The organism is Neobacillus niacini (assembly GCF_000759675.1).
Classification (GTDB): Bacteria; Bacillota; Bacilli; order Bacillales; family Cytobacillaceae; genus Neobacillus; species Neobacillus niacini_A.
Map to the genome: position 1 here is coordinate 1 of NZ_BAWM01000114.1, position 57671 is coordinate 57671.

Here is a 57671-nt window from a genome sequence, read left to right on the forward strand (position 1 = left end):
GCACGCCGCCAGCGTTCGTCCTGAGCCAGGATCAAACTCTCCAAGAAAGTTGATTAGCTCATTTTGTTACGTTGGCTAGTTTCTTCTATAGAAACTAATATTTTTGTTGACGTTCTTGTTTGTTTAGTTTTCAAAGAACAAGGCTTCGACGTTGAAAAACATCTTGATAGACTACAATGAATTGCTTCTTGCTACCAGCTGAAGATTAACTTCTTCGAGGCGCTATGGCACAGAAGCAATTTCGTCACTTGTTTTAGCGACAAAAAATATCTTACCATATCCTCTTCGCTTGAGTCAACACTTAATTTTTAATTCATCATGTTGTTGACCACTCCGCGAAGGAACTTTCTTATACTTACATCCTGTAGGTCACACTTCAATGTGAAAAATCTTCCAATTTCTTTTTAACTCACGCTTTTATAAATATCATATAGAACAATCTTGCCTTTATGTATAACTATTGTGTATGGAATTGGAGTTATCCTTATTCATAATGAACTAAAACCTGCTTAATTGGTGGATTAAGCAGGTTTCTTCTATTATTCATTATTATCCTTGATAATTGTCCTTTTTTAATGGAAGGATGTAGGATTCACCTTTTTCATAAATCCCCAATAATTTTTGAATCATACTTAATTTAGGAACTACACGAAACACCACAAACGCCGAAACAATACTAATCATTGCCCCAACCAGGATATCTGCTGGATAGTGAACCCCTACCCAAATGCGTGATATACCAACTAGAAATGCAAGCAGTACCCAGGTAAATCCTCTACCGCCTCTAAATAACCAGAATGTCACACAAAACGAAAAAAACAAAATCGTATGGTCACTTGGAAATGAATTATCTATTGCTTTTTCAATTAATTTATTTACATTAGACAGTTCGGCAAATGGCTGGTGATTCGAATGAATTTTTCCAGCTACTTTTCCGATGATTTCAGCCACAGCAAAGGTAATTAATCCACAAATCACCATTATTCTATTTTTGTGTTTGCGTGTAAACCAGAATGTAAGAACCGCTAGCGCTAAGAAAATAACCATATATTCTGCAATAACTACAACAACAAGATTAAAACTTGTATATTCTTTACCTAAATCATTAATAAATCTAAATAAATTCTCATTCATGACCTAACTCCCCCTCAATACTTCTATAAGAGGAGTATATGGGAAATACAGTAATCCCCAAATTTCTTTTCCTTACAATAACCTTACACTTTTGTAAGAGTTTTATTTTATTAACCAAAGAATCTTATTCTTTTTATAAATTTTGTACATAGACTAATATGTTGCTTTTGTAGTTAAGCATATTTCCCCTGACACCAGCATACTGTTTGAAAGAATGGAAAGGAGAATCACACCTATGGCTAACGAGGAAGCTATAAAAAAGGTTGAAAGCATTACTAATCCAAAGGTACGTAATATTGTAAGAATTTGTGTGGAACAAGGCTGTCGTTTCAAGCCACATCCAAGCAATCCAAACTTAGTGAATTTGTTTGATCCTGCCAGAAGGAAAAATATTATCGGCGATATTAACCTATCCAGTTCTAGAGGATATTTCACACTTGAGGTGGAAAATGGACGTTTTAAGTCCTTTCGAAATGAAGTGATTGGATTAGATATAGATCAGGCAGAATTTGAGGAAAGAGTGTTAAAGCGATTAAAGCGTTAATTCCTTCGATCATTAGTGAAAGATTAAAAAACGCTTGGAGCTATTTTTCCAAGCGTTTTTGCATATAATTCGTTTCAAATTCTGATACAGGATCATGATAAGCCATGTGCTTAATCATTTTTTCTGTATATAACCACTAATTCTATTCACAAAAAAGGGAAATTTACTTTTTAAGTAAATTTCCCTTTTAAAAGTATTATCAGAATGTTCTAGGTTACAAAATAGGAGAAAGTAGTCTAGAAATAGATTCTTTAAGACGAACTTCTAAAGAACGTTTTTGGTAACCTTCAAACGTCAGTAACATCGATACCTTTATATCCTCTTTAAAAGTTTCCGTTAGTTTTCTAGATACCCCTTCATCATATAAAAAGGCATTTACTTCAAAATTGAGTTTAAAGCTTCGATAGTCAATGTTCGCAGTACCAACGGAAGAGATTTCTTCGTCGACAACCAGTGTTTTAGCATGAATAAAACCATTTTTGTAGATGTAGACCTTTGCGCCAACTTTTAATAATTCACTAACATGTGAGAGAGTTGCCCAATAAACAAATAAGTGATCTGGTTTATCTGGGATCATAATATTGACCTCCACTCCAGATGAGCAGGCGATTCTTAGTGCATCTAACAAACTTGTATCTGGGATAAAGTAAGGTGTTTGGATATAAATAGATTTTTTTGCGGACAAAATCATCTTTATATAGCCATTCTTAATTTGTTGAAATTCAGAATCAGGACCACTTGTCACGATTTGAATTCCGATTTTCCCATGAGAAATATCCTCCGGATAAAGATTAGGAACATAGTCAACATCTTGGTCATCTGAGGCTTGATTCCAATCCAGGATGAAACGGGTCTGGAGAGCATAAACAGCAGTCCCTTGAATCCGTAAATGGGTATCCCGCCAATAGCCAAATTTCTTATTAAGTCCTAAATATTCATCACCAACATTGAAACCGCCCACATAGCCAATTTTCCCATCAATAATAACTAGTTTTCGGTGGTTCCGATAATTCATCCTAAGATTTATAAACCGAAATTTAGATGGGAAAAAGACCTCCACTTGTCCTCCAGCTTTCCGAAATTCTCTAAATGATCTTTTCGGCAAGCTACGCGATCCTAATTCGTCATAAAGAATTCGAACCTTTACTCCTTGCTTCGCTTTTACTGTCAAAGCCTCTATAAGTTTTTTGCCCAGGTTATCATTTTTAATGATGTAATATTGAATATGAATATAATTCCTGGCTGCTTTTATATCTTTAAATAACTGGTCAAATTTTTCTTTACCGTCTGTAAAGATCTCAACAGAATTATCCTCTGTTAGGATGGCTTGATTGTTAATCATATGCATGTATATCAAATCATGGTTATCCTGTGTTACATCATTGCGATAATAGAATTGATTCAAACGAATTTTGGTCAATTGCGTTTCTAATGCTTTTTCAAAACCAGTCTTTTTAAGATCATCCCATTGGAAAAGCCGTTTTCGACTTAAATTTTGTCCCAATAATAAATACATCACAAATCCCAAGATTGGAATAAAAAATAGAACTAATAGCCAGGCCCACGTAGAACCAACGTCCCTTCTTTCTTGAAAAATGACAATGAGGGCCAAAATGATATTTAAAACAAGTAAAAAGCCTAATAATAAAGACGTAATATTCATGGCAAAAACCCTCTCAATCGACATAAAAATACTTTAGCAGATTTCTTTCATATTTACTTGTAGTTTATCCTAGTATCTTCTTCTTTTTCTCTGCCATCCGATGAAGACGATAAGGAGAATGACTAAAATTAGGTATATATAATTAGAATATTGGTCCATTCTATCCACAACGACTTCCCAATTTTCACCTACACTTGCCCCCAGATTGATCAACAGTGTATTCCAAATGATGGTGCCTAAGGTTGTGAAGCTGACGAACAGCCAGAAATTCATTTTCGCCATTCCTGCAGGGATTGAAATTAGGCTGCGGATAAGAGGAATGAAGCGACAGAAAAAAACCGTCCAAATACCATATTTGCCAAACCATGCATCAGCGCGGTAGAGGTCCTCTTTTTTTAAACGTAGGAATCGCCCATATCGTTCAATTACTATCTCCAATTTGTTTACATTTAGTATGGCGCCGAGTTGGTAAAGGATGACAGCACCAAACACTGAACCTAACGTGGACGCAGCAATAACTCCAAGAACATTCAGATTGGTTTGAGCCGTCATATATCCTCCAAAAGTTAGAATTACTTCTGATGGGATAGGAGGGAATATATTTTCAAGTGCAATGAGGAGAAATACTCCCCAGTACCCAAACTGTTCTATAAATTCTTTGATCCATAATTCCATAATAGCCTCCATTGATTGAAAAATAACGTTTATAGTCTTACGTTTAGCTATCGGAAAAGTTTCAAAATGGGTCGTCTTCTTCTAATTACTATATTTTTTGCAGGTAAAATTAAAACCAATTTTCAATGAAAAAAGCATTTGAGAGTTCAAATGCTTTTCAGAGTTTCGCTAATTTAGTTGGCTAACGCTGATATAATTCGTTTATCGCTGATATATTTTTTTATCGCTGATAAAATTCATTTATCGCAGAATTCTTATTCAACTGGCTTTGTTAAAGCAGTTTTAGTGCTTCGCTAATGGGTACTATACCAGAAACGAGGTCGAATGACTTGTAGTATGTATTTTCTTCTGTTAAGGAATGGATAATGGTTTTTGCCACGTCTTCACGTGGTATCTTCCCGCTTCTTATATCTTCTGATGCTGTGATTTTTCCTGTCCCCGGCTCATTCAATAGCCCACCTGGACGGATTATTGTGTAGGTTAGTTCGCTTTGTTCAAGCATTTTATCTGCATAGTATTTTGCAGCATAATATGGAAGCATTTTCTCATGCCAGTTTTCTCTTCTGTGTGCCTGAATTGCGCTAACCATAATGAAGCGTTTAATTCCTACTATCTCTGCCGCTTCGATTGTTTTGACAGCACCATCAAGATCAATTAGCAGTGTTTTATCATATCCAGTATTCCGACCAGATCCGGCGGTGAATATGATGGCATTACAGCCTCTTGCAGCCTGAGCAATATCTTCGACACTTTGTTCTAAGCAGGCAACTGCTACTTCTATATCAAGTTTTTTAAAAGCCTCTGCTTGTTCTTCCTTCCTAACCATCGCTTTGACAGTATGTTCATGACTGTCCCTGAGCTGATTAACAAGAAGTTTTCCAACCTGCCCATTAGCTCCAACCACTAATACGTTCATCGTTGTTAGCTCCTTACCTTGTTTACGCCTATTATTTCATTGTGAGAACAACTTATTCAAATAATGGAAGGGTAAGCTGCCAGGACACACCAAATTTATCCACAATCCAGCCAAACTTTTTACTAAATCCATAATTATCTAGCGGCATTAGAGGACCACCGCCATCCACTAATTTCTCATAAAGTCTGTCAATTTCCTCTTCAGTATCACATGTAATAAAAATAGAAAACGATGGTGTAAAAGTAAATGCATGTTTTACATTACTATCAATACACATAAATTCCTGCCCTTTTAATGAAAACGTCGCATGCATGACGCTTCCTTCATCACCTGGTTGATTGGGACCATACCGTGTAATGCTGGTGATTTCTGAATTCTCTAGCAATGTAATGTAATAATTCATTGCTTCTTCCGCATTTCCTTCAAACATTAAAAAAGGTGTAACCTTCGTCATTTACAATCTCTCCTTTACTCAACCATATTAGTATTTACATACACAATTAGAATAACATATCCAACCAAGATAATTGGGGCGATCACATCGATATTCTGGTAATAATGAAGGATCTCCCATCATCACCTACATCTGACCTAGCAAAAAACTGCACCTAATAGATGCAGTTATCGTAGAGCTATTCTTTTTTCTCAGGAATAATACAGTTGCCATCCACACAGCTTGCGTCTTCTGCACTAACTGTTGAAAGGTCCTGCAGTACAGGAGCTGGATTTTCTTCTTCCCATACTTTTTGAAGTGCTTCTGCAAAAGTAGATGTTGGCTGTGCACCAGAGATGGCATATTTTTGATTGACAATAAAAAATGGTACACCGGTAATCTGATATTGCTGTGCAATCGATTGATCGATACGGACATCATTTGCATACGCTTTTTCATCTTGTAGAACCTTTAATGACTCTTCGCGATCAAGCCCTGACGCCACGGCAATATCAGCTAAAGTTTCTAGGTCACCTACATTTTTGGAATCCGTAAAATAAGCATAAAGAAGTTTTTCTGTAATAGCAGCTTCTTTCCATTGTGTTTTCGCAAATTTCGCCAATCGGTGAGCGTTAAAGGTATTGGTTGGCTTCATGTTATCAAAATTAAACGTCAGACCAACAGTAGCCGCTTGCTCACCCACATTTTGATTCATTTGCTTTACTTGTTCAATACTCATCCCGTATTTTGAAGCTAATGATTCATGGATACTTTTCTCACTATTTGATGGTGAGTTAGGATCCAGCTCAAAGCTTTTAAATTCTACTTCAACACTGTCCCTATGTGGAAATTGAGACAATGCCTCCTCTAAACGAGCCTTTCCTATATAACAAAATGGACAGACAAAATCAGACCATACTTCTATTTTCATGGTTACACCTCTTTCTACGATTCATTCTTATAGTATCACAGCCTTATAAAAAACTTAAAAATCATGCTCACTCACAAATTGGTTAAAACTACACATATTTAAAGGATATCTACACAAATTCATCCTATATCTACACATTTTTTGAATATATCTACACACTTTTTGAATATATCAACACATTAATCATGGATATCTACAAATCAACTTAAAAACCAAAACGCACCCTAATCCCGGAGGCGTTTCCCTTCATTTATTACTTAAATTCAGGTTCCTTACCACTTAACCATGCCTCAAAGTAATCCTTTGCTGTAGGTCCCAGTTCTTCCGAAAAAACTGAGATGAAGTCATTTCCTGATGCGATTTCATATTGATATTCTATAAAATAAGTCTGAAGCAATTGATCCATTTTCTCTTTCCCAATTTCTTTTTCAAGGTTATCCAGCATTAAGGCACCTTTTTGATAGACAAGCTGTGAATAGGATCCAATGTTTTTAAATTTATCAACAGGACTACCTATAAATATGCCTCCTCTTTCATGGACTTCCGTTCCTTGTGTCATATTCTTTCTCATCTCTAAATCTCCAGCACCATGCTCCGGAAATTCTTCTAACATCAATCTCGTGGACGCATAGGTCGCCAACGCCTCATCCAACCAAGGTTCTTTTACTTCGTCATTGCCCACCATTCCATACCACCATTGATGTGCAGTTTCATGGACAACTGAGCCAATCTCCGTTTCATTACTTTCAAGTATGTTTTTGGGGAGGTAAATCAAACCTGGAAATTCCATTGCTGTAAACATACCAGTCCGAACGATATCATATTCCGGATACGGATATGGTCCATAAACCTCACTAAAATAGGATAATGCTTTTATCCCTGCTTCATGGTTCTGCTTTGCCGCCTCCTGGCTGTCACTAGCCAGGTACCATGTATTCACGGTGGTTTCCCCTACTTGATCTGATAACTTTTGGTAGTTTTCATCCATAATTACCATGGCAAAGTCCCGTACATTTTCAATTGAAGTTGTGAAGGTCAAAGTTCCATCCTGTTCCTTTACAGCTTCTTTTTCCTTACCGGTGCTCGCAATTTTATAATTGTTCGGTACAGTTACTATGACAGTATACTTCCCAACCTGACTATAAAAAGGATCTCCTACCGAATGATACGGATCTGTAACCCAGCCTCTCTTATCATATACAGCCTGAATGGGTATCCAATTTCCAAGCCAAATCCCATTCTCATCATAGGCGAACCGACCATTATTCTTCGGAACTTTCATTGTAAATTTCAATTCAAGGTCAATCGCTTCACCCTTTTTCCATTTGTCCAATGGTATTTCAAGGACCGTGTCTTTTATTTCAAAACTTCCTCCCTTTCCATTTACCTGAACTTCCGTAACCTCCATCGAACCGGGTTCAGAATTCTCATCAATGATTTGACACCAAAATCCACCTAGTAGATCAACAGCTTCACGGAACTGATTAGGGTATATGTGAAAGTAAATTTTGTCCTGATTTTTCCCGGTATTGTTTGTAGCCTTCACTTTAAGTGCGCCCGTTAACTTTTTCTCCTCTACATTAACTTTCACGCTAGAATCGTATTCTGTCGGAATGAATTTCTCAGCCTCTGAAGTTGGAGCCTTATTATCACCTTTATTGGTTCCAGTAGTTTCCTTGGAGTTTTTTTCTTTACACCCTGCGCAAAATACCGCAAGTGCTATCAAAACAGCAGCTAGCCAATAACCTCTCCCCTTTTTTGTTTTGTGGTACTTTTTCAGTGGCCTCTGGCACTGGCAGGAGATTATTTTATTATGCATCTTTTTGTCTTGTTTTTCTAAGTACCAGAAAAACATAAGAAATGACTGCTCCGCTTGAGGCGAATACGATGACGAGCCCCATAGGGATTGCGGATTCTCCCCCCCCTATTCCAACTAAAGGGGAAGTTAACCCGCCAAATACTAGTGATAATACACCTAACAGTGCGGAGGCACTGCCTGCATTTTTACCTTGCTTTTGCATGGCGAGCGAGAATCCTGCAGTATTAACGATACCGACACTTGATACAACAAAAAATAATGGGACTAAAATCATCCATAACTCTACCTGAAGCAGCAGAAGAATAAGCAAGACAATACCACCAGAAAAGGACATACATAATCCGAAGACTAATAGCTTTGACTCCTGAATCCTTCCTGCTAGTCTACCAGTTATTTGGCTTGCAATCATAATTCCAATCCCATTGATTGCAAAAATAAGACTAAACATTTGTGGCGAAGCACCATATAGGATTTGCACCACAAAGGGAGAACCAGATATGTAAGCAAACATTGCGGCGAAAACAAGTCCCTGCGAAAATGCATACCCAATAAAACTCCGGTCAAAGATAAGATTTCGAAATGTCAAAAGGGTATTTTTGATTCCACCTTGTAACCGACTATCATCAGGAAGTGTTTCCGATAATCCGAAAAGGACGACAATAAACATAACAATTGCGATTAAACCTAGGACAATAAAGATCCCTTGCCATGGGACAAATCTAAGGATCTGAGCACCCGCAACTGGAGCTAAAATCGGTGCAGCCCCGTTTACTAGAGAAAGGAGGGCAAAGAATTTGGTTAATTCAGTTCCAGTATATAAGTCTCGTACAATCGCCCTTGAGATAACCATCCCTACAGATCCAGCCAGCCCTTGAATGAAACGCAACAGAATGAATGTCCAAATGGAAGGACTAAATACACACAATATTGAAACGACAAAATAAATCATTAAACCAATTAAAAGTGGTTTACGCCTCCCGCGAATATCACTAATTGGCCCCGCAAAGAGCTGTCCCAAAGATAATCCTACCAAGAAAAAGGTTAGACTTAGCTGAATAAAAGACGGGCTGATATGAAAGTAATCAGCTATTATGGGTAGTGCGGGCAAATACATATCAATGGATAAGGGGGCAAAGGCTGCTAATGACCCTAACACCATAGCCATCCATAAGCGTTTGGAGCGAGAAATAGTCCTTGGATTATCTATTGAACTATTTAAAGAAGAACCCAAATTTAATTCATTCCCTTCATACATTCGTTTTTTAAAATTCCAATTATGGTTACTATAAATCAAATTATCAAACTTAGAAACAAAGTTTTTCTCCTTCGTACCTCATTAGTAAGCTTTGGTACAATAGAGAGGATTATTAATGTAAAAATAGAATATTGTATTACTTGTTATTTTTTTGGGAAAATTACAATAATTATATAATATGAGGTGTTTCAGGATGAAGGAATGGACAAAAGAAATTGAAATTAACGCTCCTATTGCGAAGATATGGGAGTTATTTGATGGTTCTTTAGAAAAAATGCAAAAGATTATGCCTCAAGTCGTTGGGAATACACCCGTGAAGGTGACGGAAGAAGGCGTTGGGACGATCTATCGCCAGCAGTATAAAGAAGGTAAACGGATTGAAGAGTATGATGTTGAAACATTAGAATATTTGAATACTCCCGATCATAAAAAAATGAAGGTTGGATTTACCTTGGCAAACATTTTTGAAATTACTGCTGCGTATGAATTAAAGAAAATAAATGAACATAAAACACGTTTCAAATACACAGCTACGAATAAACCGTTAAAAGCGATATTTAAATTATTCTTATGGTTTGCAAGTGATAAGACAGTCGTTAAATTTGTAGACAGGGTTAAGGAATTGGCCGAAGAAGAATATGTTTTGGTTAAATAATGAAAGGAGCCTAAGATGGTAGATTATCGTTTCTCACATCGATTAAAGGTGCGTTATTCGGAAGTTGATGGGCAAAAGATTGTTTTTTATTCACATTACTTAACGTATATTGATGTAGCCGTCACAGAATATTTCCAGCAGCTTCTTCACCACGATGAAAAGTTTGATTTTGTTCTAGCAAAATCGACAATCGAGTATAAACGATCAGCATTCTTTAATGACTGGCTCACCATTTGGTGCAGGATGGAAAGAGTTGGCAACAAAAGCATGACGATGAATTTTATGATGACGAGAGAAGATGAAATAGAGCCTGTTCTCCTGGCTGAAATTATTTACGTGAGCGTTGACCACGAAACAAAAAAGCCCTGCCCCGTTCCTGATTTTGTAAGAGAACGAATCGAACTATTCGAGCTAGAATATCAAAAAAATTCCCCATTTTAAAAATGAGGAATTTTTTTATTAATAATTTACCAACATATTTGGTTCAAGGAAGTAAAGACTTTCTCTTTTCACTTTTTCCTTCGTTATTTCTTCCCATGCCTGCTTATAGAAGGACAGCTGAGCACTATAAAAAGCTTGCAGCTTTTCATAATCTTCTTTCCTTTTTGCCCGGTCTGTCTTGTAATCGACAATCATCCATTCACCAATCTTTTTGTAGATGAGATCGATAATCCCTTTTACAAAGAAAGGATGATGATCCTCTGGATTCTTTGTTATTAGTGCATAAAGGGAATCCTGCTTGTCTACTTTTAACGTGAAAGAAACTTCCGTTAAGACTTCATCGGCTGTTTGTATTTCATCCCATAGTTGAGAATTTCGTAAGTTGGTAAGATAATTGATAACCTCATCATCTCGTGAAGCTGGAATATCATTGCTGTTTAATGCCACTTTGATGTACTTAGTCACATCGTGACCTTGAACGACCTTTTCAAAAACATCATGAATAAGTGTTCCCCATTCTTTTCCGCCGCCAGCTTCCCGTTCAATCTCGATTACATCTAAAAAATCCTTATCCTTCGTTGGCGTCCAGTGTTCAAAGGATTTAACTTTGCTTTGCTCCAGCCACGAAAGTTTACTAACTGTTTTTGCTTGGTACTCCGCAAATGTGATTTCATTAGCGGCAGCCTTTTCGACCTTCTCTACTTCCGGAATTTCCACTTCCTCGATGTTTTCCATCTCAAATAGGAGGTTCCAAGGATTTTTCTTATTGCTTCCGTTCGAACTAATCACAAGGGCTTTTTCTGCGCGGGTAGCGGCAACATAAATAATCCGCAGTTCTTCTTCTGTTAGGTAGATGAGTTCCTCCGCATTATACGTCTCCCAGTTAAGGGGAACAGCGATTTCCTTATCTTGAAACCCATTCTTTATTGTAAAGGTAAAGTAGCCTTTTGAAGAATAGTCTTCTCGTTTAATATGCTGTGATAAAAAGGAAACTGGATTCACCTGTTTGGCAGGATGCGCCAAGAAAACAATCGGCGCCTCGAGCCCCTTTGCTTTGTGAACATTCATTACCCGAACCGCATCAGCCCCTTCCTCCATATTCGCGACAGCGGTTTTTTCAAAAAGCAATTTTGTAAGAGAATCAATTATTTGCTTATAGTTGGTATTCCCCGCAGCCTCCTGTTTACGTAGAGCCTCCATCATTTGCAGCATACTTTTATATGAGCGTTTGTTACGACCATTTTTTAAAAGCAATGGATAAAATCCTACTACCTCCATAATACTTTCAATGGCAGCAGTTGGAGATAACTGACGGATTCTCTGTTGACATAACTTTAATATCGTTAATGAGTTATTAAATTTTTCCTTAATTGCAGGAGACATATCCCCCGGAATATCGCTATAGATAGAAAATCTACCCTTTGTTTGCTTCCATTCATACAGTTCTTGATCACTGATTCCGAAGAAAATCCCGCGAAGAACGGCAACAAAACTCACTTCATCCGTAGGATCGATAAAGGATTTCAATAAAATCCATAAATCTTGAAACTCTCTTGTTTCACCTAGGACTACCTCACCCGAGATACTAATCGGAATATCCAACGACTCGATCATTTTGGCATAGAGGGAAACGCCATCATTGTACCTTGTCAGTACCATAAAGTCCTTTGCTCTATATCCTTGTTTTAGCAGAGATTGAATCGTGAGTGAAATGTTTTCTGCATCCTTCAGGATTACATCATCTTTCTTACTGAAATCTGCTGGAACTGATAAACGTTTGATTCCCGTGAATGCTGTCCCATCATCAACCTGGTGTGCAATCAATGGACGATAGGCTGCTTGATGCAGGGTTTCGACGGCAGGTAAATGTTTTTCAAAAACAGGATTTAACTCCTCCGTTACACTATTTACGGATCTGAAATTTGTGATCAACTGTAGAACTTCACCGTCATGTTCTTCCATTAACTGTTTCACACGGTTGTATGTATCAATATCAGCTCGACGGAATCGATAAATCGCTTGTTTGGGGTCACCCACCACGAATAGCGAGCCTGGCCTGGATCTACACTTCGTCCATATTTGTTCTCTTGGATTCTCACTCGTTAAATAAAACATAATTTCAGCTTGTAGCGGGTCCGTGTCTTGAAATTCATCTACTAGCAAGAAGCGATATTTTTCTTGAAAATAGCTTCTTACTTCAGGGTTCTTTTTTAACAACTGGGAGGAATGCATCATTAAATCCTGAAAATTTAATAATGAGCGCTCCATTTTTAAAGCTTCATAGGCTGATAACGCTTCTTGAATGATAGCTACGATAAACGGATGGCAATATTCCTTCCAGGCTTGGAGTAATGGCTTTATTGACACGTTAAAAAATGATGTAATTTTTTCTTCGTAAAACTTTGCGTCCTCTTTAGAATGCCAGCGGTTTAATGTCGGCTTTAAGCTTTTATTAAACAATTCCATTATACTAATGATGTTCTTCTCTTTGGTTACATCCATCAATCTTTCTTTTTGTATCGCCGTCATGATCGCTTTTTGTAAGGAATCATATCCTTTTGCGGGTTCTTGATCCGGTATGGATTTTTTTGCTTCTTTTACCAGCTTCATGAACAATTGAAAATCTGTTGTGAAAGTAGGTTTAGTAACACTCTCTGTTATCCATTCGACATCGGAATATTCCTTAAGATGTTCTACCCATGGGAAGATTTGATCCACACTAATGCCTAATTCATTGATCTGGTCAATTAGATAGGGTTTATCATCCATTACATCTTTTAAATACCTTTGCCACGCTTCCTCCAAAAGCTCCAAATCATCGGACTCTTCTAGTTCCTTAAAGGTTAAATCCAAATTGGCTTCAATCGGCCGTTCACGAAGCAGCTTGGCACAAAAGGAATGAACCGTCCCTAAAAAGCAGCATTCAATATTTTGAAGAGCCTCTGCTAACCGAAATTTGATATCAAGGTTATTTTCATTTTTCCATGCTTCTTCTAATTTCGATTGAAATCGCACCTTTAGCTCATCTGCCGCTTTTCTAGTAAAGGTAATCGCAACAATTTCTTGGATTTCTGCTGTTCCGGTGATAATGAGGTTCACCATTCGTTCTACTAAGCTGGTCGTTTTACCAGAGCCTGCGCCGGCTTCGACTAAGAAATTCGTTTGCAGCTCGTATTTGATTTTATCCCTAGCAGCTTGATCAATAATTTTTTTAGTCATATGCGCGAACCCCCTTTAGCTTCTGATTGGACTGCTTCTTCTCAAGGGCGTCTTTATCATAGAAGTGGCGGCGGCAAACCAACTTGTATTCGCAAAATTTACAATCATTTTCGTCCTCAGTCATTTCAAAATGGCCATGTTTAATCACGTCAATGAGCTTTTGCAATATATCTAACCCATTCGTCCTTAATGCAGCGTCCTGCTTCCTGGTAAATCGCTGTGCCAGTCCCTTCATGGTCGGAAAGTAATAAGAACTTTCCTCCACAGATCCCTCACCTTGATTTAAGTGCTGTTCAATTGCTAATGCATAAATCATATGCTGAAGCTGACGCCCGCCTTTAAAGGCTTTATTTTTCTCATAACCATAGGTACTTCCAGTTTTATAATCGATAATATGGTACCTGCCATCAAGAGATTGATCGACACGGTCAATGATTCCAGAAATCTTTACTTCTCCTGATGGTAGTGTAATAATCGCCGGTTCTTGGTCCCCAATGCCAAATGAATATTCAAATTGGAGCGGATTGTATTGCTCGCCATGAACCTCTTCTTCTTTTAGGAAGATATCGCAGCATGCCAATATCTCATTCATTTCCCGTTGATATACTCTGTCATTAGGCGGCGGCAGGATTTCTCTTTCTTTTTCAATGAGATTTACAGCGATTGCCATGATTTTTTCATAATGGAGGGCATAGGCTGGTTTAACATTTTGTTGTGTCATTTCCTTATAAAAAGTTTCAAAAATACAATGAAGCAGACTGCCCCGAGTTGCCGGGTCCAGCCATTTATTCGCATCATATGAAACTTCTTCGATTTGCCTAACCCTTAATACCTCCTTGAGGAAGTAAGAATAAGGACATCTTGCAAGTGTCTCCAGTTTCCCTGCACTCATTGTTTTTTCCTGATTAATTCGTGGGTCATATTGTTCTACATCCATTTGAATCAATCCATCGTATTCGGAATAGCTTTCTGATAAACGAGCGCTTTCCGCCGAAAGACCCTCTTTGACATTCTGAAAATGATTAAGTATCCCTTCGTTTATTTTTGAAGGTGTATCTTGAATTAATTTTTCATTCCAATAGTCTTTATCCTCAAATATCTCATTAGCAACAAGCTTGGAAACCTGTAACTTTAAGTCTTTGAATTCAGCATTTTGATTGCCCGTAATCATTCGATAGCATTGTAGAATAACATGTGCAGGGTTTACAACGCGATTTTCATTGATGGAAAAATCGCAATAGCTGACTGTTACCTTACCTGTTGAATGGGCTAAAACTTGCAGGAGCGTATACAGGTTTTCCTGACCTCTCTCACGAAGTAATGGCAGCTTGTTAGCTAGAGCGATTCGCTCTGTATCTAACAGCATTGGATCTTCTCCTGAATTACCTGGAAACTTACGATTATCGAGCCCCAAGAAAAATACATTTGGTATGCTATTATATACACCTTTTTTATAAGAAGTAATATGTAAATGTCCTGGCTTTGGACGCGCTTGATTTACCATTAATGAAAGTAGCAGGTCATTCATTTTTTCAAAAACATCGTGCCTTGAGAGTTCCTCATCACCATATGGAACGATTTTATCAATTTCATCCAAAAGTGTTGTTTTTGAAATTTCATCGAGTGCAGAGCTGCTTTTACTATGATTTTTTACAAAATAGGCAATTCCGGTTAAGCATTTCTTATAATTAATAAATTGATCAAAGTTTGGCAGCTTTTTAAAAATCTGTGTAAACCATTGATTTAACCATGTCAATTCGTGTAATCTATTTTCAACTTCTACCTCTTTTTCAGATAATCGTTTCCATTCATTTTCAAGCAGTGTTAGGTACCGTTCCTTCGACCAACCGATTTGTAAATCCCGGAGCACTCTAACGATTTTGGATTTAGATGGTGAATCGTCACCAAGGGTGATTAAGCCTTCATTCAGCAAATCGATAAAGGTTTGCACACTATAATTGGATTGGATCCAAGTAATTAATCCAGAAACTAACCGTCCAGGACGACTAAATGAAATTGGTAACCCTTCACCAAAGGTTATTGGAATATCAAACTTTTGTGCTAGGTGGAAAAACGGTGTTATGTAGGCATCAGCATTTGTATAAAAAACTACACTCTCATCAAGCGGTGCTTTCAATGATTTTATCTTTTCTAATACATGTTTCACTTCCATTTCCTCCGTTTTTGAAGTGAAAACATTTATAGGTCCTTTCCCTGCTTCATCAAGCTGATATAAGTAGCTTAACGGCGTTGGCTCTCCCCAGGATATCGATGATAAGCTTGACCTTTCTGGGATGTTTATCCCTAAGACAGGTGCAAGCGGTAGTTTGAATGACCCTTCAGGCAGGATTTTACTAAGAAGCTGCTCCTCAAGATGTGTTAGGTGCAAATTCGATTGTAAAGCGAAAACCGCATTTTCATCCTTTTTGACAAATTGTATAGCTTTTATTAGGATTGAAGCGTTATCAGTAAATTGGTTGTTAATAAGCATTTTTTCATATTCAGATAATATATTGACTAGATCCTCTGCTTTTTCAGGGGCAAGGAAAGCATCCTTCTTAAGTGTTCTCGCCTCGTAACCTGCAAGTCGGAGAATTTGAAAAGTAGAATAGATGGCATGACTAAAAGAAGGAGTAATCTCCATTCCTGAAAAATAAAGGAGTTTTCCCTGATCTTTTAGTTCCTTCAGTATCGTATAGGTAAAATGAACGCCAACTGTCCCATCTAAAACTTTAATGGGATGATCTGAATTTAATTCCACTAGATCCATGGCAAGATTATGTACAGTCTTAAACTTAAGATTGATACCCCGATGACCCTCTTTAATGAAAGCTTCATTGATTTGTTCTCCAATTGCGAAAGAATCAACAATAACGATTTTTTCCTTAAAGAGAAATTGAGTACAGATTTGGTTAAGGTCATTGACTAACGAATGCATGGTACCCCTCCATTGTAGACTCACATTGTTGGTCACATTATATCATTTTTCGATTTAAGGATGACAGGGAAATCCATGTTTTTACAAAAATGAATGGATTAAACATATCTTGTTGGAGATAATAACCTCGATTACCTTGAAAGGATGGGATGTTAATGTCGTTAGAATGGTTTGACAGAGTTTGTGGCGAGCTTCAGGATCACCTGGAATCTATTTGTGAAGAGTATGATCAGGTTGGTCAAATGTCAATTGAGAGAGCTGCCAAACACCCGAGGATCGAATTTTTTGTAGAAACAGAAGATGTTAATACAGAAGAAATCGATAGAGACTATTTTTGCACATTATTCTTTGATCCGGGGAACGAAGAATTTTACATCGATACCTTTGATGTTGACAGTGGGCATACTGCTAAAGTCATCCTTTCGGACATAGAAGATATAATCGATGAGGTACACGCAAGCCTACATGATTATATGAACGATGATGATCATTACACCGATGATGGTGTCTATCTTACTTCAGACGAAGTGTATGAGGACGTTGAAGACTGTTATGAAATGGTCGATGATGGAGTAGAGTATTACGAGGCTGAGCAAGTAAATAGTGATGATATTTTTGAAGAAATCGATGTTGAATGGAACACTCCAGAGGTCACTGCCTTCAAGCACGAGGATGAAGTCGAAGTGACTTATCAATTTGGTGTAGTCCCGGAAACTGGTGACGGTGTGCTGAAACGAATTAATCGTATTTGGACCACCGAGGATGAATTAATCAAAGACGAATCACATTTCATTTTTAGCAAAGAAGAGGCTAGTACGATTATCGCCATGATTGCTAGTCATATGGATCAATTAAGTGAGTTTGACTTTGATGACATGCAATAAATTTTAGCGCCCAACTAATCGTGTGGAAGAATTTGGCTCTGATTGAGTTTATGTGACCAAATTAGGTTGTGATTATTGTAAAAATGGTCACAGGACGAGTTCTTGTGACCAAAACTGATGAAGAATACCGCAAAAATGGTCACAAGACGGGGTCTTGTGACCAAAACTGATGTAGAATCCCCCTAAGTGTTCACAAGACCGGTTCTTGTGAACAAAAATGATGAAAAATACCTCAAAAGTGGTTACATACCTCATTTATGATGATCCTATTAAACCGGCCATTACCTTTTCTGTGTTCCTTGCTGATTCACTTTAATTTAATCAATCGTATAATCAATTTCAATCAAATCCCACGGCGTGATGATTCCGAGTGGAGCTTCGTCTTTTTTACCATTTTCGGTTATGATAACTGCTTCTAATTTCTTTTTTACCTTATGAGATTTTTCAAAAATCGTTTCAACATCGAAGATATTTGTGCTTTTCGCGACAAAGTCAATCGGATGGTCTTTTTCGTATTTCATAATATCAAAAATATGTGTATCATCTAAATTTACAGAAGTGCTCACCATGTTTTGTGCCATCCATTTTACGATCGATCCTGCCGTCAAAAGACCCACAAACTCTTTATTCTTATATATCGGAAATTTCGAATAATTAAATTGTCGAATTGCCTCCGTCACTTTTAGAATACTGTCGTTATAATCAAAGTAAAGTACATTTTTCGTTGCAATCGACATAGCGTAATTAGGACGGTTAAAAACATGGGCGATTTTCTCAATATGCTCTACCACTTTTGCATTCGGTTCGGCAATATAATAGCCGACCTGCATTTTTTCATGGACAATGGCATTTCGCAGCTTCGCATATTGCTCGAGATCCTTTTTAAATGTTTCAATGATTTGATATTTTTTAGCGCCTACCTTTACTAAGACTACAAATCTATCATCATTAATTTTTACAATATCCTTCATCGCATCATGCACTTGATTAAAGGCTACCTCAAAACGTTCTGATAGAATTTGTCCATTTTTCATTTGTTTCATTTTCTACCCCTGCCAATATGTTTACTTATTTATCTTTAATTATATATTTAATATGACAATTTAACTATCCCCATTTTTGATAGAGCTGTTTAATTTCTTAGGATGTTGTATGATAATTCAGGATACTTTTTGGAGGGGATTTAGATGAGAACGATTACATTATCAAATGGGAAAACAGTGGAAGTGGAATGTTTAAGCTGTGCCTTAACGAGTGGATTGATTGAGCCTGATGGGGGAGTTATCATTGAAACAGAGCATTTCCATGCCCACCAGGATGTTGCCTATCCAATTAAAGGGTTAGTCATCCTCGCTTCCAAAAGACATATTAAATGCTTAGATGAACTTACCGAGGAAGAAAAATTAGATTACATAAATATTATGACGAATATCAGAAAAGCTCAGCGCGAAGTGTTAGGAATTGACTATGTGTATTACTTTTATAATGAAGATACTACTCATCATTTCCATACATGGTTAGTTCCTCGATATGATTGGATGAATGAATTTGGTCGGTCCGTTGAATCTGTTCGACCTGTCCTGCTTCATGCGAGAAATAATAAGAACACGGAAGAGAATCAGCAAAAGGTTATGAACGCTATCGAAGCCTTAAGAAACGCATTAAATTAATACAGACTTTCTAAGCAAAGACAGCCAGTAAGGTAAACTGGCTGTTTTTGAGGATGAAAATCTACAAGTATGATCACAGAAACAAAGCAAAAAGTAAGAGAGCATTAAATATCAAGTTTACGGGTACCGATCCATTTCACCATTTCAGGGTCTTGATGTGAAAAGAACAAGCTTTGTTTTGTATCTAAGGTAGCGATTCTTTCCATATCCTCTTGACTTAATTCAAAGTCAAAGATATTGAAGTTTTCGATGATTCTTTCCTTACGAACCGATTTTGGAATAGCCACAACTCCTCTTTGTGTCAACCAACTTAAAATCACTTGGGCAACGGATTTATTATGCATTTCGGCTATTGATACTAAAATTTTGTACCTTTTCCAATAATTTATTTGATATTCCTCTCTTTTGAACTTGTTTCAGATTCATTTTAACTACTCTTTACAAGTTCACTGTCTTATTGGATTCCACTAGTAGTTAATAAATTATTTATGTTACCATAACTTATAGCTAGTTTGATTTCTTTATCTTTTTAGAATTTTCCCATTTCGGTTGAAAGATACCTTGATCCATTTGTTTTAAACTATTTGATAGTTTTGGTTGGAATCCCATTAATGAGAAGATATCTCGTTCAAGATCAATTCCTGGTGCAATCTCAATTAATGTAAGTTCTCCTCCATCAAGCTCAAAAACAGCCCTCTCCGTAACGTATAGTACCTTTTGATTTAGTTTTTGTGCATTCTTCCCACTAAATGTGATTTGGTCAACATGGTTACAAAACTTTACATCTCTCCCCTCTTTCAAAATAACTAATTTATCATCTTCAATTCTAATATCTGCTCCATTCGTAAATGTGCCGCAAAAAATGACTTTTTTTGTATTTTGTGAGATATTAATTAATCCCCCCGGACCCGCAACTTTTGAACCAAACTTACTAACATTAACATTTCCGTTCCGATCCACTTGAGCTAAACCGAGAAAGGCAATATCTAGGCCCCCGCCATCATAGAAATCAAACATATCGGCCATTTCAATTGTAGCCTCAGCATTAAAAGAAGTACCAAAATAAAAACCTGAGCCAAGAACTCCGCCAAACGATCCTATTTCAGTCGTAAAAATAACATCATTAATTACTCCTTCTTCTGCAGCTACATTTGCAATTCCTTCTGGCATTCCAATTCCTAGATTCACAATTTTATTATTTGCAAGCTCCATTGAACATCTGCGGGCTATTATCTTTCGAATTGTCAGTTCCATTGGTTTTATTTGGTCAAGTGGCATACGAATATCACCTGATAAAGCTGGATTAAATGCTTCAGGTATAGTTTGTAAATGATTTTCAGGTTTAGCAATTACAATATAATCAACCAGACAGCCAGGTACTTTTACATGCTTTGGATGCAAAGTATCGGCTTTCACAATATTTTCAACCTGTGCGATTACTTTTCCGCCACTATTTTTTGCCGCCATTGCTAAAGCCCGCTGCTCAAGTAATATAGCCTCCTTGTCCATGCATATGTTACCCTTTTCATCGGCATAGGTGCCTCTTATAATAGCTACATCTATCGGAAATCTATTATAATGCAGCCACTCTTCTCCCTTAATCTCCACTAATTCTACTATTTCCTCATTTGTTTTTAATGTTATTTTCCCTCCCTCAATGCGTGGGTCGATAAAGGTCTCTAAACCAACTTTGGAGTATACCCCTGGTTTATTAGCCGCTATGGCTTTCCACATTTGGCAAATTACCCCTTGAGGTAAAAAATAACATTCAATTTTATTTTGTTCTATTAGAGAAGCTAAACTAGGGGCAGCACTTGTATGACTGCAAATTAATCTTTTAATTAATCCTTCATGCCCAAAATGATTTGTTCCTCTCTCTTTAAAATCACCAATACCTGTTGCATGTACTAAAGTAATATTTTGAGGATGATCCGTTTTTAAGTACCTATTTTCAACTGCAATTGCTATTTCCTCAGCAAATCCCCCTACCCAATGACCAGTTATACCAACTGTTGCATCGTCCGGGATTAATAATGCCGCTTCCTCAGCAGAAATAAACTTTCCCATCTTTCCCCCTCCAATCGTCCCATACAATTTCCAGGAAGAAACTTAAAAAAAAGAGATATTCTAGTAATTAAAGAACAATACTAAAATATCTCTATCTTAAAGCCTCTAATTTTTTATTTTCGTTTCAATTATTGCTTATTTACAAATCTATTTGAGTATTTCTTTTGCCATTACAACTCGCTGAATTTGGTTAGTTCCCTCATAAATTTGTGTAATCTTTGCATCACGCATATATTTTTCTACAGGGTAATCACGGATATACCCATTGCCACCAAATATTTGCACTGCATCCGTGGTAACTTTCATAGCTGTATCGGATGCGAAACACTTAGCGAATGCTCCAATGGTAGGTGATGGAGTCCCCTGTTGTAATAGATAGGCAGATTTATATACCAACAACCTTGCAGCTTCAATATTCATCGCCATATCCGCAATCATAAATTGGATTGATTGAAACTGTGAAATAGGCATGCCAAACTGTTTTCTTTCTTTGGAATAATTCAGTGCAGCCTCATATGCACCTTGGGCAATGCCAACTGATAATGCTCCTACCATTGGTCTCCCATAGGCAAGTGCTTGCATAAAAATCTTAAAGCCTTCACCTTCGTTGCCGATACGATTCTTTATAGGAACTCGGACATCTTCGAATCTTAACGACCCTGTAGCAGAAGCACGCAATCCCATTTTCTTTTCTTTCTCTCCTACCGAGACACCCGGTAAATCCCGGTCCACAATTAGTGCTGTAAAACGTTTTTCTATTGAATCCTTGTGCTTAGCCAGCACAACATAGAAATTGGAATAATTCGCATTTGTAATAAACATTTTTTCTCCATTTAAGATATATTCATCCCCTTTAATTTCAATATTGGTTGATAGAGATGATACATCACTTCCAGCTTCTGGCTCTGTTAGGGAAAACGAACCAAATTGACCTCCATATGTTAAACGGCCTAGGTATTCCTTCTTTTGTTCCTCGGTTCCTCCTATAATAATAGGATAGGAAACTAGCGAGTTCCCTTCACAAGAAGTAGCAATGCCTGCACAGCCTCTAGAAATTTCCTCAACAATTAATGCTTGGGAAATTTTATCAACTCCCGGTCCTCCATATTCTTCTGGTACCGCTAAATTAAAAAGACCAATTTCCCGTAATTTTTGGAAAACTTCTTCTGGAAACGCTTCCTCTTCATCGTATTTTTTTGCAACGGGTAAAATCTCTTTATTTGTAAATTCTTTTGCTAATGCTCTAATAGCTACCTGCTCATCGGATAATTGAAAATCCATTTATACTCCCTCCTCATTTTCATAATATTCCGAAAAATATTCCATAAAAGAGATCCTTAACTATTTTTCTTTAAATCATCATTTTTTAAAATAAATTGGGCCAATTCTTCTATTTGCTCTGATATGTCTCTATCACTTTCTAAAGGCTGGCAAATTTGACGGACCTTTTCTAAGTAATTTCTTGTCGCCGAAGCCAGCTGGTTCTCGGCCTTTTCTAAATAGATTGCTTGTGATGAGCAAATCAATTCAATAGCAATTACTCTAGCGGTGTTATGGATGATTTCTCTTACCTGGCGTGAAGCTGTCGTTCCCATGCTTACGTGATCTTCCTGATTAGCTGACGTTGGGATTGAGTCAACACTAGCAGGATGGGCAAGCACTTTATTTTCCGAAACGAGTGATGCCGCTGTATATTGTGCAACCATTAATCCGCATTCTAATCCAGGATTAGTCGCTAAAAAAGGTGATAAACCGCTTAATTGCGGATTAACTAGCCTTTCGATTCTTCGCTCAGAAATATTAGCCCACTCCGCAGCTGCAACCTTCAAAAAGTCCATTGAAAGGGCGATTGGTTGACCATGAAAATGTCCGCCTGATACAATCTCCCCGTTTTCTAAAACGATAGGGTTATCAGTGGCAGAATTCATTTCTATACGTAATCGGTCTTCTACGTAATTGAATGTTTGCCATGAAGCTCCATGAACTTGTGGAATACAACGAATGGAATAAGCATCTTGGATACGAAGTTCTCCTTGATGTGTTACTCGGCGGCTTCCTTTTAGCCACCCTCTTATACGTGACGCAACAAATTCAAATTCAGGATGGGGACGAACTGCTAATAAATCGCTCTCAAAGGCAGTAATTACTCCCTGTAGCGCTTCCATCGTAAGGCTAGCAGCCATATCTGCTGCTAATCCAACACGTTCTGCTTCGTTAAGTGCAACAGTACCGATACCTGACATAGCTTGAGTACCGTTAATCAGTGCGAGGCCTTCCTTTGCTTCTAATGATACGGCTTCTAAACCTGCCCTTTTTAATGCTTCTTTGCCGGTGAGAATATCCCCTTTATATTCAGCTTTTCCTTCACCCACGAGGACAAGAGCAATATGTGCAAGTGGGGCTAAATCGCCACTTGCTCCAACGGATCCTTTACAAGGTACAACCGGATGCACCTTTTTATTAATCATTTCGAAAAGCAGTTGCAGGGTTTCTTCTTTAATTCCTGAAAACCCCTTTGCAAGAGCATTGGCGCGTAATACCATCATTGCCCTTACAATAGAAGTAGGAAGTGGCTCGCCAACTCCAACTGCATCTGCTCGTAATAAATTTAACTGTAATTGGGCAATTTCATTCTTTTCAATCTCAATATCACTAAGTTTACCAAAACCTGTATTTACACCATATACAATTTTTCCAGCATTTATTTGTTTTTCTATCCGATTTCTACTCAGACGGACTCGTAAAAGATTTTCTTCTGGCAAGTAAACCTCCGCTTTCCCATCAACAACCTTTTGTATCTTTTGGCGGTCTAATGTAAAACCATCTAATTCTACAAATTCTAATTCGACTACTTTGCTATCATGCATATTCCTGTCCAACCCCTTTTTTCACATGGTAGTAAATTTCAATTTTTATATATAGATTTCTAGCGAACCTTTCTTTGTTAAAGGCTCTGTTAAACAGAGTCCTGTTAAACTATTTATTTTTTATGGTTGATATACCATTGTTCAATAAGTGAAGCAGTTAACCTGCAGGTGTTAACTAAATTTTCAATGCTGATGCATTCCCTGAAAGAATGAATATTTTGAAATCCCAACCCAAGTGTTGGGCATCGTAGACCGTTTTCATTTAAAACATTCGTATCTGCGCCACCTAAAGTTTCAGTAAAATACGAGGTGACTTTTATATTCTTAGCAGCTATTTCTGCTGTTTTAACTAAAATATCTTCTTCTGAAATTTCGAAACCGGAATATTTCTTCTCAATTCTAACCTGTACTTTTCCTCCATTTTCCGCTGCTGCTGCCTCCATCGCAGCTGCCATATGGCTTAACTGCTGTTCTAACTTTTCTTTTGAAAAGCTTCGAACTTCGCCGGCTACTGTTACGCTGCCGGGAATGATTGAAGTTAATTCCCCACCCTTAATGATACCAATATTGGCAACTGTTTCTTCATTGATAGTTCCTAATTTCATTTTGGTTAATCCTTCTGCTGCAATTAAAAAGGCACTATTGCCTTCCTCAGCATTTAAAGCTATATGGGCTGCATTACCTTCTACTTCCATCCAGATTCTGGAACTAAAAGGCCCCTTTAGAATGATTTGACCTACGTCGCCGCTGCTGTCAAAAATATATCCTGCCTTACTTTTTATTCTCGAATAGTCCATATACCTTGCGCCTACTAGTCCTGGCTGTTCATTCACGGTCAGGATCAATTCGATTGGACCATGGGGAGTACCACTTTCTTGAATAGCTCGTATAGCTTCTAAATAAGCGGCCAATGCCGCTCTATCATCTGCACCTAAAATGGTGGTTCCATCAGAATAAATTACCCCATCTTTTATTACAGGTTTTAACCCTTCTGTGGGAAGTACCGTATCCATGTGTGTGGAGAAGAATAATGGAGGGATAGATGCATCTGTTCCATTTTTCCAAGCAATTAAGTTCCCTATCTCTCCATTGAAATGATCATGTGCCTCATCAAACTCAATTTTAAAACCAAGTTCCGGTAAAACTTTAATTAAGTAGTCTGCTACAGGCTTCTCTTTTGTACTTGGAGCATTGAGCTTTGCCAGTTCGAAAAATAAAGTTTGCAATCGATCTCCATTTACAAAATCTGCTGCATTTGATACACGTTTTGTTGACATAACAACTCCTCCTTTTTTAATGGACCGGCCATCGGCTATATACGACTCTACCATTTTTAATGACTGTATCAACAATATTTGTACCTAAATAGTATGCTATGTGTTTATAAGTAGGAACATCCCAAAATTGCAGGTCTGCTTTTTTTCCTTCTTGTATTACGCCGCGATCGTCTAAACCTAGTGCTTTGGCACCTCCGTAAGTAGCGGCTTTAATTGCTTCTTCAACAGAGAATTTATATAAACGGCAAGCCAGAATAATAACAAACTGCATTGATTCTGTGTAACATGCCGGACAAAGATCCGTTGCAAGCGCAATATTCATCCCTAGATCAAGCATCGTCCTAGCTTTAAATGGCTGTTTATGGTTAACTGCAAAATCGAGAGCTGGCATTAAAACTCCTGTTACCTTAGCTTCGGCGAGCTTTTCCATCACGGCAACCGGAGTATAATTTAAATGGTCAACAGATACCATCTTCATTTCGGCTGCTAAATCTGACCCTCCAATATAAGAGTAAGCATCCGCATGAATTTTCGGTTTCATCCCATACTCTAATCCCTTTTTTAAAATTACTTCTGATTCAGCAGCTGTAAAATACCCGTCATCACACCAAACATCGCAAAACTCTGCAAGACTTAGCTCACCGACTTTCGGAATCATTTCATTGACGATTACTTTTAGATACTCACTTTTAGTTAAGTTTTTGGGAAAACCGTGGGCTCCCAAAAATGTATTGAACACATCTAGAGGAGTTTCCTCTCCGAGTCTTCTACTTACTTCTAATATTTTTATTTCGCTTTCTGTCGTAAGTCCATATCCACTTTTACTTTCAACTGTGGTAATCCCATGCTTTAGCATTGTCATCAGCCGCTTCTTCGCTTCTTCCAATAACTCTTCTGCTGGTGTATTGCGTGTAAGCTCCACGGTTCGGTTAGGTCCGATGGTTATACCAAGTTTTTTTATCCTTTCAGGGTTTTCATCAATCAGTTTAGCCGCATATTCTTCAACGCGGTTGCCATAAAAAATAAGATGGGTGTGAGAATCAACAAAGCCAGGGGCTACCACTTTACCAGTTGCATCAATTCTTGTACTATACTCTAAATCAAATAAGTTTTTAATCTCTTCCTCAGAAGCAATACCGACGATTTTTTCGTCCTTTATTGCAATCCAGCTATTTTTTAAAACCCCTATTTCTCCCATTCCATCTCCTGTACATGTAACGATTTCCTTTGCATTAGAAATTACTAAGTCAACCCTAGTTTTCACCTTCATTTCAGACATGTTTTTCACACCACCATAAAAAAGAGTTTAATACTTTTACAGAATCTAAATTTCAGATATAGGCATAATTATTCCAATTTCATCATCCTAATTAATGCAAGTTCTATGCCAGAACTTATTTATTCTAAATAGTTTCTTTTTAATAGGATGAAAGCTATTATCCCAATCCTTTTTACAAATAAACATTTGTTTAATTATGCAGATTTTTTTTGCATATATTCACAGAAAATTTAGTTTTTGCCACTGAACACTTTATTTGCATCTATTTTTGCTGCAGATAAATTTTGCGTGCAGGCTTTTTGCTGCTTTTACTGAATTCATTACAATACACTTCATATGGATAAAAGCACCGAAGCAGTTCTTCGGTGCCTAAACTGATTTCTATTTTATCAACGTATTACTATTTAAATATTCCCAAACAGAATTAGGGAGCGGTATACCTTCGTTCTTACGTTTTTCCTCCTGCATGGCCTCAATTTCACCTGGTACAAGAACTTTGGTGAAACCTTTTGCCGGGACCAGGGAATGGATTTGACGAATCATTAAATCCATGTTATCGAGAAATGTTTCAGCCATTGTGAACTTTGCAGGATCAATTGCCATAAAAAAGTGACCTATGTCCAACATTTTTTTATAATCTGCGAACATTTTTGGAATCTGAGGTCCAAATGCCGAGCCACTTAACAAACCTGAAAAAATTTCCACAACCATAGCTAAACCATATCCTTTTGCGCCGCCAAATGGAGATAAATATGCTACTTTTCCAGGGTCTGTTGTTGGATTCCCATCTTCGTCAATTCCCCAATCAGAGGGGATTTGTTTTCCGTATTCTTTTGCGTTTAATACTTTACCAAAAGCAACATTACTCGTTGCAAAATCAAGAATGACTGGGATTTCTGTTTTAGCAGGAAAACCAAACGCCATTGGATTCGTACCAAAATAAGGTTCCGCTGCACCAAAAGGCACAACACAAGCCTCAATATGAGTCATCGCAATACCGATGAGTCTTTGATCAATTGCTTGCTTGACAAAATAGGATAATGCTCCGCAGTGGCTGCTATTTTTTGCAACGACTACTCCAACCCCGTTGTCCTTTGCCATTTGAATTGCATAGTCCATCGATTTTTTTGAGATGACATGACCGAAACCATGATCTCCATGGTACACAGCAGTAGAATTACTTGTCTTTTCTAATTTAGGGTTAGACCTTATATTTAACCCTGCTTCTTTAATACGTTTCATGTAATGTTCAACACGAAGGACACCGTGCGAATCAACACCACGTAAATTTGCATGTATAAGAACATCTGCTACTATTTCCGCTTCATCATGATGAACATTTGCGTCATAAAGCTTTTTTATTACTAATTCTTTCAAAGTTTCATACGGAATGATATTTTCCATTTGTACACTCCTATAAACTACTTTTAATAGTGACTAAAGGTTTATCATTTGGTCATCTGATTGATCTTTAGTTCGTTTTAAGAATTGAGTTTCTTCCATAAATTTATCAGCCTTTGCATATTCAGGTTTTGACAAGAAACTTCCAATAAAGTAAGCGCTAAATCCTATTGCAACTCCGATTAAAATTCTCCTTGCATCTCCAGGCCAAAATGATGGCAGATTAAAACCTAGGTCAATAAAAAAGTTATACAAAACAAATCCACAACCAAATATAATACTTGCTAAAGCTCCTGTAGATGTCCCCCTTCTCCAGAAGAAACCAAAGATCAACGGGACAAATAATCCAGCTGCTAAAATGTCACTTGACATCCATAACACCCATAATGCATCAGGGATACGCACTGCAATGATCATACCAAAAACACTTATAATAATGGTTCCAAGCATTCCAAATCGTACCAGTTGTTTCTCAGAGGCATTTTTATTAAAATGTGTTCGATAGAGTTCTGTCATATACAAAGAGCCGGCGTTCATAGTTGTTGTAATGGTAGACATAATTGCTGCACCGATTCCTACTAACACGATGGCACCCAAAAATGGGTGTAGATAATCTTTTACTAAGGAGCTGACAATACCACCTTCTGGCAGTTCAGTGAATATAGCACCAGCTGCTACACCGATAATTACTACTAAAAAGTAGATGGGAATAAAGTAAATCATTGTTGCGAACGAAATTTTCCTTGCCTCCGTCGGACTTTTTGCAGCAGAAACACGCTGCCATGCGGCCGCGTCAATGACCCACGCCAGCCCAAAAGAAAATAGGAAGAGAAAGTTTTTCCCAAAGTGGGCAAAGAAATTGAAATATTCAGTCTTTTCTTTCGCTACAGCTGCCGCCTTGATCGCATCGAATCCATTGGAAAAATATAATGCTGCACCCAATGTAATTAAAAGACCTAATATAATAAATCCAAATTGCAGCATCTCAGTAAAAACAACCGCACGAAACCCGCCAATTGTTGCGTACACGATACAAATAGCTACACAAATAACTAAGGTGAGACCATAACTAATTCCGAAAATGCTAGAAAAAAAGTTACTTATTGCAACCATTTGTGAAGCTCCCCAGGTTATCATATACCAAACAATAAGAACGGAAAGCAAGGCTCCACTCGTTTTATTATATCGTTTTTCCATAATTCCAGATTGTGACATTGAACCGACTCTTCTTATAGCTTTGGCAAAAATCATCAATGCCAGAACGGCGAGCACTGAAGGGGACCCAATTATCCACCATGCACTAATCCCTTCTTCAAATGCTTGGTCGATGGAAATAAGTGCGGAGTTCCCTCCAAACCAAGAGGCTACAAAGGTAAGAGCTAAAGCCCAATGCGGAAAATTCCTTCCTGCTAAGAAAAAATCTTCCTTTGTTTCATTCTTGGTTTTCCATAAACTCATGACTAACAGCGCCGCAAAATAGATTAGTAAACTAACAATTGCCCATATTTTATATGCTTCCAATTTATTTCCTCCTCATTATTTGGTAGAAGCATGGCCGTCAAAAAGTTCACTTAGATTAACCACATTTGAAAGGGAGTTCCCTTTTACCCCATCTAAAATATGTTGGCAAGTTCGTTTTCTCAGTTCATCAACTGAACTTTCAGAAATATAGGAAGCATGTGGAGTAATTAGCAATTCTGACATATTTAAAAGAGGATAATCGGCATTCGGTGGTTCTTGTTTCAATACATCAAGACCTGCACCACCTAAATGACCTGATTCTAGCAGACTTAATAAGTCATCTTCATTGATAACTCCCCCTCGGCAGGTGTTAACAATAAACGCTCCTTTAGGCATCAGTTTCATATTTTCAAGGTTTAGGATATTTTCAGTTTCTGGGGTTAAAGGGATGTGCAAACTGAGCAAATTTGACTGCTGTATTAATTGCTCCCTTGATACCGGGACCACTCCATACTCTGCAAATTCTTCCCTGTGTACATATTTATCGTGGGCAATCAGCCTTGGGCCAAATGATCTCAATTTATAGGCGACTGCACGGGCAATCCGACCAAATCCTAATAATCCAATGGTCATATCCTTAATACGCTTAATCGGCATTGTATCCAGTGCGTCCCAATGACCATTTCTAACCTGATTGCCATAACTTTTAATCCTCCTTACAACTGCTAATACCAGTGCAACTGTATGATCGGACACCTCCTCGATACAATAATCCGGGACATTACATACAGGAATGCCTTTTCGATTTGCTGCAGTTAAGTCGATATGATTGTATCCTACACCATAAGTCGCCATTACTTTACAAGTGTCTAATTGTGAGATGATCTCCTCTCCACAATTAAAACCAACTTGCACGATAACTCCGTCAGCACATGGAGCATATTCGGGTAAATCCTTCAGTAACGATTTTGAATTTGTCACTTTTAACGTCATCCCATTATCCCTAAAAATTTCATTCTCCATTTGATGGTTTTTCCATTCATCATCCAAAATCCAAACAATAGGTTTACCGTCCTTCATTTTTCACCCTCCTTTTTTGAGATATACATTACCTTTATCCAGTATTTATTTTACTGATAGCATTTCTTGCTGTATTTCTTTTAAAGCATTTATTAAACTATTGTTTTGGTCAAACGTTCCAATTGTTATACGCGAAAAGGTTTTTAATGACCAAGGTGAACAAGGACGAATTAATATACCCTTTTTCATCAGTTTGTTAAAAAGAGTTGATACCTCTTGTTTCATATCAACAAATAGGAAATTAGCCTGAGAGTTAATCACAACAAACCCCATTTTTTGTAATTCTATTGTCAATCGTTCCTTCTCTTCGTATAACTCTAAGAGCATCTTGTTCAAAAATTCAATGTCATCCAAAGCAGCTAACGCTCCAGCAATTGCTATACGATTGACAGAAAAGGTTTGCTTTACAGCTAACAGTGGTTCAAGATAGGCTTCGGATGAAACAGCATAACCAATCCTCACACCCGCTAATCCATAAAACTTGGAAAATGTTCTAATTGTGATAACCGGATATCCCTTTTTGACAAAATCAATTCCTGAACGGTAGCCATTGATTGAAATGTACTCTGCATAGGCTTCGTCAAGTATCACTAAGACACCGTCAGGCACTTGATTTAGAAAAGATTCTAATTCATCATTTTTGACTACTGTTCCGGTAGGATTGTTAGGATTACAAATAAAAATTAATTTCGTTTTGCTAGTTATCGCATTTAGAATTCCATTAAGATCTGCTTCAAAATCTTTATTTAAAGGAATCTCGATTGGTATTCCGCCCATGAGTAATGTAATCTCTCGGTAACTTGTAAAAGTAGGCTTGCAATAAATCACTTCATCTCCCGAATTGATATAAGCGTTGCCAATTAAAGTAATAATGTGATCTGCTCCATTAGCAACGATTATTTTATCTGCAGAAACATCATACTTTACTCCTAATTTTTCTCGGAGCTCCCGGCAAGAAGGTTCAGGGTATAACCAACTATCCTTTAATGCTTCTGACATTGCCCTCAAAGCTACAGGGGACGGTCCAATCGGGTTCTCATTGGAAGCAAGACGAATGACTTCATCTAATCCTAATTCCCGCCTTACATCTTCAATAGGCTTACCAGGAACATATGGGGTTAAATATTTCACCTCATTACGCCACATTTTTTTTGTCATTGTACTGTTCCCTTCTTCTATTATTGGCTTTTTTATTACTAGAAAGGGCACTCTGCTTAATTTTATTGAAAAGCACAAGTGCCTCCATATGTTTAAAAAAGCTGTTTTTATACTTACTTACTTAATTCTTAAACTTAAGATCTCACGTTTTCTTTTTCTAAATCTTTGGGACCAAATGTTGCTTTTGGAGACCACCACAGAGGTATTTTAATACTCTCTTTTGTCATTTTTCCTTTTCCATTTGCTACATCACGAGCTGTTTCATAGCCAGCTTGTGCATGGCGCACAACACCGATACCTGAGTCTACAGTCATCGCCACTTCGAGTCTCATATCAGACTCTGCTGTACCATCTGCAACCATAGTTACACCTGTATGCACGGCTTCTCCCATAGAATAGTTTGCTTGTAAGGCAATAAGGTCACACATGCCTACTGCATTCAAAAGTCCGTTCAGTACTGGCCAATCAGAAATTAAATCTCCGCCATCTTTCATATTTTCTGATTCAAAGGTCGGATTAACAATTGAACCTGAATCAAGGTTATCACGTGAAAACGCCACTGGTCCTGCTAGTTCTCCGCGTCGAATCATGTCATTGACTTCGAGGGCAAATTCCTTACGTTGACCAAATCCCATATAACAAATCCGTGCTGGTAAGGCTTCAATCGGAATATGCTTCTTCGCCAGTTTAATCCAGCGAGTAACAAGAAGGTCGTCACTGAACTTTTCTAAAATCATATCATCAATTTTTCTTAAGTCCTCAGGGTCACCAGATAAGCATACCCAGCGGAAAGGTCCGCGGCCTTCACAGAAGAGTGGACGAATGTATTCCGCTACGAATCCTGGCAAACGTTTTGCTTCTTTTCCGTCCATTCCGGCATCAATACACTCTTTACGAATACTCGTTCCATATTCAAATGACTTGACACCAAGGTCCAAAAACTTTATCAGTGCTTTTAACTCTCGAACCATAGTAGCACGTGCTTCTTTTAAGTAAAGTTCTCGATTCGTTTCTCGAAGATGTTCTGCTTCTACCACTGTATACCCAGATGGCAGGTAGGAAATCGGATCATGTGCAGGAGTCATGGAGGTCGAAATATCTGGAAGGAACCCTTTTTGGATAACTTCTTCAAACACATCCGCTGCATTGCCTACTATTGCTACCCCTAGTGGTTTTCCTTCTGCAGCATATTGTTTTGCCATTTGGATGGCTTCATCTAACGAATCTGCTAAACAATCAATAAATCCTTTCTCAATCCTTCTTTTAATGATCTCAACATTAGAGTCGCAAAGAATTGCAACACCACCATGCATGGTCATAGCTCTTGTCTGATTTCCTCCCATTCCCCCAGCCCCGGCAGTTACCAGGATTTTTCCAACAAGTGAATCATTATAATGAAGGCGGGCAATCGCAGATAGGGTTTCAAAGGTTCCTTGAATTACACCCTGTGTGCCAATGTATTCCCATGGAGCGGCTGTATAGTTAGCATACATGGTTAAGTTTTTATCCTGAAGGTCATAGAAAGTAGGCCAATCTGCTTTCATAATATTTGTATTTGCCATTACAACGGTCGGAGCATATTTGTGTGTTTTAAATACCGCAACAGGCATGCCTGATTGCACAACAAGTGTTTCATTATCTTCCAATTCTTTTAATGATTTAACAATTGCGTGGTAGGACTCCCAGTTACGTGCGGCTTTACCAATACCCCCGTAAATAATAAGTTCTTCTGGCTTCTCTGCATTTTCCATATTATTTTCTAGCATACGTAAAATCGCCTCTTGCCTCCAACCCTTACAACGTAGTTCAGGACCTCTCTGTGCTTTTACTGAATATAGGATTTCTGGATTTGTCATTAACTATTTCCTCCTTAATTAGTTTTACATTTATATATATTGCAAGTAATGTGCCATACTGTTTAAAAGAGGGAAAGTTAATAAAATTTAGTTTTTTAAGGGGTGTAATAAGGTGGTTGGTTATCCACTTCTGTTCCTTTTATAGTGAACTATGCAGAAAATTTTGGCATCAATTCTTACTATTTAGTAAGTTTGTAGCAGAAAGAATAACTAAATTATTAAAAACTAGCATGCAGATAAAATTTGCGCAGAATATTCCAATTATTCAAACAAAATAGTATACTTAAAATAAATAAATGAATGTGGCAGGAGGTTTGAGATGATAGGAACAGCTATCTGTTCATTAATTAGGAGTTTTACTGATGGGGTCATCATGCTTAATAGTAATTTGAAGGTCCACTGTTATGAAACGGAAAAGATTGGTATAAAAGTAATAAACGGAAAACATATTGCCGAGTTTTTCCCTTCTGTTCCTGATGAATTTTTGGATAATAAAACTTTTACATTAACCATAAATCAACGAAAACTTTTCGTTACAGTAAAAATCCTTCCTGCAGATGATAACTACATAATTCTTTGCATAGAAGATGTTTCTGATTTAATAAATAATTCTAAAATGAGATTATACTGCCTCGAAAAAATTATAGAATCACTAGACGAAGGGGTGATGATGAGTAATGAAGATGGGGTAATAAGCTTATATAATCTCGCACAGGAAAAAATGGAAGGATTAAATCGGCAAGCGATTATTGGAAAACACCTATGGGATGCATACAATTATGATAATCATCAAAAGTCTGAGCACCGGCACACTTTTAAGACTGGTAAGCCTATTTTTTCTAGATATAAGGCACATTCAACAATTAATGGGGTTCCGAAATACGTGAATTACAATACCTACCCTATTCAAAAGGATAATGAAACGATTGCCGTTTTTTCATTAAGTACAAATGAATCACGGCTAAAAGATATGCTCTATCAGACAATTGAACAAAAAAGAAAAATAACTGAGGTAAACCATAAAGATATCGATAGAAAAAATGGTACTAATTTTACCTTTGAAGATATAAAAGGTCAAAGCCTAGTACTGCAAAACTTAATAAAAGAGGCACAAAACATAGCAATTCATAACACTGACGTTTTAATAGTGGGAGAGACAGGTACTGGCAAAGAATTATTTGCACAAAGTATTCACAATCATAGTCCAAATGCTAAAAGTCCTTTTATTGCAATTAATTGTGCAGCTATCCCAGAAACACTGCTTGAAAGCACTTTATTTGGAACTGTAAAAGGTGCTTTTACAGGTGCAACAAACCAGGTTGGACTTTTTGAACATGCTAAAGATGGCACACTTTTTTTAGATGAAATTAATTCTATGCCGATTACATTACAATCTAAGCTGATGCGGGTTTTACAGGAACGTTTAGTCAGAAGGGTCGGCTCCAATGAAGTAACTTCTGTTACGTGCAGGGTCATAAGTGCATCAAATGAAGATCCTGAAAAGTTAATATCAGAAGGAAAAATGCGGGTTGATTTATTTTATAGAATTGCCCGTACGAGTCTATTTATCCCGCCTTTAAGAGAACGGGCAGAAGATATTCACTTTTTTATAGATTATTTCATAAATAAATTCAAAAATAAATTCAATAAATCTACTCCCCATTTTTCAAAACACATACTTAAATCTCTTCTACAATATCATTGGCCTGGTAATACACGAGAACTGGAACATTCAATTGAAAATGTTATCATTAGGGTAAGTGAAAACGATGAAGCCATTGAACTTGAGCACCTTCCCTCGTATATAAGAAGAAAACTTTATTCTGACACTAAGGATGCAGATAGAAATAATAAAAAGAATGAGAAGCAGCCTTTGAAGTCTATGTTTTCTAACTCCCAAGAGCATTTTATATTAAAAACTCTCGAACAAACCGATTGGAATATTTCAAAAGCTGCTCGAAAGCTTGGCATTACACGGCAAAGTCTGCAATATCATATTAAAAAGTATGGCATGGTCAAAACAAATAATTAAATATTAATGGATATTTGATTTAAGCAAAAAAGGTATATTCTCCTCTCGAATTGAGGGAATATACCTTTTTTGCTCGACAGAATACATGAATATCCAAAAAAAGCACAAAATTAGTAATTAGATAATATTGTTACCATTTTATCTTCGATTCTTTTTCCCAGCTTATCTTCCATTAAATTATTCAGCATAATGGAGAAGATTAATATTTGTCCGCTTTTAGTTTTAACGTAGCCTGAAATTGTGCTAACTGTAGAGATGGTTCCAGTTTTTGCGAGTACCTTCCCTTTTACATCAGGTCCTTTCATCCGATTTCGTAAGGTGCCTCCTGCCATTTTTTCACTTTCACCTGCGACCGGTAGTGAATGAAGAAAAGCAGAGAACCACTTTTGCTGCTGAACTGTATATAACAATTGAGATAGTTGAGAAGCCGGGACTAAATTAATATGCGATATTCCAGAGCCATCCCTTAGCACCAAAGTTTTCGTATTGATTCCGAATTTAGGTAACTCCGCTTCCATAACCTCTAAACCCTTTTCCCAGCTACCTTCCCCTTTTACCACTTTACCCATTTCTTTAATCAAGGTTTCTGCGTGACCATTGTTGCTTAGTTTCATAAACGGGACGAGTAGCTCAGAAAGCTTTATCGAGCTATGAGTATGTAGGTTCCTTGCATTATCTGGCGTTGGTCCCGTTTTTATTTTTCCTAAAACTTGAATACCTTGTTCTGTTAGTGATTGCTTAAAAAGGGCTAAAGCATATCTTGTCGGTTCCCAGACACCAATCCATTCCTTTTCAGGCTTGGATTTAACAGGTAGAGTGCCCGTTATTGTAATCGTGTTTTTAGCGTGCTCCCGCTCAAAAGTAAGTTTCTTTTTTCCATCTTCAGTAACCGTTTCGGTTTGATTGATGATTTTTACAAAATCAGTATTGGGAGTTACAGTTACGTCCACCTTATCGCCTTTGTCGGTCCCTGGTTTCACTTCAAGCAAAATAGAACCAGAATCATAGTCTTTTGTTGGTGATGCTGTTAGTGCGGAAATTTGCGCACCATAGTAGGTTTGTTCATCACTCCACGGTAAATCTACCGAATAGCGGACATCATCATACCACGTATCATCGCCAATTAAATTGCCGGTGATCCTTTTTATGCCCAGTTTCTTTATTTCCGAAGCCATTTTGTCGAAGTCTTCTTTTAGGAGTGTTGGGTCTCCCTTCCCTTTTAAATATAGATTCCCTTGGAGCGTTTTCTTTTTCACTTCCCCATTTGCGAGAACCTCAGTTATAAAGGTATAGTCTTCACCTAAAACAGCTAACGCTGCTGCAGCCGTTAAAAGTTTCATATTCGAAGCAGGTCGCAGGCGGACATCTCCTAAATGATCATAAATGACTTCACCGGTGGTGGCCGAACGTATGCTGACTCCAGCAATAGCCCCTTGTAAATGCGGTTCTTCATTTAATAACTGATTTAACTGCTGGGTTAGATTATCATCTGCCAATACTGGATGTGTTTGTGGTAATAATGCAGCTATAAAAATAATAAAAATGATTAAATTCCATCTTTTCAGCAAAATCCATTTCCAACTTTCTCTTTTTTCATAAAGTCTTTCCTAAAAAACAAACTTTCTTCCTTTTTCGGGGAAAAAACTTAATTTTAAACTAAATTATTTTCGTGAAAATAAATATATCAGCGATGCTGGACCATATATCAGCGTTAAATCATTTTTATCAGCGTTAATCCAAATATATCCGCAATGCCCCCCAAAACACCATTGACCTTATTTCATAACATCAATATTTTTACGCATATAAGCCCAATTCTGCGGTGCCGGCAAGCTTATCTGCCAATAGGTAGTCCCGAGCAATTGATAAACATCTATCAATCGATATTTTTCTATGAAACTTCTAATATCCTCAAACCAAACGACCTGTTCTACCCCCGCACTCCAATGCCGATACCATGGAGACATGGAGTATTGGTCGAATTGAATCGGCGATCCTGTTGAAATCGCTTGATTTTGGGCCGATACAACAGACATCGCACGTGTAACGTTCGTTCCGACTACCTTGTCATAGCCATAAAGCGGCATCGCAATTTGTAGTTTACGAGGATTGATTTGAGTGATGGAATACTGAATAACCTGCTCCATCCACCATATCGGCGCGATAGGATCCGGCGGACCTCCTGGATATCCATAATCAATCGTCATCACAGCAACGATGTCCGCTGCCCTCCCGATAGAGGAATAATCATATGCCCCAATAATTCGATTCGTTGGAATATCTGCCGTCTTCGCATGCACATTTACATGCAGTATCAACTTTCCCAAAGCATTCTTTAATTCTCTTAAAAATAGGTTAAAATCATTGCGCTGTGGCGGCGGAATAAATTCAAAGTCGATACTGACTCCGCCAAATCCTCTTTGCCTTGTCAAATTCACAATGCTTTGAACCAAATTTCTGCGATAGACTGGATTGGCAAGCACTTTACCTGCGAGCTCAGCACTGAAATCAACGCCTGTAAAATTACGAATCATCATTAGTGGCGTAATGTTCAATTGCTTACTCCGTGCTACAATTGCTGAATCCTCAATCTCGTTATAGGCATACCCTTCTGCCGTAAACGAATAAGCCACAACCGCTAAATACGTTAATTGCCCTGCCACAGAATCTAGCATTGAAAGTTCAGTACTTCCACCTGATGGTACAAGAAACCCCAATGTCGATATTTCTAATTTTACAGGTGAGGGAATGTTGATGATTTGACCAATAAAAAGCTGGTTCGGGTCTACCCCAGGATTTGCCCTTACTATCGACGAAATATCAGTTTCAAACCTCTGCGCTAATTTCCATATTTGATCGCCTGGTTTTATTTTATAGGAGCGGATTGGGAGTTGGTTGTCCGGAATATACAAGGCGAGACCTGGTACGAGCGAACTTGCCGACGGCAGTCCATTTACTTCAACAATGGTTTGAATAGCTACTCCATACCTATTGGAAATTGCCCACAAATTTTCTCCGGTACTCACCACATGAACTCCCATGCTCTCACACTCCTTTTACCACCATCATATGGGGATTTCACTTGGAATATTGCTCTTTGCATAAAAAAAACGAACTGGACCCTCCAGTTCGTTTGTCCTATCTATAATCGTGGATCGATTGGTTCGGCTTCTAAAGCCAATATTCCTAACACACATTCATGGACACGTTCCAATGATTCTCTTTTTACGAATCGATTAACAGCTTCCACTCCTAGAGAGAATTCCTTTAAAGCATTCCGCTGTTTCTTACCAGCATTCCGTTTTTTTAATCTGGTTAAATTTTCAGGTAGCAGATAATCGATACCGTAAATAATATGCAAATATTTAAGTCCCCTTACTTTTATCGCAGGCTGCAGGAGTTTTCCTTTGTGGCGAGTAATATACGATTCTGGTTTGACGACAAATCCTTCATGACCATCCTCAGTCATTTCTTCCCACCACTCAATGACCGCTTTCATCGAGGCTTCGTCATTAACAACCCTGTATTCTGTTTCTAAAAACAAGCGAGATATCCCACTGAATTCTTTGTTTTTCTCCATATGCCAAGTGTGTGGCTTGTCAAAAAATGTTTCCTTACTATGAGTTAACGTGTGGAATGGCGCGATTTGAATTCCTTCCAATCCTTCTGTTTCCCAGCAGTATTTCTGATAAACCTCATTAAAAACACTAGCATTTTCTATCCCCACATCATTTTCCTGAACCCAGCTTAAAACATCCTTGCCGCTTTCCAAAGCTTGTTGCAGTAAATCTTTTAATTTATGCCGATCAAGCAAAGCCATTTCACCGACATGTGCATATTGGTTTAAAACCAAGTCCTTCGCCTTTAAGTTCCACGGAAGAATTTCCGCGTCGAGCAGAACAAAATCCGTATTGTATTTCTCGAAATAACCACTTTTCACTAAATCCTCATTCAAGACACTGACAACTTGTTCTTGCAGTTCTTTTTGAAAAAATGCTCTTCCTGTCCGGGAATAAATGATACCCAATGTTTCCCTTCCTACATACTCCTTGGCAATTTCTTTATTTTTAAATAAAAAGAGAATTCCCCTGCTGCCCATATGTTTCTTTTCAACGACCATGGTATCTACACCATTAGCTTGATAGTATTCGAACGCCTCCATCGGGTGCTCGAGATATCCTTCCAGACGGGACGGTTTTGGCGTCGGACTCATCGTTGGTGGAAGATAGACAATGTCCTCAAGCGTTACAGTGAAATGGGATAAATCATCTAAAGCTGGTTTCACGCCATCGTCATAGATCATGATCTCACCGTATTGCTCCGTTAACACCGAATAACCTTCTAAGAATTTCATAATATTCGGAGCTGCCAGCCTTTTGAGTTCCCATTCCTTCAATGGATTGTCTGGAACATTCGCATAATCCTGTTTCGCTTTTACCGAAACGATTTGTCTTTCTGGATAACGATAAGCAGTTAAACTCCCTCCAAATACCAAACCTTGGTCAATATTTAAGGTGTTATTAACTAGTAATGGCTGCGGCTTTGGATCATGCCCCCAAAGAATGAGCTCACTTGATTTATGAGAGATGGACCAGTCTTTTCGGAGTGGCTTACCATTTTCATCGAGCCCTTCACTATCACCATATCGGCAAAAATCAGAAATACGGGGCGACTGCTTCCCGATATAATGATCCTTGATACCGGCATGAACTGCCACAACGGCATTAACCCCATTTTTTCGAATGATATAATGTGATTTTGCTTCTAAAAGTAACACTTTTATTTGTCCCTTTAACTTCTCAGCAGCTTCACTACCGTATTTACGCTCATATTCTTCAAATTCAGCGGCAACATTTTCATCACCATGTGCCATCTTCACATTTTTTCCATCGAGCCAGCGAGCAATTTTCCAGCCATGATTGCTGTCAATCATATATGCAATTCCGGCAGCCACATGCTTTTGGAAAAATTGTAAGGTCTCAATCGACTTTGGTCCCCTACTCACCACATCTCCTAGCGAAAGAATTTTTCTTCCTTCTGGATGAATGTAGTACCCTTCGTCATTTTCTTGATATCCAAGCTTCGATAAAATGTCAATAAATTCATCAAAACAGCCATGAATATCCCCTATAAAATCTATTCCCGTACCTACATCAATGAATAATGGGTTTTCTAAACGACTAACATTTAACACTTCCAACTCATCTTCACCAAGCATATAAACTCGGCGATAAGGCTTCTTTTTAATAAAGCGAAGTGTATTCTTAAATTTTTGATACTGCTGCTTAATCCGGTTTCTACCACGTGGAAAATCCCGCTCCATATCACGTCTTAGCAATTCCGTTTCTGAAATATTTAGAACAATGGCAATCACTGGTACATGATACTTCTTCCCCATCTGCAGATATTTATCATGCTCATCCTCACGTAAATGGGTAGCATCAATGAACGTTAACTTATTGAGTTTGCAGCGTTTTGAGATCACATCATCCATGGCGTCAAATGCCGCACCAGATATTTGCTGGTATTCATGAAATAGTGCATCACTTTCGTCTTTCGGACGACCGTTCCAGCTAATAAATTCAATATCACTGACCAGAACACGGAATTGATCAGAGCTGACCACTTCAGATGGTAGGATCTGATCTTCTTGTATTAATTGATTTAGTAATGTTGTTTTTCCGGTATTAGAGGGTCCTACAAGTAAGACAATACCGGCATGAGGTAAATGGATGGTTGTCATTACCCCTCCTCCCTTCTAAAAATAGCCATTTGCGTGGGATGACCATATGTTGGATGCTCTTCCCCGATACCTTGAATCCTGACTTGATAAGGAACGTTTCGGGTCCATTCTTCAACATGTTGAGCAAAATCGGCTCTTGTCCATTCAAAACGATGATCGACATGACGCCTATCTTCCTCCATCTCATAGACCACATTATATTCCTGGTTTGGTGTCGTCACAATTAGAGTTCTTGGTCGATAATCATGAAGGATGGTATCCATGATTTTAGGGAGCCTGTCCTCCTCGATATGTTCAATCACTTCACACAAAATGATAATATCTTTGTCTTGCAAACGGCTATCATAATAAAATAATGATCCAGGTAAGGACTGTGGTTTCACATACCCTTCCTTCGAAATCACTTGATCAAATCGTTCGATTGCCTTAATACGGGATTTGTTCGAGGGCTCAATCGATAGAATTTCTTGAACTCCTTCTACAAAACCGAGTTGTACCGAAAGCAGCCCTTCCCCAGCACCAAGATCCACAATTGTTTCTTTATGGGGCAGGGTTTTTATATAGTTCAATATATGTTCATAACGGAGATCATTTAAACGAACCTTCGGACTCTGGTCCTGTTCACGGTTTCGTTGCTTTTTTTCATAGTATTTTGATTTAGATATTAACGCATTAAAACGGAGTGCCCGTTTTACAATCATCTGCTTCAACGGATGTGCCTCTAGCCAACCTTCTCCGTAGCGATCGAGTTTTTCAATTTCTCTTTCATCTAAAAAATAATGTTTATAGTTATCGATGACTGGAATGAGGATGGATACATGCTTTAATGCGTTCTGGACGCTTTGACTGCCAGAAAGTGTGACAAATCGGGCAGAGCTTATTTCTCGGATGGTGCTCTCTCCACGCTCAATTTCCACTTGGTAACCGATGGGTTCAAACAAATCAGCAATCTCTTGGTCATGCAAATCCGTTGCCACTGGACCAAATGAAAGCTCCATTTCAAATGGATGGTCCACCCACTTCAGAAACTCTTCATCCGGTTTTCCATTCAAAGCCGTACCTAATGCCTTACGGATGGTGGTGATAAATAAACTGCTAACCGCGAACTCTCGGTCATTTATGTAATGGGTAATATCATATAAATCGGATGAGTTTCGCACCAAATCTACGGGATCAGGTTTTACATAGATGACGAACTGGACTTCGTCTTTGTTGAAAATAGGATATACCAGGCGAACCTTGAAGCCTTTCTCATCCCGCTCATACAAATTATTAGGATTCTTGGCGATGAGATATGAAACCACGTCGGCACCTGAACCTCTTACGGTTAAAGATAGCTGCATACTTTGCACTTCACTTTCTTCTGAAGTATTTTTCTCCACCATATTATAATTACATAAAAATGGATATTTTAGTAATATATTGATAAAAATTTAAAGGTCATAACTTGTGTGATCACTCTTCACCTGCCGGAAGGTCAAAGTACAAAGCCATCAGGAGTATCTCTTCCTACAGGAAATGATTGTATTGATTGCCTTTGCTTTAATGCAAACTTTTGATTCTCCTGATACGAATCAATTTCTTCTACAGTAAGTAATGATTCATTTTCCCAATTTTTTAGTATCCCATCCACATAGATCAGCCTTCGATTATTATTGGCAAAAGCTATATTCATTGCTTTTAAAATCACAGCTTTCGGTTGTAAAAAGCGAGAATCATCTAGCCATGACAACAACTGCTGCTTCTCATTCATATTGGTAAGCCCAAATCCAATAGCGTCCCAAAACTCAATAATTTCTTTCACATCTTTTGTTTCGTGATCATGTTGGTATAGCTTTTCTATGTCTAGATCGTTCTCTATACTTGGATTAATAGATTGTGGTTGTTGTTTTTGCCCAACAATCATATAACCAGTAGGAATCACATCCTCAAGCTCTCCAATATCAGAATCTAAATATGTATCGTCTTCATCTTGAACGATATCTTTCTTGTTGGTAAACATCTCTTCTTGCTGACAAAAAGATTCATATAAACTACGAATTTCCTGTTTCTTTATGGATTCCGAAACATATTGAATCAGTGAGGTATCCTCGATCTCCTTTAATTCGGTAAAAATACAATCCATGACTGGTTTTCCTGCTTTATTCAGGTTATCTTTCCCCCAGTTTTTAATGGCGAGTTCTCTTGTTTCAGGATTGTAACGAATCACCTTGTGATGGTTGATGAATCGTTCCATTAACGAATGAACACCCTCAATCGAATAGCCCAAATCAAATGCCATTTGTTTTTTGGTAATCTTATAGATCCCAGTTTGAGTTGTATTTGAATTCGTAAGAAGATAGAGGTAAAAGTACTTGTCCTCTGGGGTCATCTCCTCAAGAACAATCGGATTCTTCCAAAAATCAGTACGTACCATTCGATATTTTGCCATCTTCAATCACTAACCTTTCTTCTTTTAAAATTACTTTCATAGAAGATATATGGAAAATAGAAGAAAACGGACAGGATGTTTTTCATATAGATGTGAATAATTTATGACAGTACAAAAACAAGGTACCTATGACTCCCCTTTCAAGCTCAGGAATACATTGTGTGAAAAGATACCATTCAATTTCTTCGACTGGTCTGGATTTTACTCTATATTTGGATAAAGAACTTGTTGTTGTTTTTCTTTTTATTTTTCTTTTTCTTTTTGTCCACGTATCGTATATTCAGCTTTTGCTTGTTATTTGTACACGTAATATTCGTTTTGAGAGGAGAAGTATGGCTGTTTTTTTAATATTAACAGGTTGTGATTCAAATTGAGGAGCAATTGAAATCATCACAGGACCTTGGATTAATTCATGACAGCCTTCCAAGGATAATGATGGTTATACTTCCTAACAACTTGTACTTTCAAAAATGTGTATTTACCTAAAAAACTATTAATTCTTAGTAATAACTTTAAAAATTCATAAATTGCATATAAGTTGATTTATTTACGTGAAAATAAAAAAAGCATCAAACCCTAATAAACAAAGTTTGATGCATTTTGGTTATGATATTGTCTATCGATAAAGCGAATCTACAACTAATTCCTCATTATTCTTCCATGCTCTATTATACTGCTTCAATGATGATTGAAACGCCTTGTCCACCGCCTACACATAAGGAGGCTAATCCAATTTGTTTCTTTTGACGTCTTAATTCATGAACTAAGGTAACCACAATCCGTGCACCTGAACATCCGATTGGGTGACCTAATGCTATCGCTCCTCCATTAACATTGATAATCTCCTCTGGCAAACCTAATTCCTTATTTACTGCCAGCACTTGTGCTGAAAATGCTTCATTTAGCTCTGCCAATTCAATATCCTGTATTGTAAGATTTGCTCTCGTTAATGCTTTTTTTGTCGCCGGGACTGGCCCAATACCCATGATAGAAGGAGAAACTGCAGCACTAGCAACCGAACGAATTTTGGCAAGTGGTTTTAAATCGTATTCCCTTACAGCTTGTTCAGAAGCAACAATGACTGCAGCTGCCCCATCATTTAATGACGAAGAATTTCCGGCTGTCACCGTCCCATTCTCTTTAAAAGCTGGTTTAAGAGTTAGTAATTTCTCCAGATTAGTAGTTTTTATATTCTCATCTTCTGTAAATAAAGTGGAACCTTTCTTACTTCTAATAGCAACAGGAATAATTTCTTTTTCGAATTTGCCTTGTTCTTTAGCTTTAATAGCTTTATGCTGGCTTTCTAAGGAAAAAGCATCTTGTTCCTCTCGGGAAATATGGTAGCTTTCTACTAAATTTTCAGCTGTAATCCCCATATGGTAACCTTCTATTGCACAGTGAAGTCCATCATGAAAGAGTGCATCCACTGTCCGCAAATCTCCCATTTTCTGTCCCCACCTAGCATTCATCACCAAATGTGGGACATTACTCATACTTTCTGTCCCCCCTGCAATCACAACATTTGAATCTCCTGCAAGTATTTGGTGATAGGCTAATGTCATCGCTCGCAATCCAGATGCACATTGTTTATCAATTGTAATGGCTGGTACTGACACAGGTAACCCAGAATGGATTGCCGCTTGTCTTGCTGGGTTTCCTTTGAGTCCTGATTTTAGTACATTCCCTAGTACTACCTCATCAATACATTCAGCCGAAAGACCAGATCGTTGCCACACCTCCTTAACAACAGTCGTTGCAAGTTGCACAGCACCTACATTTTTCAATGAACCACCGAAACTCCCTATCGGAGTTCTGAGTGCCTCAACTAAGTATACATTTTGCATTCACTATCCCCCATTTTCCATAAAAATAGCGGTTTTACTTGGCACATAACACTAATCGTTCCAATCTATACGTCGATTGATTTCTTCTACTACTTTTTGCACAGCAACAGGTATTACTGTTCCTGGACCAAATGCTTCTTCGATGATTGAAAGAGAGTACCTCAGTAATCATTCAAATTTGTATTTTTAACCTAATTTTTCCGAGGAAGTTTTTGACAAAGAATACATGGATTGTTTTGAAAAATGGTAAGTTTGGTAAGAATAATAAACTTTTGCAATCGCAAAATTTTCACAAAGGGAACACTTAATTTGATATGATGCTTTGCTAACATGGGGAGATTCTAAAAATGGCAGAGCTTGTTTCATATGTGTGTTACATACCCACATAATTTCACCTCTCTCACAATTTTTTTTATTCATTTTAAAGCACCATATATTTATTTAAGGGAAAGAATACATTCTCAAATGGATTTGTTAAGAAATTAAGTAATGTTATCTGATTTTTTTGGATAATAGAAAATGTTTCTTTTATATTTTTCACATACAAATTTCGAAAATTTCGTCTATGTTCAATATATTTATCTAGTGTGTTTATAATAGTTTCAGAATAATTACCTTTTAATAGATTATCTAAAGGACTTGTAAGGAGCTCTGATGATAGATTTTTAAATTGATCCACTTTATTATTAATTTCCTCAAATGAATTTAATAGGGTTAGATTGTGCAATCCTGTAGTTGAGGTCAATAATTGATCTCGAGACATTTCTTCCAATTCAAAAAGTTCTTTTGTAATTTGGTTTATGAGTTCGCTTACATTTGTTTGATTTTGTTTCACATTTTCAGCCAATCGTTTTGAAGATTGCAGAAGAACTTCCTCTCGAAAATTCTCTCCTTCATCCCAATCATCTATTTTTTGAATGGATTGATTCCATAATTGGTCTATAAATGAACCATTTTTTTCGATTTTATTAACTACAGTCATTTCATTTCCTCCTAATAGGACACATTTAACTAATTGATGCAGTTAGACATATGACTAAATTATTAAGGCACCAATTACTACTCCTACTACCATAAAAAGTAAATACTGAAGATGAAAGAGTAGATTATCTTTAAAAATGTGAAAGATGGATACATATAAAACATACATACTCACAAAAGTACTAAATAAATGGACAACTTCTCATTTGACAGTATTTACGTTTAGTTTGATCTCTCTTCTAACCAATCACCAATCGTTGGATAAGTTAATTTTGAAGCTTTACTTCCAAAAGCAATAGACGTATGCCCAACTGGTAAGTTTATATATTTTTTGTCTTTACTGGATATGCGATTCATTAATGCTTCTACTTGATGCGGTGGAGCAATGTTGTCAATTTCACCCGATAAGTTGAGGACATTAGCAGTGATTTCCTCCAGTTTAACCTGACGGCCACGAATAACGAGTTCCCCTTTAATCAGCTTGTTTTTTTGATAAAATTCACGAATCCACTGACGATAGGATTCACCCGGAAATGGAATGCCGTCGTTTAACCATTTTTGCAGGAGTTTAAAGCTCGTTACAAAACTTTCATTCTCAGCACGATCAAAAAGACTTACATAAGGGCCATAAATGTTTGCCATCGGTTTTAGTAGTTTGTTTCCACAGTCAATCATTTCAGGTGGAATATTACCGTATGTTTGCACCAATTTATCAATATCAAAATGTTGCTCATCCAGCATAGCACCATAAAGGCCTGAATCTTCAAAATCAAACGGAGTTGTCATAAAGACAAGGTTACGAATTGGCAATTCAGGGTGCAGAGCAGCAAATATTGAAGTAATTGTACCGCCCATGCAATATCCAAGAATGGACACTGCATCCGCATCCGATTTTCGCAAGACTTTACGTACTGCTCGTGGGATGTAGTCCATAATATAATCGTCTAATTTCATATTTTTATCTTCAATGCCTGGTGTACCCCATTCAAGAAGGTAGACGTCAAAACCTCGACTTACCAGATATTCAACTAGACTCCCACCCTTTGTTAAATCCATGATATAGGGCTTATTAATCAGTGCATAAATCAATAGTAGCGGAGTTTTATATTTTTTCGGTTGTTCTGAAATGTAGCGATAGAGCTTGGTTTTATTCCGAGTCCAAATGACTTCTTTTGGGGTTGGGCCGACCTCTGGTTCAGCATCCTTCAATAACACTTGAGTTACGCTTTTTAAACGCCTATACATCTGTTGATACTCCTCAGGTATCATTTCGATACAATTTTCGTATTCTTTTGTCATAAGATTGTTCATTACTCTCCACCCCTTATCATGTTTAATTGATAAAATAAAGCCTTTTTCAATTCGCATTTTTTACTGTATTGTTACACAGATCCTTTTGCATTCGTAACTTTCGGCGAATTTAATAAAGTTAAGATTTGATTCAGTTTTGTATCAAGACTCTTCATATCCTTTTTCAAATTTGTTATTTCACGTTGCAGTTCTACTGGCTCTTTTTGATTATCCTTGGATTCTTGTATAACTTCTTCTAAATCATCCACTTTCGCATCAATATTGACAATCTGAGAGGAAATATGTCCAAGGTCATTTCTGGATGGCAGATTAACAAATTCATAATAACGTTCTGTGGTTTCATTCAACATTTTTTTGATTTGAACATTCATCTCTACCATCTGCCCGACCGCTTGTGCAGGAAATTGCTTCGTAATTTGATCATCAAAAAGGTTACTGTACTGGGAATAGTAATCTTTCCACATTTCATAAAAATTAAAGTTTGGTGCCATCTTTCCTCCTCCTATTATCTGAATAATCAATTTATTGGTTGTTTTATATTTTGCAGACATCCCCTTTTATGATGGATTGGGGTGACTGATAAATATCTCTGTTTGAGAGAGTTTACAGTACTATTTTTCATTTATCTCACAACGGAATATTTCCATGCTTTTTTTTCGGTCTAAATTCTTTTTTTGTTCTAAGCATCTCTAAAGACTGTTTCAGAACTTTTCTTGTATCTCTTGGGTCGATCACGTCATCCACCATTCCATGAGAAGCCGCAACATAAGGATTCGCAAACATATTTCGATATTCTTCAATTTTTTCCGAACGCGTTGCAGCCGGATCACTGCTTTGGTTAATTTCTTTTGCAAAGATAATATTTGCTGCTCCTTCCGGCCCCATTACGGCAATTTCCGCATTAGGCCAAGCAAATACAATGTCCGCACCAATTGCTTTTGAATTCATAGCGACATAGGCCCCGCCAAATGCTTTTCTTAATATGACGGTTATTTTAGGAACTGTTGCTTCTGAATAGGCATAAAGAATTTTTGCACCATGCCGAATGATACCTCCGTGCTCTTGATTGACTCCAGGGAAAAAACCTGTAACGTCTTCAAAAGTTATGATTGGGATGTTAAAAGAGTCACAGAATCGAATGAATCTGGAAGTCTTGTCCGAAGAATTAATATCTAGACCGCCAGCCATTACTTTAGGCTGATTGGCAACAACTCCTACACTATTCCCATCAATTCTTCCAAAACCAACCACGATATTTCTCGCATAGTCCTTTTGAACTTCCATAAAATATCCTTGATCTAATACTTGTTCTAATAACTTGCGAATATCATATACCTTCGTTGCATTGAGAGGTACTAGGTCCAGCAAATCTTCCCGCCAATCATCCTCTTTCATGCATTCCAAAGACTGAGGATTTTCCGTATTGTTTTGAGGCAGAAAGGAAATTAATTTTCTTACTTCTTCTAAGACCTCTTGTTCGGAATCACCAGTAAAATGCGCACATCCACTAATGGAAGAATGAACCTTTGCACCGCCAAGATTCTCCGCTGAAATTTTCTCCCCTGTAACCGTTTCAATGACCTTTGGACCTGTAATAAACATTTGACTGGTATTTTCCACCATAAACACAAAATCCGTAATGGCTGGAGAATAAACTGCCCCACCCGCACAAGGGCCCATGATCACTGATATTTGCGGGATTACACCAGAGTAGATGGCATTTCGATAAAAAATTTGACCGTATCCGTCTAAAGAAACAACGCCTTCCTGTATCCTTGCACCGCCTGAATCATTTAAACCAATAATGGGTGCCCCATTTTTTGCAGCCAAATCCATAATTTTGCAAATTTTAGACGCATGCATCTCTCCTAGTGCTCCGCCAAAGACGGTAAAATCCTGGGCAAATACGTAGACTAGACGGTCATGAATTTTACCATAACCCGTCACTACACCTTCGCCTGGACTTTCCAATTTATCCATGCCGAAGTTGGTTGCACGGTGTTTGATAAAAGAATTTAATTCCACAAAGGAATCATCGTCTAACAATAGATCAATTCGTTCCCTTGCAGTAAGTTTCCCTCGATTATGCTGGGTATTAATTCGCTCGTCACCGCCGCCAAGCACGATCTTACTTTTCCGATCCCATAGATCATAAATCTTCTCATAAACTGTGCTCATTGGAAATTTCCACTTCCTCTGTTCGAATTATGTTATGATGTCTGCTTCACTAAGAAAAGAGGTTGGCCGTATTCTACGAGTTGACCATTCTCGACGAGTACTTCAACGATCTCTCCATCCATTTCTGCTTCAATTTCATTAAACAATTTCATGGCTTCAACGATACAGACAACTGTTGACTTTTCAACCTTATCCCCAATTTTTACATAGGGAGCCACATCGACTGCCGGTGCCATGTAAAACGTCCCAACCATAGGGGAAACAATTTTTAATAAGTTTTTTGTTCCCAGATATTTTGGTGTTATTTCTTCTTTCTCAGTAATTTCCTTCGTCGCTGCCGCTTGAATAGCCCCTTCTGAAATTTCATTCACCTTGGTTGCTGCTACAAGAGCAGGTGCATCCAAAACAGCAGGAATAGCCAGATTAATAGATTTATTTTCTTGTATAACTGAAGAATCTATCATTGAACTTCTTCTAACGAAAATTCGAGTATCTCCCTTTTCAAGTTCTAAGCAATCTACTGTCGATCCATCAATTAGTTTAATGATTTCTCTAATTTCCTGAATTTTAAACAATTCTATCTCTCCTTAATCATTGTTAACTTGATGAATTACACTTCTAACGGTAATGGATTCGTTTCAATAAATTTTGTGTTAAACTGTCCTTTTACAAAACTCTCATGTTCAAAAAGTTTTTGATGGAATGGTATAGTAGTTTTGATTCCACTAATAACAAATTCATCCAGCGCCCTCTTCATGCGCATGATCGCCTCTTCACGATTTTTCCCCCAAACAATCACTTTTGCTGCCATCGAATCATAATAAGGAGAAATTTCGCATCCAGGATAGAGAGCGCTATCAACTCGTACACCATACCCCCCAGGAGGAAGATACATTTCAACTCTCCCTGGAGAAGGCATAAAATTCTTTGCCGGGTTTTCTGCATTGATACGGCATTCAATTGCCCAGCCATTGATTTTAATATCTTCCTGTCTATAAGTGAGAGGATAGCCTGCTGCCACCGAAATTTGCTCTTTGATTAAGTCAATGCCAGTAACCATTTCTGTAACAGGGTGTTCTACTTGAATTCGGGTATTCATTTCCATGAAATAGAAATGACCGTTTTTATCTAATAAAAACTCAACAGTCCCCGCTCCATGATAGTTAACAGCTTTTGCAGCTGCGATTGCTGCTGCACCAATCTGTTTACGAATATCTTCCTCAAGGGCTGGTGACGGTGCTTCTTCTACCAGTTTTTGATGGCGTCTTTGAATGGAACAGTCTCTTTCCCCTAAAAAAATGACATTACCAAGCATATCCCCAATAATTTGAATTTCCACATGGCGTGGTTCCTCAATGTATTTCTCTAAATACACACCGGCGTTTCCAAATGCCGTTTCTGCTTCTTTTTGAGCTTGACAGATGGCTTTGCGTAATTCCTCTTCATCCTCTGCTACTCTCATTCCCTTGCCACCGCCGCCAGCAGTTGCCTTAACAATGACGGGGAATCCAATTTCCTTCGCTATCGTAACAGCTTCTTCAAGATCTTCAATTAGACCATCTGTTCCAGGAACGGTAGGGACTCCTACACTTTTCATCGTATCTCTCGCGACCGCTTTATCCCCCATTTTATTAATGGCTTCTGCTTCTGGCCCAATAAATGAAATGTTATAATCAGAGCAAATTTCAGCAAATGTACCGTTTTCTGCCAGAAACCCATAACCAGGGTGGATTGCTTCCGCATTCGTAATTTGAGCAACGCTAATTATATTCTCAATATTCAAATAGCTTTGCGAAGATGCCGAGGGTCCAATACAATATGCTTCGTCCGCCATTTGCACATGCAGGGCTTCTCGATCTGCTTCAGAATAAACGGCAACCGTGGAAATCCCCATTTCCTTGCACGCCCTAATTACACGAACAGCAATTTCTCCTCGATTAGCCATAAGAACCTTTTTAAACATGTGCAATTTCCTTTCCAATGGTAATTTTATTTAAGAGTTCACTAGTACTTTTTTTAATTCTTCCGCCAGTAGAGGAACCACCTCAAACAAATCACCCACAATACCGTAGTCCGCTATTTGAAAGATTGGAGCTTCCGGATCTTTGTTAATCGCCACGATAACTTTTGAGTTAGACATCCCGGCTAAATGCTGAATGGCACCTGAAATCCCACAGGCAATGTATAAATCTGGGGTGACAATCTTTCCCGTCTGTCCGATTTGCAGTGAATAATCACAGAATTCAGCATCACATGCACCACGGGAAGCACCTACCGCTCCACCTAGGACCTCAGCCAATTCCTGAAGCGGCTTAAAACCATCAGATGATTTAACCCCGCGCCCGCCAGAGATGACAACTTTCGCTTCCGATAGGTCAACACCGCCTGCTGTCTTACGTATTACTTCCTTAACAATTGTCCGTAAGTCTTTGATCTCAGCATAAAAATGCACAATCTCAATTGTTCCGCTGATTTCTTCCACCGGGATGTTATTTGGACGTACAGTTGCGAATGGGATGCCAGATACTACTTTCTTTTTCTCAAACGCTTTTCCGGAAAAAACAGGACGTGTAAAGATAACGTCATCTTCTTCCACCTGAACATCAATGACGTCAGATATAAGTCCCAGCCCCAACCGCGCTGCAATGCGCGGTGCAAGATCTTTCCCGATTGATGTATGTGGCATTAAAATAGCTTCTGGTACGACTTCATCAATAACCTGTCTCAAGCTTTGAGAATATGCATCCGTTGTATACACATCGAGTTCTTGATTACCCACAATATATACTTTATTTGCCCCATGTTTCCCTAAAACATTTGCATAATGAACTGCGTCACTGCCGAAAGCCACAGCTATTATTTCTCCGCCATCAGCAATGCGCTGCGCGGCTGTCAACGACTCCAGTGAAACACCTCTTAGGTTCCCAGCTTTAGCTTCCGTCACCACTAGTACTTTTCTCATGTTAGTTCTCCTCCTGTGTGTTAGATTGCCTTCGCTTCACTGCGAAGAAGTATAGCCAGTTCAGAAACTTGAGCTTCGATGTCCCCCTCCAGGATACGTCCTGCCCCTTTTTTCGGTGCAAAAAATGTCTCGGTAGTTATTGTCTTTACTTCTAGAACGTCTTCGATATGTAAATCATCAATCTCAATCCGCTCAATTGGCTTTTTCTTCGCCTTCGTAATGCCAGGCAAGGAAGGATATCGTGGCTCATTTAATCCCTGTTGCGCTGTGACCAATACTGGAAGAGTTACCATGACAACCTCTTTATCTCCTTCAACGTCACGCTCGATCACCGCTTCGTTTCCAACAATCGCAAGCTTCGTGATTGTCGTCACTTGTGGTATATTGAGTTCCTCTGCAAGGCGTGGACCAATTTGTCCACTGCCATAATCAACTGCCACATTACCGGCTAATATGATGTCAAATTCCCGATTTTTAATAATAGATTCAAGAATTTTAACTGTACTGTATTCATCGAGATTTAAATCTTCGCTGTTAACGATAATCGCATTATCCGCACCCATCGCAAGCGCCGTTCGAAGCCCATTCTCTGCACGTTCCGTTCCTACTGTGATAACCGTTACTTCCCCACAGTGTAAAGCCCGCAATAGAAGACCTTCTTCAATCGCATATTCATCGTAAGGATTGATGATGAAGTTTACCCCTTCTTCACTAACTGTGCCGTATTGGAACGCAATTTTTTCCTCCGGATCGAACGTTTGTTTCATCAATACTAAAATGTTCATTTTTTTCGTATCCCCTTCTGATGTAATATTTTTAAGGCAATCTGGGTTAAACGATTTGTGGGTTCCAAACGCAAATTCGATTTGTAAACCTACTCTATTTGTTTTTCTGTATTTTTATAAGTAAAGACCCAAAAAGGATTTTCGTTCTTAAATAAAAAACGTTGTAAGTTTGTAGAATACGATTGCTCTACTAAATCCTTGATTGCAATTTCACTTCGAAAATCCCTGAAACTTTTACATCTCCTTCACAGTTTTTCGCCAGTAGTTCAGACACCACGAGGTTGTCAGCCTTTTTCTCTATCACTCTGCCAATAATTTCAATAGATTCTCCGGGATACGTCATTTTACTAAAACGTACTTGTATTCTCTTAATGTTTTTTCGTGATATCCATGAAGTAACTCCTTGTGATAACATCCCCATGATTAGCATTCCGTGAGCGATAATACCTGTGCCTGCTTGCTCCCCAACCTCTTCAACAGTATGCAGTGGATTAAAATCTCCGGTGGCCCCTGCAAATCTTACGAGCTGAACTCGTGTAATCGGATCTTTTTTCAGAACTGGGAATGAATCTCCCACCTGCAAATCTTCAAAATACATGATTTATTTCTCCCCTATCATAAGCAACTATTTAATGACGGTGAATTATAGTAATTTTAGCAATTGCCACTAATTCACCTTTTTGATTGGTAAATCTGGTTTCTTCCGTAACAATATCCATTCCGCCAGAAGAACCGATTTTTGTATCTGCGCGAATAATTTTACTGGTAACATGAAGCTCATCCCCGGCATAAATATCGCCAAGGTATTCATACTCTTGTTCACCGTGCAAAATTTTAACTGGGTTTAATTTCAATACTTCCATTTTTTCCTGAAAGCCATATCCGCCATGGTATTCAATGACTTGCAAAAAGGTAAGCGGAACGGGAATGCCATCATAACCTGCTTCCTTAGCTGCCTCTAAGCTGTAGTAAATCGGGTTATCATCACCAATGGCGATGGCTAATTCTTTTATTTTCCCTTTTTCTACTGCCATGCTGTAAGGTTCTAACTCAAGTCCAAGTAAATCTTTCACATTTGACAAGTTCTTCCACCTCTTTAAAATAATTCCCTCTTACTTACGTTGCTTAAATTTTGATTTTCTCTATTCTTTCAACAGATTTCCAGCTATAACAAGACGCTGAATTTCTTGCGTCCCTTCATAGATTTGAGTGATTTTAGCATCTCTCATATACCGTTCAACCGGGTATTCCCTTGTGTAGCCATATCCGCCAAATACTTGAACGGCCTCAACCGCTACTTCCATTGCGGTGTCTCCGGCAAACAGTTTGGACATCGCCGATTGAACTCCGTAAGGAATTCCTTGATCCTCACGCCAGGCAGCCTGGTATGTCAATAAACGGGAAGCTTCAATTTTTGTCGCCATATCGGCTAGTTTGAATTGAATAGCTTGAAGCGAGCTAATCGGTTTGCCAAATTGGACGCGATCCTTCGCATATTCGACAGCTTTATCAAACGCTCCCTGAGCAATTCCCACCCCTTGGGCAGCTACTCCATTTCGACCGCCGTCGAGGGTCAACATAGCAATCTTAAACCCTTCACCTACTTGTCCCAAGAGATTGTCCTTTGGCACGCAGCAGTCCTCAAAAATCACTTCCGTCGTTGCGGAAGAGCGAATGCCCATCTTCTTCTCCTTCTTACCTACAGAAAATCCTGGGAAGTCCTTTTCTATAATAAAAGCGGTAATCCCCTTATGCTTTAGTTCTGGATTGGTCTGGGCAAAGACAATATAGATATCCGCATAACCACCGTTGGTAATAAAAATCTTCGAACCGTTCAAGATCCACTCATTGCCTTTGAGTACCGCAGATGTTTTCATTCCACTGGAATCAGATCCAGATCCAGGTTCTGTCAAGCAATACGCACCCATGCTTTTTCCCTCAGCCATGGCCCGCAAATATTTTTGTTTTTGTTCCTCCGTTCCGAACTTGAAAACCGGCCATCCGGCTAACGATGTATGGGCGGCAAGAGTGGTCCCTATGGAAGCATCCACCCGGGAAAGTTCTTCCACCGTGATCACATAACTTAAATAATCGGCACCGGCACCACCGTATTCCTCCGGCCAAGGGATTCCGCATAAGCCAAGTTCTGCCATCTTCCGCCAAATCTTGATATCAAAGTATTCTTCTTCATCTCGCTGTGCTGCAGTAGGCTCACATTCGTTCAGTGCAAATTCGCGCACCATTTTTTGCATCATCTGATGTTCTTCTGATAATAAAAAGTTCATTGTTAGACCCCTCTTTTATTTATTTTATGCATCCTATTCCGCCCTGAGTAAGTTGAGCGAGCGATTGCTCATTACGAAGATAGCTGTAAAAACTCCTACCCTATCAAGGATGAGAATTTAATCGCTATTTACACTTTTTGCTCGATCATCCTTCGGGTATAGATGGTTACCCACTTCCTTGGCAGCAGTCCCACAGATTTTGCCAGGAGTTTATTTTTAAAGCCTGGAATGATCACCGTTTTATTCTTCATTAACCCTTCAAAGCCACACTTGGCAACTGCTTCTGGTTCCATCAAGTTTTTAATGAAAATTTTTGTTCTTGTTGCGGCCAATCCTTCCGTTAGCGGCGTTTTGGTTGAAGGGGGACATAATACGCTAACTTGAACTCCGGTTCCTTTTAGTTCTTCCGCAATCGCTTCTGAAAAGGTTAAGACGTACGATTTGCTTGCCCCATACATCGACATCCCTGGAGTTGGCTGAAACGCCGCTGTTGAAGCCACATTTAATATTTTTCCTTTTTTTCGATTAACCATTTCACCCGCTATAAGTCTGGTTAAATACGTGAGTGAAATCATGTTGAGCTGCAGGCATTCTAATTCTTTCTTAATATCCAATTCCGTCATTAACCCTAGTCCGCCAGCACCGGCATTATTAATCAAAATATCGATGTTGATTCCTTCGTTTTTCAAGTATAGATGCAAGTTCTCTACTGTTACATGGCTGCTTAAGTCACCGGCAAAAGTATTTACTTTCACTCCATAATCCTTTTGTAAAATCTCGGCTTGTTGTTCCAACAACGTTGCCTCTCGGGCAACTAATACCAAGTTATAGCGATGCTCTGCAAAAAGTTTTGCGAATTCCAAACCGATCCCTTTAGTAGCGCCTGTAATCAAAACTGTTTCTGTTGGCATATGTTTTATAGCCTCCTTACATTTGGAATATTCTAAAATTTATAAATATTATTATGTTTTCAATTATACTAATTAGAAATAATTAAATAAAATTAAAATTATTAATTTATAAATAAGAATTACTAATATACAGATAGTGAAAACTATCAATTTTTCTAATTTCCTGGAATCAATAAAAGTTACTCATAATAAAAGAGAAGCCTCTTCGTCACTTAGACACCGGGGCTTCTCTTTTTATTACAGATTTATTTATTAAAACGCAGTCACATCAACGGGTTCAATTCCTTCAGCCTCGCAATAGTCAAGGTATCTTTTCAGGAATGATTCCCAATTATCTCGTGCAATGATTTCTCCATTCTCACCCAAATAGTCTAATGTTCCTTCCACAATATTGAAGGTAATAACGTCTTCATCCCCTACAGCTGTAGGTGTATGTGTGGAGCCAGCAGGTTCAAAAACCATGTCACCAGGTTTGGAGATCCAAGGCTCCTCGAGATATCTCCATGACCCTTGTACGGTATAAACAATGACTTGTCCAGGATGAAAATGGGCCGGAAGCTGCATTTTCGCAGGTACATATAATAA

At 38.1% G+C, this 57671-nt stretch carries 46 protein-coding genes and 1 pseudogene (1 of these 47 running past the window's edge); 6 read left to right on the forward strand and 41 right to left on the reverse strand.

The window, feature by feature from the left end; all coding sequences use genetic code 11:
• Positions 1 to 549 precede the first annotated feature (549 nt).
• On the reverse strand, positions 550 to 1134 hold the full coding sequence (locus TR08_RS24190; protein WP_045522615.1) for an undecaprenyl-diphosphatase: 585 nt from the start codon (positions 1132 to 1134) through the stop codon (positions 550 to 552).
• Between the two features lie 235 nt (positions 1135 to 1369).
• Between TR08_RS24190 and TR08_RS24195 the strand changes: the two genes are divergently transcribed.
• Positions 1370 to 1678 carry a hypothetical protein gene (locus TR08_RS24195; protein ID WP_045522617.1) on the forward strand — a complete coding sequence of 103 codons (309 nt, stop codon included), beginning with the start codon at positions 1370 to 1372 and terminating at the stop codon, positions 1676 to 1678.
• Between the two features lie 214 nt (positions 1679 to 1892).
• Here the strand turns inward: TR08_RS24195 and cls are convergent, their stop codons facing one another.
• The 7 genes from cls to TR08_RS24230 form a co-directional block, all read right to left on the reverse strand.
• Complete coding sequence (gene cls / locus TR08_RS24200) at positions 1893 to 3341, reverse strand: cardiolipin synthase (protein WP_045522619.1); 1449 nt, start codon at positions 3339 to 3341, stop codon at positions 1893 to 1895.
• 69 nt (positions 3342 to 3410) lie between these two features.
• Complete coding sequence (locus tag TR08_RS24205; RefSeq protein ID WP_045522621.1) at positions 3411 to 4016, reverse strand: DedA family protein; 606 nt, start codon at positions 4014 to 4016, stop codon at positions 3411 to 3413.
• Between the two features lie 271 nt (positions 4017 to 4287).
• Complete coding sequence (locus TR08_RS24210) at positions 4288 to 4932, reverse strand: SDR family oxidoreductase (protein WP_045522623.1); 645 nt, start codon at positions 4930 to 4932, stop codon at positions 4288 to 4290.
• 52 nt (positions 4933 to 4984) lie between these two features.
• On the reverse strand, positions 4985 to 5386 hold the full coding sequence (locus tag TR08_RS24215) for a VOC family protein (RefSeq protein WP_045522625.1): 402 nt from the start codon (positions 5384 to 5386) through the stop codon (positions 4985 to 4987).
• Between the two features lie 178 nt (positions 5387 to 5564).
• Positions 5565 to 6296, reverse strand: a complete 732-nt coding sequence (locus TR08_RS24220; RefSeq protein ID WP_045522629.1) for a DsbA family oxidoreductase — start codon at positions 6294 to 6296, stop codon at positions 5565 to 5567.
• Positions 6297 to 6549: 253 nt separating this feature from the next.
• Positions 6550 to 8151 (reverse strand): M1 family metallopeptidase, encoded by a 1602-nt coding sequence (locus tag TR08_RS24225; RefSeq protein WP_045522631.1) that lies wholly within the window; start codon positions 8149 to 8151, stop codon positions 6550 to 6552.
• Positions 8108 to 9280, reverse strand: coding sequence for a multidrug effflux MFS transporter (locus TR08_RS24230; RefSeq protein ID WP_081954649.1), 1173 nt, complete (start codon positions 9278 to 9280; stop codon positions 8108 to 8110). Before TR08_RS24230 ends, TR08_RS24225 begins: the two co-directional genes overlap by 44 nt.
• Positions 9281 to 9563: 283 nt before the next feature.
• Here TR08_RS24230 and TR08_RS24235 point away from each other — a divergent pair, with 283 nt between their 5' ends.
• Positions 9564 to 10025, forward strand: a complete 462-nt coding sequence (locus TR08_RS24235; RefSeq protein ID WP_045522632.1) for a hypothetical protein — start codon at positions 9564 to 9566, stop codon at positions 10023 to 10025.
• Positions 10026 to 10040: 15 nt separating this feature from the next.
• Entirely contained in the window at positions 10041 to 10466 is a 426-nt protein-coding gene (locus tag TR08_RS24240) for an acyl-CoA thioesterase (protein ID WP_045522634.1), read from the forward strand.
• An 18-nt stretch (positions 10467 to 10484) separates the two neighbouring features.
• On the opposite strand, the gene TR08_RS24245 is transcribed toward TR08_RS24240, so the two are convergent.
• A complete protein-coding gene (locus tag TR08_RS24245) occupies positions 10485 to 13685 on the reverse strand; it encodes a UvrD-helicase domain-containing protein (protein WP_045522636.1) in 3201 nt (1066 codons plus the stop codon).
• Positions 13678 to 16623: a PD-(D/E)XK nuclease family protein gene (locus TR08_RS24250; protein WP_045522638.1), complete on the reverse strand. Its 2946-nt coding sequence runs from the start codon at positions 16621 to 16623 to the stop codon at positions 13678 to 13680. Before TR08_RS24250 ends, TR08_RS24245 begins: the two co-directional genes overlap by 8 nt.
• A gap of 155 nt (positions 16624 to 16778) precedes the next feature.
• Here TR08_RS24250 and TR08_RS24255 point away from each other — a divergent pair, with 155 nt between their 5' ends.
• Complete coding sequence (locus TR08_RS24255; RefSeq protein WP_045522641.1) at positions 16779 to 17507, forward strand: hypothetical protein; 729 nt, start codon at positions 16779 to 16781, stop codon at positions 17505 to 17507.
• A gap of 317 nt (positions 17508 to 17824) precedes the next feature.
• Here TR08_RS24255 and TR08_RS24260 read toward each other — a convergent pair whose 3' ends face one another.
• Positions 17825 to 18550, reverse strand: coding sequence for a CBS domain-containing protein (locus TR08_RS24260; RefSeq protein ID WP_238579236.1), 726 nt, complete (start codon positions 18548 to 18550; stop codon positions 17825 to 17827).
• 144 nt (positions 18551 to 18694) lie between these two features.
• On the opposite strand from TR08_RS24260, the gene TR08_RS24265 reads away from it, so the two are divergent.
• Positions 18695 to 19177 carry an HIT family protein gene (locus TR08_RS24265; protein WP_045522643.1) on the forward strand — a complete coding sequence of 161 codons (483 nt, stop codon included), beginning with the start codon at positions 18695 to 18697 and terminating at the stop codon, positions 19175 to 19177.
• 104 nt (positions 19178 to 19281) lie between these two features.
• Here the strand turns inward: TR08_RS24265 and TR08_RS24270 are convergent.
• The 11 genes and pseudogenes from TR08_RS24270 to hutU form a co-directional block, all read right to left on the reverse strand.
• Positions 19282 to 19545: pseudogene (locus TR08_RS24270) on the reverse strand (aldo/keto reductase); the annotation flags it as partial.
• 139 nt (positions 19546 to 19684) lie between these two features.
• On the reverse strand, positions 19685 to 21244 hold the full coding sequence (locus tag TR08_RS24275) for an acyl CoA:acetate/3-ketoacid CoA transferase (RefSeq protein ID WP_045522645.1): 1560 nt from the start codon (positions 21242 to 21244) through the stop codon (positions 19685 to 19687).
• Positions 21245 to 21391: 147 nt separating this feature from the next.
• A complete protein-coding gene (locus TR08_RS24280; protein WP_045522647.1) occupies positions 21392 to 22525 on the reverse strand; it encodes an acyl-CoA dehydrogenase family protein in 1134 nt (377 codons plus the stop codon).
• Positions 22526 to 22581: 56 nt separating this feature from the next.
• Positions 22582 to 24111, reverse strand: a complete 1530-nt coding sequence (gene hutH / locus TR08_RS24285; RefSeq protein WP_045522652.1) for a histidine ammonia-lyase — start codon at positions 24109 to 24111, stop codon at positions 22582 to 22584.
• 113 nt (positions 24112 to 24224) lie between these two features.
• A complete protein-coding gene (locus tag TR08_RS24290; RefSeq protein ID WP_045522653.1) occupies positions 24225 to 25388 on the reverse strand; it encodes a M20/M25/M40 family metallo-hydrolase in 1164 nt (387 codons plus the stop codon).
• 16 nt (positions 25389 to 25404) lie between these two features.
• A complete protein-coding gene (gene hutI / locus TR08_RS24295; protein WP_052427619.1) occupies positions 25405 to 26667 on the reverse strand; it encodes an imidazolonepropionase in 1263 nt (420 codons plus the stop codon).
• 381 nt (positions 26668 to 27048) lie between these two features.
• Positions 27049 to 28071 (reverse strand): ureidoglycolate dehydrogenase, encoded by a 1023-nt coding sequence (gene allD / locus TR08_RS24300; protein ID WP_045522655.1) that lies wholly within the window; start codon positions 28069 to 28071, stop codon positions 27049 to 27051.
• Between the two features lie 33 nt (positions 28072 to 28104).
• Positions 28105 to 29589 (reverse strand): sodium:solute symporter family protein, encoded by a 1485-nt coding sequence (locus tag TR08_RS24305; protein ID WP_045522657.1) that lies wholly within the window; start codon positions 29587 to 29589, stop codon positions 28105 to 28107.
• 15 nt (positions 29590 to 29604) lie between these two features.
• On the reverse strand, positions 29605 to 30609 hold the full coding sequence (locus TR08_RS24310; protein ID WP_052427620.1) for a C-terminal binding protein: 1005 nt from the start codon (positions 30607 to 30609) through the stop codon (positions 29605 to 29607).
• A gap of 45 nt (positions 30610 to 30654) precedes the next feature.
• Positions 30655 to 31767: a histidinol-phosphate transaminase gene (gene hisC / locus TR08_RS24315; protein WP_045522658.1), complete on the reverse strand. Its 1113-nt coding sequence runs from the start codon at positions 31765 to 31767 to the stop codon at positions 30655 to 30657.
• A 134-nt stretch (positions 31768 to 31901) separates the two neighbouring features.
• Positions 31902 to 33623 (reverse strand): urocanate hydratase, encoded by a 1722-nt coding sequence (gene hutU / locus TR08_RS24320; protein WP_045522660.1) that lies wholly within the window; start codon positions 33621 to 33623, stop codon positions 31902 to 31904.
• Between the two features lie 319 nt (positions 33624 to 33942).
• Here hutU and TR08_RS24325 point away from each other — a divergent pair, with 319 nt between their 5' ends.
• Positions 33943 to 35655, forward strand: coding sequence for a sigma-54 interaction domain-containing protein (locus tag TR08_RS24325; protein WP_052427621.1), 1713 nt, complete (start codon positions 33943 to 33945; stop codon positions 35653 to 35655).
• A 110-nt stretch (positions 35656 to 35765) separates the two neighbouring features.
• Here the strand turns inward: TR08_RS24325 and dacB are convergent, their stop codons facing one another.
• The 19 genes from dacB to TR08_RS24425 all read right to left on the reverse strand — a co-directional run.
• Positions 35766 to 37223 (reverse strand): D-alanyl-D-alanine carboxypeptidase/D-alanyl-D-alanine endopeptidase, encoded by a 1458-nt coding sequence (gene dacB, locus TR08_RS24330; protein WP_370576401.1) that lies wholly within the window; start codon positions 37221 to 37223, stop codon positions 35766 to 35768.
• Between the two features lie 207 nt (positions 37224 to 37430).
• Positions 37431 to 38696, reverse strand: a complete 1266-nt coding sequence (locus TR08_RS24335; RefSeq protein WP_045522662.1) for a glycoside hydrolase family 18 protein — start codon at positions 38694 to 38696, stop codon at positions 37431 to 37433.
• A gap of 101 nt (positions 38697 to 38797) precedes the next feature.
• Positions 38798 to 41398 (reverse strand): polynucleotide kinase-phosphatase, encoded by a 2601-nt coding sequence (locus TR08_RS24340; RefSeq protein WP_045522665.1) that lies wholly within the window; start codon positions 41396 to 41398, stop codon positions 38798 to 38800.
• Entirely contained in the window at positions 41398 to 42783 is a 1386-nt protein-coding gene (locus tag TR08_RS24345; RefSeq protein ID WP_238579237.1) for a 3' terminal RNA ribose 2'-O-methyltransferase Hen1, read from the reverse strand. Before TR08_RS24345 ends, TR08_RS24340 begins: the two co-directional genes overlap by 1 nt.
• A 92-nt stretch (positions 42784 to 42875) precedes the next feature.
• On the reverse strand, positions 42876 to 43829 hold the full coding sequence (locus TR08_RS24350) for a DnaD domain-containing protein (protein WP_045522667.1): 954 nt from the start codon (positions 43827 to 43829) through the stop codon (positions 42876 to 42878).
• A 668-nt stretch (positions 43830 to 44497) separates the two neighbouring features.
• Complete coding sequence (locus tag TR08_RS24355; RefSeq protein WP_045522668.1) at positions 44498 to 45673, reverse strand: thiolase family protein; 1176 nt, start codon at positions 45671 to 45673, stop codon at positions 44498 to 44500.
• 421 nt (positions 45674 to 46094) lie between these two features.
• Positions 46095 to 46655 (reverse strand): hypothetical protein, encoded by a 561-nt coding sequence (locus tag TR08_RS24365; RefSeq protein ID WP_045522670.1) that lies wholly within the window; start codon positions 46653 to 46655, stop codon positions 46095 to 46097.
• 221 nt (positions 46656 to 46876) lie between these two features.
• The gene (gene phaC, locus TR08_RS24370) at positions 46877 to 47965 is read right to left on the reverse strand and encodes a class III poly(R)-hydroxyalkanoic acid synthase subunit PhaC (protein ID WP_045522671.1); all 1089 of its coding nucleotides are present in this window, start codon (positions 47963 to 47965) and stop codon (positions 46877 to 46879) included.
• 71 nt (positions 47966 to 48036) lie between these two features.
• A complete protein-coding gene (locus TR08_RS24375; RefSeq protein ID WP_045522674.1) occupies positions 48037 to 48456 on the reverse strand; it encodes a hypothetical protein in 420 nt (139 codons plus the stop codon).
• A gap of 136 nt (positions 48457 to 48592) precedes the next feature.
• Positions 48593 to 50143, reverse strand: coding sequence for an acyl-CoA carboxylase subunit beta (locus TR08_RS24380; protein WP_045522676.1), 1551 nt, complete (start codon positions 50141 to 50143; stop codon positions 48593 to 48595).
• A gap of 32 nt (positions 50144 to 50175) precedes the next feature.
• Positions 50176 to 50724: an acetyl-CoA carboxylase biotin carboxyl carrier protein gene (gene accB, locus TR08_RS24385; protein WP_370576406.1), complete on the reverse strand. Its 549-nt coding sequence runs from the start codon at positions 50722 to 50724 to the stop codon at positions 50176 to 50178.
• A gap of 29 nt (positions 50725 to 50753) precedes the next feature.
• Positions 50754 to 52106: an acetyl-CoA carboxylase biotin carboxylase subunit gene (gene accC / locus TR08_RS24390; RefSeq protein ID WP_045522682.1), complete on the reverse strand. Its 1353-nt coding sequence runs from the start codon at positions 52104 to 52106 to the stop codon at positions 50754 to 50756.
• Positions 52107 to 52136: 30 nt separating this feature from the next.
• Entirely contained in the window at positions 52137 to 53105 is a 969-nt protein-coding gene (locus TR08_RS24395) for an electron transfer flavoprotein subunit alpha/FixB family protein (RefSeq protein ID WP_045522683.1), read from the reverse strand.
• Between the two features lie 20 nt (positions 53106 to 53125).
• Entirely contained in the window at positions 53126 to 53890 is a 765-nt protein-coding gene (locus TR08_RS24400) for an electron transfer flavoprotein subunit beta/FixA family protein (RefSeq protein WP_045522684.1), read from the reverse strand.
• Between the two features lie 190 nt (positions 53891 to 54080).
• The gene (locus TR08_RS24405) at positions 54081 to 54488 is read right to left on the reverse strand and encodes a MaoC family dehydratase (RefSeq protein ID WP_045522685.1); all 408 of its coding nucleotides are present in this window, start codon (positions 54486 to 54488) and stop codon (positions 54081 to 54083) included.
• A 31-nt stretch (positions 54489 to 54519) separates the two neighbouring features.
• On the reverse strand, positions 54520 to 54963 hold the full coding sequence (locus TR08_RS24410) for a MaoC family dehydratase N-terminal domain-containing protein (RefSeq protein WP_238579242.1): 444 nt from the start codon (positions 54961 to 54963) through the stop codon (positions 54520 to 54522).
• A gap of 69 nt (positions 54964 to 55032) precedes the next feature.
• Positions 55033 to 56175 carry an acyl-CoA dehydrogenase gene (locus TR08_RS24415; RefSeq protein ID WP_045522687.1) on the reverse strand — a complete coding sequence of 381 codons (1143 nt, stop codon included), beginning with the start codon at positions 56173 to 56175 and terminating at the stop codon, positions 55033 to 55035.
• A gap of 128 nt (positions 56176 to 56303) precedes the next feature.
• Entirely contained in the window at positions 56304 to 57086 is a 783-nt protein-coding gene (locus TR08_RS24420) for an SDR family NAD(P)-dependent oxidoreductase (RefSeq protein WP_045522693.1), read from the reverse strand.
• A 252-nt stretch (positions 57087 to 57338) separates the two neighbouring features.
• A protein-coding gene (locus TR08_RS24425; RefSeq protein WP_045522694.1) for a 2,4'-dihydroxyacetophenone dioxygenase family protein crosses the window boundary here: on the reverse strand, positions 57339 to 57671 show its 3' portion. It continues 144 nt past the right edge of the window; the window shows 333 of its 477 coding nt (coding positions 145-477); its start codon lies beyond the right edge, outside the window — the gene reads right to left on this strand; its stop codon occupies positions 57339 to 57341.

Excerpts from the sequence above, each read along its gene's own strand:
- TR08_RS24190 (WP_045522615.1), bottom strand. The coding sequence starts at position 1,134 with ATGAATGAGAATTTATTTAGATTTATTAATGATTTAGGTAAAGAATAT.
- TR08_RS24195 (WP_045522617.1), top strand. The coding sequence starts at position 1,370 with ATGGCTAACGAGGAAGCTATAAAAAAGGTTGAAAGCATTACTAATCCA.
- cls (WP_045522619.1), bottom strand. The coding sequence starts at position 3,341 with ATGAATATTACGTCTTTATTATTAGGCTTTTTACTTGTTTTAAATATC.
- TR08_RS24205 (WP_045522621.1), bottom strand. The coding sequence starts at position 4,016 with ATGGAATTATGGATCAAAGAATTTATAGAACAGTTTGGGTACTGGGGA.
- TR08_RS24210 (WP_045522623.1), bottom strand. The coding sequence starts at position 4,932 with ATGAACGTATTAGTGGTTGGAGCTAATGGGCAGGTTGGAAAACTTCTT.
- TR08_RS24215 (WP_045522625.1), bottom strand. The coding sequence starts at position 5,386 with ATGACGAAGGTTACACCTTTTTTAATGTTTGAAGGAAATGCGGAAGAA.
- TR08_RS24220 (WP_045522629.1), bottom strand. The coding sequence starts at position 6,296 with ATGAAAATAGAAGTATGGTCTGATTTTGTCTGTCCATTTTGTTATATA.
- TR08_RS24225 (WP_045522631.1), bottom strand. The coding sequence starts at position 8,151 with ATGTTTTTCTGGTACTTAGAAAAACAAGACAAAAAGATGCATAATAAA.
- TR08_RS24230 (WP_081954649.1), bottom strand. The coding sequence starts at position 9,280 with ATGGCTATGGTGTTAGGGTCATTAGCAGCCTTTGCCCCCTTATCCATT.
- TR08_RS24235 (WP_045522632.1), top strand. The coding sequence starts at position 9,564 with ATGAAGGAATGGACAAAAGAAATTGAAATTAACGCTCCTATTGCGAAG.
- TR08_RS24240 (WP_045522634.1), top strand. The coding sequence starts at position 10,041 with ATGGTAGATTATCGTTTCTCACATCGATTAAAGGTGCGTTATTCGGAA.
- TR08_RS24245 (WP_045522636.1), bottom strand. The coding sequence starts at position 13,685 with ATGACTAAAAAAATTATTGATCAAGCTGCTAGGGATAAAATCAAATAC.
- TR08_RS24250 (WP_045522638.1), bottom strand. The coding sequence starts at position 16,623 with ATGCATTCGTTAGTCAATGACCTTAACCAAATCTGTACTCAATTTCTC.
- TR08_RS24255 (WP_045522641.1), top strand. The coding sequence starts at position 16,779 with ATGTCGTTAGAATGGTTTGACAGAGTTTGTGGCGAGCTTCAGGATCAC.
- TR08_RS24260 (WP_238579236.1), bottom strand. The coding sequence starts at position 18,550 with ATGAAACAAATGAAAAATGGACAAATTCTATCAGAACGTTTTGAGGTA.
- TR08_RS24265 (WP_045522643.1), top strand. The coding sequence starts at position 18,695 with ATGAGAACGATTACATTATCAAATGGGAAAACAGTGGAAGTGGAATGT.
- TR08_RS24275 (WP_045522645.1), bottom strand. The coding sequence starts at position 21,244 with ATGGGAAAGTTTATTTCTGCTGAGGAAGCGGCATTATTAATCCCGGAC.
- TR08_RS24280 (WP_045522647.1), bottom strand. The coding sequence starts at position 22,525 with ATGGATTTTCAATTATCCGATGAGCAGGTAGCTATTAGAGCATTAGCA.
- hutH (WP_045522652.1), bottom strand. The coding sequence starts at position 24,111 with ATGCATGATAGCAAAGTAGTCGAATTAGAATTTGTAGAATTAGATGGT.
- TR08_RS24290 (WP_045522653.1), bottom strand. The coding sequence starts at position 25,388 with ATGTCAACAAAACGTGTATCAAATGCAGCAGATTTTGTAAATGGAGAT.
- hutI (WP_052427619.1), bottom strand. The coding sequence starts at position 26,667 with ATGTCTGAAATGAAGGTGAAAACTAGGGTTGACTTAGTAATTTCTAAT.
- allD (WP_045522655.1), bottom strand. The coding sequence starts at position 28,071 with ATGGAAAATATCATTCCGTATGAAACTTTGAAAGAATTAGTAATAAAA.
- TR08_RS24310 (WP_052427620.1), bottom strand. The coding sequence starts at position 30,609 with ATGAAGGACGGTAAACCTATTGTTTGGATTTTGGATGATGAATGGAAA.
- hisC (WP_045522658.1), bottom strand. The coding sequence starts at position 31,767 with ATGACAAAAAAAATGTGGCGTAATGAGGTGAAATATTTAACCCCATAT.
- hutU (WP_045522660.1), bottom strand. The coding sequence starts at position 33,623 with ATGACAAATCCAGAAATCCTATATTCAGTAAAAGCACAGAGAGGTCCT.
- TR08_RS24325 (WP_052427621.1), top strand. The coding sequence starts at position 33,943 with ATGATAGGAACAGCTATCTGTTCATTAATTAGGAGTTTTACTGATGGG.
- TR08_RS24335 (WP_045522662.1), bottom strand. The coding sequence starts at position 38,696 with ATGGGAGTTCATGTGGTGAGTACCGGAGAAAATTTGTGGGCAATTTCC.
- TR08_RS24340 (WP_045522665.1), bottom strand. The coding sequence starts at position 41,398 with ATGACAACCATCCATTTACCTCATGCCGGTATTGTCTTACTTGTAGGA.
- TR08_RS24345 (WP_238579237.1), bottom strand. The coding sequence starts at position 42,783 with ATGGTGGAGAAAAATACTTCAGAAGAAAGTGAAGTGCAAAGTATGCAG.
- TR08_RS24350 (WP_045522667.1), bottom strand. The coding sequence starts at position 43,829 with ATGGCAAAATATCGAATGGTACGTACTGATTTTTGGAAGAATCCGATT.
- TR08_RS24355 (WP_045522668.1), bottom strand. The coding sequence starts at position 45,673 with ATGCAAAATGTATACTTAGTTGAGGCACTCAGAACTCCGATAGGGAGT.
- TR08_RS24365 (WP_045522670.1), bottom strand. The coding sequence starts at position 46,655 with ATGACTGTAGTTAATAAAATCGAAAAAAATGGTTCATTTATAGACCAA.
- phaC (WP_045522671.1), bottom strand. The coding sequence starts at position 47,965 with ATGAACAATCTTATGACAAAAGAATACGAAAATTGTATCGAAATGATA.
- TR08_RS24375 (WP_045522674.1), bottom strand. The coding sequence starts at position 48,456 with ATGGCACCAAACTTTAATTTTTATGAAATGTGGAAAGATTACTATTCC.
- TR08_RS24380 (WP_045522676.1), bottom strand. The coding sequence starts at position 50,143 with ATGAGCACAGTTTATGAGAAGATTTATGATCTATGGGATCGGAAAAGT.
- accC (WP_045522682.1), bottom strand. The coding sequence starts at position 52,106 with ATGTTTAAAAAGGTTCTTATGGCTAATCGAGGAGAAATTGCTGTTCGT.
- TR08_RS24395 (WP_045522683.1), bottom strand. The coding sequence starts at position 53,105 with ATGAGAAAAGTACTAGTGGTGACGGAAGCTAAAGCTGGGAACCTAAGA.
- TR08_RS24400 (WP_045522684.1), bottom strand. The coding sequence starts at position 53,890 with ATGAACATTTTAGTATTGATGAAACAAACGTTCGATCCGGAGGAAAAA.
- TR08_RS24405 (WP_045522685.1), bottom strand. The coding sequence starts at position 54,488 with ATGTATTTTGAAGATTTGCAGGTGGGAGATTCATTCCCAGTTCTGAAA.
- TR08_RS24415 (WP_045522687.1), bottom strand. The coding sequence starts at position 56,175 with ATGAACTTTTTATTATCAGAAGAACATCAGATGATGCAAAAAATGGTG.
- TR08_RS24420 (WP_045522693.1), bottom strand. The coding sequence starts at position 57,086 with ATGCCAACAGAAACAGTTTTGATTACAGGCGCTACTAAAGGGATCGGT.